This is a genomic window from Nocardia seriolae NBRC 15557 (assembly GCF_007990715.1).
Taxonomy (GTDB): domain Bacteria; phylum Actinomycetota; class Actinomycetes; order Mycobacteriales; family Mycobacteriaceae; genus Nocardia; species Nocardia seriolae.
Genome location: NZ_BJWY01000025.1, coordinates 1 through 57671, shown reverse-complemented (window position 1 = coordinate 57671; position 57671 = coordinate 1). Strand labels below are relative to the sequence as shown.

Annotated in this window: 41 protein-coding genes (1 of these 41 running past the window's edge); 8 read left to right on the top strand and 33 right to left on the bottom strand. The window is 69.1% G+C overall.

Going from position 1 to position 57671, the window contains the following annotated elements; genetic code table 11:
* Together NS2_RS10870 and NS2_RS10865 are read right to left on the bottom strand one after the other, a co-directional pair.
* Positions 1 to 1061, bottom strand: the 5' portion of a protein-coding gene (locus NS2_RS10870; RefSeq protein ID WP_143161186.1) for a nucleic acid/nucleotide deaminase domain-containing protein. Its footprint begins 571 nt before the window's first position; 1061 of the gene's 1632 nt are visible here — the first part of the coding sequence; the start codon lies at positions 1059 to 1061; its stop codon lies beyond the left edge, outside the window.
* Positions 1062 to 1176: 115 nt separating this feature from the next.
* Complete coding sequence (locus tag NS2_RS10865) at positions 1177 to 1602, bottom strand: hypothetical protein (RefSeq protein WP_036548889.1); 426 nt, start codon at positions 1600 to 1602, stop codon at positions 1177 to 1179.
* Positions 1603 to 1821: 219 nt separating this feature from the next.
* Here NS2_RS10865 and NS2_RS10860 point away from each other — a divergent pair, with 219 nt between their 5' ends.
* Positions 1822 to 3300, top strand: a complete 1479-nt coding sequence (locus tag NS2_RS10860) for a hypothetical protein (protein WP_052086274.1) — start codon at positions 1822 to 1824, stop codon at positions 3298 to 3300.
* A 7-nt stretch (positions 3301 to 3307) separates the two neighbouring features.
* Here the strand turns inward: NS2_RS10860 and NS2_RS10855 are convergent, their stop codons facing one another.
* A complete protein-coding gene (locus tag NS2_RS10855) occupies positions 3308 to 3649 on the bottom strand; it encodes a toxin-antitoxin system YwqK family antitoxin (protein WP_033087359.1) in 342 nt (113 codons plus the stop codon).
* Positions 3650 to 3726: 77 nt separating this feature from the next.
* Positions 3727 to 4275, bottom strand: coding sequence for a hypothetical protein (locus tag NS2_RS10850; RefSeq protein ID WP_033087328.1), 549 nt, complete (start codon positions 4273 to 4275; stop codon positions 3727 to 3729).
* Between the two features lie 108 nt (positions 4276 to 4383).
* On the opposite strand from NS2_RS10850, the gene NS2_RS10845 reads away from it, so the two are divergent.
* Together NS2_RS10845 and NS2_RS10840 are read left to right on the top strand one after the other, a co-directional pair.
* The gene (locus tag NS2_RS10845; protein WP_143161185.1) at positions 4384 to 4698 is read left to right on the top strand and encodes a hypothetical protein; all 315 of its coding nucleotides are present in this window, start codon (positions 4384 to 4386) and stop codon (positions 4696 to 4698) included.
* A 9-nt stretch (positions 4699 to 4707) separates the two neighbouring features.
* The gene (locus NS2_RS10840; protein ID WP_033087330.1) at positions 4708 to 5226 is read left to right on the top strand and encodes a YbaB/EbfC family nucleoid-associated protein; all 519 of its coding nucleotides are present in this window, start codon (positions 4708 to 4710) and stop codon (positions 5224 to 5226) included.
* Position 5227: 1 nt separating this feature from the next.
* Here the strand turns inward: NS2_RS10840 and NS2_RS10835 are convergent, their stop codons facing one another.
* On the bottom strand, positions 5228 to 5881 hold the full coding sequence (locus NS2_RS10835; RefSeq protein ID WP_052086275.1) for a DnaJ-like cysteine-rich domain-containing protein: 654 nt from the start codon (positions 5879 to 5881) through the stop codon (positions 5228 to 5230).
* Between the two features lie 137 nt (positions 5882 to 6018).
* Here NS2_RS10835 and NS2_RS10830 point away from each other — a divergent pair, with 137 nt between their 5' ends.
* Positions 6019 to 14280, top strand: a complete 8262-nt coding sequence (locus tag NS2_RS10830) for a WXG100-like domain-containing protein (RefSeq protein ID WP_147207151.1) — start codon at positions 6019 to 6021, stop codon at positions 14278 to 14280.
* A 63-nt stretch (positions 14281 to 14343) separates the two neighbouring features.
* A complete protein-coding gene (locus tag NS2_RS10825) occupies positions 14344 to 14811 on the top strand; it encodes a hypothetical protein (RefSeq protein ID WP_036548897.1) in 468 nt (155 codons plus the stop codon).
* A gap of 17 nt (positions 14812 to 14828) precedes the next feature.
* Here NS2_RS10825 and NS2_RS10820 read toward each other — a convergent pair whose 3' ends face one another.
* The 14 genes from NS2_RS10820 to NS2_RS10755 form a co-directional block, all read right to left on the bottom strand.
* Positions 14829 to 15146 (bottom strand): PE family protein, encoded by a 318-nt coding sequence (locus NS2_RS10820; protein ID WP_033087360.1) that lies wholly within the window; start codon positions 15144 to 15146, stop codon positions 14829 to 14831.
* A gap of 133 nt (positions 15147 to 15279) precedes the next feature.
* A complete protein-coding gene (locus NS2_RS10815; protein ID WP_052086276.1) occupies positions 15280 to 16542 on the bottom strand; it encodes a hypothetical protein in 1263 nt (420 codons plus the stop codon).
* Positions 16539 to 16856, bottom strand: coding sequence for a type VII secretion target (locus tag NS2_RS10810; RefSeq protein WP_033087333.1), 318 nt, complete (start codon positions 16854 to 16856; stop codon positions 16539 to 16541). Before NS2_RS10810 ends, NS2_RS10815 begins: the two co-directional genes overlap by 4 nt.
* 158 nt (positions 16857 to 17014) lie before the next feature.
* Complete coding sequence (locus NS2_RS10805; RefSeq protein WP_081985828.1) at positions 17015 to 17404, bottom strand: hypothetical protein; 390 nt, start codon at positions 17402 to 17404, stop codon at positions 17015 to 17017.
* 12 nt (positions 17405 to 17416) lie between these two features.
* Entirely contained in the window at positions 17417 to 18193 is a 777-nt protein-coding gene (locus NS2_RS10800) for an ESX secretion-associated protein EspG (protein WP_033087334.1), read from the bottom strand.
* Positions 18194 to 18198: 5 nt separating this feature from the next.
* Positions 18199 to 19962, bottom strand: coding sequence for a hypothetical protein (locus NS2_RS10795; RefSeq protein ID WP_033087335.1), 1764 nt, complete (start codon positions 19960 to 19962; stop codon positions 18199 to 18201).
* A gap of 78 nt (positions 19963 to 20040) precedes the next feature.
* A complete protein-coding gene (locus NS2_RS10790; protein WP_036546515.1) occupies positions 20041 to 21540 on the bottom strand; it encodes a hypothetical protein in 1500 nt (499 codons plus the stop codon).
* Between the two features lie 7 nt (positions 21541 to 21547).
* Positions 21548 to 21859: a hypothetical protein gene (locus NS2_RS10785; RefSeq protein ID WP_063865031.1), complete on the bottom strand. Its 312-nt coding sequence runs from the start codon at positions 21857 to 21859 to the stop codon at positions 21548 to 21550.
* A gap of 99 nt (positions 21860 to 21958) precedes the next feature.
* A complete protein-coding gene (locus NS2_RS10780) occupies positions 21959 to 39256 on the bottom strand; it encodes an AarF/UbiB family protein (protein ID WP_147207150.1) in 17298 nt (5765 codons plus the stop codon).
* A 177-nt stretch (positions 39257 to 39433) separates the two neighbouring features.
* Positions 39434 to 43120 (bottom strand): WXG100-like domain-containing protein, encoded by a 3687-nt coding sequence (locus NS2_RS10775; RefSeq protein WP_033087338.1) that lies wholly within the window; start codon positions 43118 to 43120, stop codon positions 39434 to 39436.
* A gap of 29 nt (positions 43121 to 43149) precedes the next feature.
* The gene (locus tag NS2_RS10770) at positions 43150 to 43644 is read right to left on the bottom strand and encodes a YbaB/EbfC family nucleoid-associated protein (RefSeq protein WP_033087339.1); all 495 of its coding nucleotides are present in this window, start codon (positions 43642 to 43644) and stop codon (positions 43150 to 43152) included.
* The gene (locus NS2_RS10765; protein WP_143161182.1) at positions 43641 to 43973 is read right to left on the bottom strand and encodes a hypothetical protein; all 333 of its coding nucleotides are present in this window, start codon (positions 43971 to 43973) and stop codon (positions 43641 to 43643) included. The genes NS2_RS10770 and NS2_RS10765 overlap by 4 nt, the downstream gene beginning before the upstream one ends.
* Positions 43974 to 44071: 98 nt before the next feature.
* Entirely contained in the window at positions 44072 to 44860 is a 789-nt protein-coding gene (locus NS2_RS10760) for an ESX secretion-associated protein EspG (protein ID WP_033087341.1), read from the bottom strand.
* Positions 44857 to 46857, bottom strand: a complete 2001-nt coding sequence (locus NS2_RS10755) for a WXG100 family type VII secretion target (protein WP_143161181.1) — start codon at positions 46855 to 46857, stop codon at positions 44857 to 44859. The genes NS2_RS10760 and NS2_RS10755 overlap by 4 nt, the downstream gene beginning before the upstream one ends.
* A gap of 156 nt (positions 46858 to 47013) precedes the next feature.
* On the opposite strand from NS2_RS10755, the gene dtd reads away from it, so the two are divergent.
* Entirely contained in the window at positions 47014 to 47457 is a 444-nt protein-coding gene (gene dtd, locus NS2_RS10750) for a D-aminoacyl-tRNA deacylase (RefSeq protein WP_033087343.1), read from the top strand.
* A gap of 6 nt (positions 47458 to 47463) precedes the next feature.
* On the opposite strand, the gene NS2_RS10745 is transcribed toward dtd, so the two are convergent.
* From NS2_RS10745 to rpsH, 12 genes are all read right to left on the bottom strand, one after another.
* Entirely contained in the window at positions 47464 to 48282 is an 819-nt protein-coding gene (locus NS2_RS10745) for an SDR family NAD(P)-dependent oxidoreductase (protein ID WP_033087344.1), read from the bottom strand.
* Positions 48283 to 48342: 60 nt separating this feature from the next.
* The gene (locus tag NS2_RS10740; RefSeq protein ID WP_143161180.1) at positions 48343 to 48504 is read right to left on the bottom strand and encodes a DUF4175 domain-containing protein; all 162 of its coding nucleotides are present in this window, start codon (positions 48502 to 48504) and stop codon (positions 48343 to 48345) included.
* 4 nt (positions 48505 to 48508) lie between these two features.
* Entirely contained in the window at positions 48509 to 49495 is a 987-nt protein-coding gene (locus tag NS2_RS10735; protein ID WP_147207149.1) for a DUF6585 family protein, read from the bottom strand.
* 157 nt (positions 49496 to 49652) lie between these two features.
* On the bottom strand, positions 49653 to 50453 hold the full coding sequence (gene map, locus NS2_RS10730; protein ID WP_033087346.1) for a type I methionyl aminopeptidase: 801 nt from the start codon (positions 50451 to 50453) through the stop codon (positions 49653 to 49655).
* The gene (locus NS2_RS10725) at positions 50454 to 50999 is read right to left on the bottom strand and encodes an adenylate kinase (RefSeq protein WP_033087347.1); all 546 of its coding nucleotides are present in this window, start codon (positions 50997 to 50999) and stop codon (positions 50454 to 50456) included.
* A complete protein-coding gene (secY, locus tag NS2_RS10720) occupies positions 50996 to 52315 on the bottom strand; it encodes a preprotein translocase subunit SecY (RefSeq protein ID WP_033087348.1) in 1320 nt (439 codons plus the stop codon). Before secY ends, NS2_RS10725 begins: the two co-directional genes overlap by 4 nt.
* A gap of 168 nt (positions 52316 to 52483) precedes the next feature.
* On the bottom strand, positions 52484 to 52927 hold the full coding sequence (gene rplO / locus NS2_RS10715) for a 50S ribosomal protein L15 (protein WP_033087349.1): 444 nt from the start codon (positions 52925 to 52927) through the stop codon (positions 52484 to 52486).
* 2 nt (positions 52928 to 52929) lie between these two features.
* The gene (gene rpmD / locus NS2_RS10710; RefSeq protein WP_033087350.1) at positions 52930 to 53109 is read right to left on the bottom strand and encodes a 50S ribosomal protein L30; all 180 of its coding nucleotides are present in this window, start codon (positions 53107 to 53109) and stop codon (positions 52930 to 52932) included.
* Positions 53110 to 53111: 2 nt separating this feature from the next.
* Positions 53112 to 53756 carry a 30S ribosomal protein S5 gene (gene rpsE, locus NS2_RS10705; RefSeq protein WP_033087351.1) on the bottom strand — a complete coding sequence of 215 codons (645 nt, stop codon included), beginning with the start codon at positions 53754 to 53756 and terminating at the stop codon, positions 53112 to 53114.
* Positions 53757 to 53787: 31 nt separating this feature from the next.
* The gene (gene rplR, locus NS2_RS10700; RefSeq protein ID WP_033087352.1) at positions 53788 to 54195 is read right to left on the bottom strand and encodes a 50S ribosomal protein L18; all 408 of its coding nucleotides are present in this window, start codon (positions 54193 to 54195) and stop codon (positions 53788 to 53790) included.
* Between the two features lie 3 nt (positions 54196 to 54198).
* Positions 54199 to 54738 (bottom strand): 50S ribosomal protein L6, encoded by a 540-nt coding sequence (rplF, locus tag NS2_RS10695; protein WP_033087353.1) that lies wholly within the window; start codon positions 54736 to 54738, stop codon positions 54199 to 54201.
* Between the two features lie 14 nt (positions 54739 to 54752).
* Positions 54753 to 55151 (bottom strand): 30S ribosomal protein S8, encoded by a 399-nt coding sequence (gene rpsH, locus NS2_RS10690; RefSeq protein WP_033087354.1) that lies wholly within the window; start codon positions 55149 to 55151, stop codon positions 54753 to 54755.
* A 253-nt stretch (positions 55152 to 55404) separates the two neighbouring features.
* Here rpsH and NS2_RS10685 point away from each other — a divergent pair, with 253 nt between their 5' ends.
* Positions 55405 to 55926: a hypothetical protein gene (locus NS2_RS10685; RefSeq protein ID WP_145961784.1), complete on the top strand. Its 522-nt coding sequence runs from the start codon at positions 55405 to 55407 to the stop codon at positions 55924 to 55926.
* A gap of 63 nt (positions 55927 to 55989) precedes the next feature.
* On the top strand, positions 55990 to 56217 hold the full coding sequence (locus NS2_RS10680; protein WP_052086278.1) for a Uma2 family endonuclease: 228 nt from the start codon (positions 55990 to 55992) through the stop codon (positions 56215 to 56217).
* A gap of 174 nt (positions 56218 to 56391) precedes the next feature.
* Here NS2_RS10680 and NS2_RS10675 read toward each other — a convergent pair whose 3' ends face one another.
* Together NS2_RS10675 and NS2_RS10670 are read right to left on the bottom strand one after the other, a co-directional pair.
* The gene (locus NS2_RS10675) at positions 56392 to 56592 is read right to left on the bottom strand and encodes a DUF397 domain-containing protein (protein WP_081985830.1); all 201 of its coding nucleotides are present in this window, start codon (positions 56590 to 56592) and stop codon (positions 56392 to 56394) included.
* Positions 56589 to 57464 (bottom strand): helix-turn-helix domain-containing protein, encoded by an 876-nt coding sequence (locus NS2_RS10670; RefSeq protein WP_071811605.1) that lies wholly within the window; start codon positions 57462 to 57464, stop codon positions 56589 to 56591. Before NS2_RS10670 ends, NS2_RS10675 begins: the two co-directional genes overlap by 4 nt.
* Between the last annotated feature and the right edge of the window lie 207 nt (positions 57465 to 57671).

The window sequence follows — 57671 nt, the reverse complement described above, 5'->3', positions numbered from 1 at the left end:
TAGACGTCGTGGTGTTCTGCGTTGGCTTTGGCTTGGGCCTCGGCGCGTTTGGTGGCTCGGATATCGGCGGTGATGGCGGCTACGGTGGGGTCTACGCAGGTCATGGTGGAGACACCGCTGATGGGGAGAGTTTGGGTGGTGGCGCAGCCGGCGCTGGGGCGGCCTTCGACGGTGATGGCGGCGGTCATGGCGGCGGAGACGTTGCCGGAGAGTTTGGCCGAGCGGGTGGCGGTGGTGGAGGTGGTGACGGTTGAGGTGACGGTGCAGCTGGCCTCGTTGCAGTCGAGGTTGCCGGAGGGGTCGAATTGGAAGTTGATGCCTACGTCGAGCGAATTGCTCAGGGTTTGAGTTTGATTGACGATGTCGGTGTATACCTGGTCGCGGTCGGCGGCGGTCATCAGGATGAACATGATGGGGCCGAGCTGATCATTCTGCGTGCCGAGGAAGATGCCCGGTGTGTCGGGGGTCGGGCTGGTGCTGGACGCGCCGACGCCGGTCGGGGGCGTCAGCCGAAGTACCCGATACGGTGCGGTTGCCGAAACCGCCAGTGTGCCAATCGGTGTCGGTACCTCGATGGCCTGGTCGGAACCGATCTGCACGGGGGTATCGCCGACCCGTGGGTAGGCGGAGGCGCGGTCGAGGGCACTCAGCAGCTGGTTGGCGAGTTCACGGGGCGACAACGACCCCGCCGGAACGCCCTCGGCGAGATCGTCGGAACCGGTGAGCCACTTCCCCTCGACATCCGAAAGCGACATGCCCCGGGGAAGATTCGCCGACGCCTTGCTCTTGGGTGGCTTGGCGTAGGTCTTCCCGTCGACCACGAGAACGTCGGTCGAATCACCGCCCGAGCCGACCTTCCCCAGCACCTCCCCGGTCGCGGTGGCGCGCACGTCCCACGTGCCGCCCCGTGCATCCGACCCGGAGTAGTGCGCCGCCGACTGCGTCATCAGATCGACAACCGCCGAATAGAACGGTGCTGTGTTCGGCGCGGCAACGGGATGCCCCGGCACCGAGCTCGCACACCCGGCCACCACCACCGCGCTCAACACGGCCGCGACCATCCCGATCCGACTGCCCGAGTGGCGTTTCAGCTGATACACCGGTCCCCCAATCGATCATGTACTGCCGATTCGCACCCTAACCCACCGGCGCGCGCCAGTCCCGACACCGCGCACGTCAACTGCCGAATCCCGTTGTGATCCAGCCGTGTTGCTCCCCGATCTCGACCCACAGCACGAGAAGGACACCGGCGTAGGCCAATACGCAGCCGCCGCCGGTCCAGACGAGCGCCCTGCCGAACAGGTTCTTCTCGTCGATCTCGGGGTCGAACTTCACCAAAGTCAGTAGGGGGATCCGGTATCCGCTGTTGTCACCGCCGTCGGGGACGGTGAACGCCGCCACCACCAGAAGGATGTCGGCGAGCTGGATCAGCGAATGCTGTTCGGGGGTGGATAGATACGCTCCGAACAGCAGCGGGGCGCACACCACGAACGCCGGTACACCGAGGGTCCACAGGGTGAGCATGATCAGCCAGCCCGGCGCGAGCAGGCGAATGAGGATGAGGCCGAACACCAATGGCCACTGCCACGAAACGATGATCATTCGACCTCCCACTCCCCCCGGCGCCGCGGAAACGATCCTACGGCGGCCACGTTGGCGTCGAGGGATCCGGCCAATTAGGGTCGGCGGCAGCATCGGACGGGGGCTTGGACGGGCTGTTCCCGGCAGCGAGGGACGGGAAGGGCTCGAAGATCCATGATTTACACACGGAATGAAGGCGGCACGGGCGGGCCCGAGCGAATGACGGGGAACGCGGGTCGGGTGACGGGTGCGCTGCTGGTTGTCGTGGGAGTACTTGTTGTCGCGGCGTCATTCACACCCTTGTTGCAACAGGAGCTCGCCTACAGCGGCGGCCGGTGGGAAGAATACGCGTGGAAAACCGCCAGTCACTCCCGCGGCGGTAGTTATACCTACACTCACTTCCAGCCGTTGGGCGTCCCATTCGAGATAGTGGCGGTGCTGGCGGCGTTGGGTGGAGTGCTGCTGCTCGCGGGGGCCGGACGGCGGCCAGGGGCTCGCTGGTTCGGTGCCTTCGCCGCGGGAGCGGCCGTGACGTTCACGGTGTCGATGGTGTCCAGTCTCGCGTCGGCGGGCGGGGATTTCGGCTACGGGCTGGGGTTCTGGTTGCTGGTCGTAGCTATTCTCGGTTCGATTGCGGCGCTGGTGAACGCGCTTCGCGAGCAGCCGATCACACCGCCGGACGGTGCGGGCGGCGCGGCGGATCGGACCGCAGCGGTATTCCTGATGCTCGCATCGGTGGCGACGGTCAGCTCGGAAGTACTGATAATGACCGCGCTCTCCGCCGGGAAAGACTTCAATGGGATTCGCATAATCGGTGACGGCTGGCATGTCGTCGATGCGGTGCCCGTTGTGATGGCGGTGGCTGTGGGTGTCGTGGCTGTGCTGCTTTTCGCCGGTCGCGGGGTGCATAGCCGGGCAGTCCGGATCGCCGGCGGGATCGCAGCCGGTGCAGCCTTCGGGTCAGCCATGATGCAGGTGTTTTTCAATCAAATCGGTCTGGGCTTCTTCCCGTACGGGTTCGATGCCATCTCGATCGGCTATTGGATCGGGATAGTGGCGGTCTTGTTGTCGCTGCCCGCGGTGATCGCCAGCCTGGTCGCACAGCTCGCCAAGCCGCGCTTGCGGCAGCCGCTGCGGGGATATGCCCCGGGATTCATGCCGCCTCCCGGGCCAATGTCTGTCGCTGCCATGAATCCGTTCGCGGTTGCGCCGGTGCCGAATCCCTTTGCGCCCATACACTCCTCCTCCAACCCATTCGTGCAGGCGGCACCCGCGCCCAACCCGTTCGCGCCGGCGTCACCGATGTCGGCGGTCGAGGCGACCGTCAAGATCGAGCCGGAACCGGCGGCGGTGCAGCCGCCTCGGATGGCGAAGGTGTATGACGGGAAAGACGGTGACGGGCGGCCGGTGATGAATCGGGAGGCGCTGGAGGGGAATATCCGGACCGCGGTGCTGGCCTATTTGGAGAGTGCGCCGATTGTGTTGGCAGCCAGGAGTTTCGAGCAGGATGAGTTTGTGCCGGGGGAGCGGGATGTGCCGTTGAACTTCCGGACGGATGGGGTGTGGGTTTGGGCCGGGGCTGTGTCCCACTATCTGCACAAGCATGGGCTGCCGCCGGAGGCGGAGTTGGTGCGGCACATCGCGAGTCGGGGGTATCGGGTCGGCGAAGTGGGCGAGGCCGCCAAGGACGCTGCGGTTCGGGTGATTACCGGGAGTTGAGGGGCGGTCAGACGGGGTTGCCGGACTCGTCCCAGTTGCGGGTGGTGATGGGGTCGCCCTCTTCGTCGAATTCCTGTTCGCTGGCGAGTTGGCCGTTGTGGTGCCAGGTGCGCCAGATGCCTACGGGGACTCCGTAATCGACCTGGCCTTCGGATTTGAGGGGGCCGTCGGCCCACCATTCGCGGTCGGGGCCGTGAGGGATGCCGTCTACGTAGAAGACCTGGAAGAGCAGTTGGTCGCCGATGGTTTCGACGGCCTCGCCGGTGAACGGCTCGCCGCGATACGTCAGGCGTAAGTCGTCGTCCGTGGCGATGTCACGGCGGCTCACGCTGTAGTCGATCCTGTTCATGCTCTCCCTCTCGCCGCCAACGCCCATCCAAACCGCGGTTTCCCACCCAAAACTATCGAATCGGGTTCATCGCCCGGCTAGCGGTCGGCCAGGGCGGCGGCGTAGGTGGCGCGCAGGGCCGCCAGGCGGGAGCGGGTGAAGCGGCCCGGTTCGGCGGTGTAGGTGGCGCGGCCGCGCGGGGAGGTGAAGGCCGTGGCGGGGATGCGGTCGGCGGCGGGTGGGAGGAATTTCGCGGCTTCCTCCACGGCGGCCAGGGCGGTGGCCAAGGTGTGGCGGGCGGCGCGGGCGGATTGCGGGTCACCGCCTGCGGGCCCGACCTGGCGGATGCAGTTGTCAGAGTACCACAGCCACACGCCGGGGTCGAGGAGCTCGGAGGGGTTGTCCAGGCCGAAGCGGACGGAATCCGCGGGCGGCGGGAGGATGTCGGCGGGCAGGCGGAATTCGTAGGCGCGGGAGGTGCCGCACGACGGGCAGTCGCCGGTGTAGCGGCTGGCCAGATCACCGTCGACGGTGATGACCGCGCTGCGGAACTTGCAGCGGGTTTCGCCGCAGGCCGGGCAGGGCTGCAGGGTGAGGTAGAGGCGGGCCTCGGCATTGGTTCTGGCCAGCGGGAGGGTGTCGGGCATGGGGGCTCCTTCGGCCGGGGGAACGGTGCGGGATCGATCTTGCCAGGCGAGCTCCGGCACGTCGCGTTCATGTTGAGTTCACTGATCGGTTGTGGGACAGTCGATCTTATGGCCGGGAGAGTGCAGGTCCATCCGGAAGCGGTACGCGACGCCGCGGGTTTCGCCGCGGACATTCGGGCCCGATTGCAGTCGATGGCCGACCATGCGCGCGCCGCGGTCTCGCCCGGCGAGGCGGGGTGGGGCGATGACGATTTCGGCGGCAAATTCGCCGATGGCGCAAAGGGATTCGTCACCAGCAGCGCGAATATGGCCACCGGCACCGAGAATCTTGCGCACTCCTTCGACAATCTGCACGGCGGACTGATCAAATCCGCCAACCAGCTCGACAAGATGGAGCACGGCAATACCGACACGTTCGCGTAGGCCGACGAAATGACCGGGCACAATGGCGAAGCCGCCAAGGCAGCGATCGTCGAGGAGTTCACCACCCAGCTGCGGGCGATCGCCGAGGCGTCGCGCCGCCGCGTCCAGCTCACCGCCACCGGCACCGCCGCGGGCGGGCGCGTCCGGGTCACCGTGAACGCGGACGGGGTGGTGATCGCGACGCGCTTCTCCGCCGATATCGCCGACCTGAGCTACGACGAGATCGCGAAGGCGATGACGACCGCCGCGCAGAACGCCGCGACCGATGTCGCACGCCAGGGGCGGGAACTGCTGCAACCGTTGCGGGACAAGCGCGCCCGCCTGCCCAGGCTGTCGGATCTGATCGAAGGCATGCCCGATCTCGAGTCCCACGCGCCGACGATCGAGCCCGCCTCGCTCGCGCCCCCGCACTCGCGGGAACGACTGTCCCAGCTCGGCGATGCCGCGCCCGAGTTCGGCAATGCCGTCGATTACGAGGCGTGGACCGAGGGACAGGAGAGCCGGGGAGCCACCGACTCCGGCTGGTGAATCAGCGCAGTTCGGGATAGTGGGTGCGCTGGTAGGGCGACAGCTCGGAGATGGCCAGCTCACCATCGCCCCCGCAGATCGGGCAGACGCGGGACCCATGGCATTCGGGACACCGCTCCTCACCCAGCCAGCCCCGGCCGCCGCATTCCGGGCAGGCACCCAGACCCCGGCACTCGTAGCACAGGACATGGCCGGAGGTCAGGGTTTCGGGGGTGCGCACCGGGTCCGGCAGCCGGAACTCCTCCGGTTCCCGCAGTGCGAGTGCCGGGGTCCGGCCGCTGAACATCACCGCCGAAGTATGGTCGCCCACACGCACTTCGATGCCGAGGCCGTCACGACGACCGGTGACCACCACGGCGGGTTTCGGACCGGAGGTGTCCGCGACCTCACCGACCTCCCAGCCCGCCCCGGCGAGCAGGGCGGTAGCGCGCCGGGCGATATCGGCGGCCGCCACGGTGGCGGGGCGCTCGCCGCGGATCAGGCCCGAGTAGTGGTAGCGCGGCGGCTCGCTCCAGTCGGCGACCGTCGGTTCGTCGAGAAACAGCAGGCCGAGGTCGGCATCCGGGGTCAGGTCGGCGATGAGTTCGACCAGCTGCGCGCGCAGGACCGCACCCAGCCGGTCCAGTTCTGCCCGCGCTCCCGAGATCTCGCCCATGCGGCCTCCTTCCCGCCGGACCCTATCACCGCCGGGCGTACCGGGATCCGTCACCGGCGACTCATTCCTCGTTCAGGTTGAGTTCATCTGCTTCCTTGTGGCACAGTCGGTCTCGCCAAGATCAGAACCCGACCGGCGTGAGGTGGCCTGTGGCGCTGGAGTTTCCATCGTGGCTCGAATGGCTGAGCTGGCTGGTGGGCTCCGAATGGCCGCACGGTAACGAAGACACCATGTGGCAGATGGCCCGCGACCTGGAATCGGTTGCGGGACAGGCCGATGATCTGCTGAAGGATCTCGACCACCTGCTCGGGGCGCTCGACAAGGCGTATCCGGACGGGACCGGCGGCGAACAAATCATCGACTGGCTGAAACCGCTGCGCTACGGTGACGACTCCGGGCACGGGTCGGTCAAGGAATTCGGCGACAACTACCGCCAGCTGTCCACGGCCGCGGACGGATTCGGCGACCAGTTGCAGTCGGCCAAGCTCAACTTCTATATCGCGGGCGGGTGGCTGCTGGGCGAAATCGCCTGGGCCGCTGCCACCGGGCCGTTCGCGCCCGAATCCGAGGCCGCCGTCTTCGCCGCGGCCCGCGTCACCTTCCGCGAGCTCGGCAACATGTTCGTCCGGCGGATCGAGAGCCTGATCGAGGGCCGGATCACCAACGCGCTGCTGAAACAGGTACTGCCGAAACTCATCTACGAGATCGGTCAGGGCGCGGTGATCGCCACGCTGCAGGCCACCGCGCAGGAACTGCTCGTCGAGTCCATCCAGAATCTGGACGGGCACGGCCACGGCTTCAACTGGGATGCGATCGGGAAGAACGCGCTGTTCGCCGGACTGTCCGGCGGCGCGGGCGGCGCGATCGGCTTCGGTGCGAACCGTGCCCTGCCCACCGAAATGGGCGGCTGGAAGGGCGCGTTCAACGGGGCGCTCACCGGGGCGACCGCAGGGGTGGGCGGCGCCGGGGCGGGCTGGCTCGCCAATGGAACCATCAATGGCGACTGGAGTTTCGACCCGCGCGCGCTCACCGGCGGCGCGTTCGCCGGGGCGGCGCCCAGCGGGTTGCACGGATACGTGGGCGATACCAACCACAACGGGCCCATGGGCGGCCATGACACCGGCGACGGCAGCACGCGGGTCCCCGGCGAGAACGGCACCAAACCCGCCACCTTCGACCACGCCGTCACGACCCCGGACGGCCACACCGCCGGGGCAGATGCCAACGGCGACGGCCACCAAACGACCGGCACCGATGCCAACGGCGACGGCCACACCACCGGGGCCGAGACCAACGGCAACGGCCACCACGGCACCGGCACCGGCACCGACACCCACGGCAATGGCCACACGACCGGGGGCGATACCAACGGCAGCGGCCACAATACGACTGGAGAGGCGGACGGCGGCGGGCAGCACGGAGCGACCGGGGATCCCAACGCCAATGGGCAGCAAGGCAATAACGGCGATTCGTCTGGAGGGCGGGACGGCGACCACGGGCAGCAGTCCGGCGGACCGCAGTTGCACCCGGCCGGGTCCGGGGCGGCCACCGATGTCGCGCCCGCCGACCATGGGCATGATCGGCCGACCGATCAGGGAGCCGACTCCGCCCGATCCGACAACAACGGCTCGTTCGGCTCCGACGGCCGACGTGAGCGTCCCGAAGCGAATCCGCAGGACACCGCGGGCGTGAGCGATTCGCCGTCGCACCGCTCCGCCGACACCCAGTCGACGGGCGGCGGTCACACGGGCGACGAGACCTCCGGAGCGGGCACGCGCGCGGATACGAGCGGTACTCCGGAGCATCGTGCCGGGGACGGCACGGCCGCGACGGACGCATCCGGTCGCCCGCACGAGACCGGCGTGGATTCGCGCGCACCGGAATCCGGATCGGAGCGCACCGCGGATCCGACCAGGGACGCGAATTCGACCGCGGCGACGAACTTCTCGACCGACGGGACCGCCCGGTCCGAAGGCGAGACCGGCAAGAGTACGGCGAACCCGTCCACGCACGGCTCACCCGGCGAAACTCGGGCACCGGCAAACGATGCGGCCAAATCACCTGGCGTCCAGCGTGATCCGATCCGCTCGCCGATGGACGGCGCCGCCAAACCCGCCGACGGCACGACGCCCAAGCCTACGGACGGCACGACACCCCGGCCCGCAGAAGGCAACTCGCCCCGGACCCCCGATGCTCGTGCCGGAGTCGACCGTGCCACCCGGCCGGATGCCCCGGTGCAGGCCACCCGCACCGGAGTCGAGCCGACCGCGCAGCGCCCCGAGTCCGCCCCGGGCAACGACCACGAACAGCACGCGCACGCAGCCGGACCGGACGATTTCCTCGATTTGTCCGGCGATCACGGTGAATCCCACAGTGGCCGTGAGGATTCTCTGGACACGCACCCCGACGCGGCCGCCGTCCTCCCGATTCCCGTCGATGCGCCTCAGCATGCCGACCGCGCCCGGCCCACCGACTCGCGCAAGTTCGACACCGCTGCGGCGGGGCCGGTCGGTGACTTCAACGGCGAGGCCCGGGCCGAGGGCGAGCTCACGCCCAAGGTCATGCACAAGCGGATTCAGGACAATCTGCGGCTCATCGCGCCCGAAGGGGTGGCCTGGAATCCGGACGAGCGGCACTTCGTGCTGTCGGACGGGCGCATCGCGCGGGTCGATGTCGGTGAGACCTCGAATCGAAATGTGGCCGAATTCGTGCCCAGCGCCGACGGTTTCAACGTGCGGGTGTCAAAACACGCTCGCGACGAGGACGTGGTGCGCGCGCTCGCCCACGAGATGGCCGAGATCCGGCTGTCGCAGGACGACGACATCCTGATCGATCCCCACGATGATCGGCCCACCCGGATGTCCACTCAGCTGGGCGGCCGCTTCGCCGAATTGCGCACGCTCACCACCTATATCGACCGTGCCGTCATGGATCCGGCCCGGGCCGCCGAGCTGCCCGGCCTGCGCCACGACCTGCACGACCTGATGGACCACCTCGGATTCCACGATCCGGCGCACGCACCGACCGTGGAACGGCTACTGGCCGAGCATGATCCGGTACTCGCGCACCGGCTGGAGCTCGAACGCGCGGGCGTGCTGGCCGAACGGCCGACCTTCGATCCGCACCTCACCGAGGAGGAATTCCACCGGGCCGCGCTGGACCACCTGGACCGGTTGCGCGAGCTGCTGACCGGTGACCACGCCGCCGATCTGCTGCGCGCCGAAGAGCACGGTCTCAACGGCCGTATGCGCGAGGAGCTTTCGCGGCGGGTGTTCGAGCGCATCTTCGAGGAGGAGGCCAGGACCGCCCGGGGCAAGGTGCCCGGTCTGTTCAAGGCCATCGATCCGATCAACGCGGCCATCAACCATCCGACCCTGCGCGGGCCGGAGCAGGCCGCGGCCATCCACCGGGCCATCGACGACTTCCACGACGGCATGCCGCAGGAGGCGCGCGACGCGCTCGGTCCCGATCGCTTCCGGCAGATGCACGATGCCGCTGACGCTTTCGAGAACGCTCCCGACCGCATCGCGGGCGTCATCGATCACGCGACCGGACTCGTGGACGGCGGCCCCCACGCCACCCTCGCGGACTTCCTGCACGGCATCGACCGGGCCAACCGCGCGGCCGCCGAGCACGGGCTCAATATCGAATACACGGTCGTCCTGCACGACGCGGTCGACGGCCTGTCCACCGTCGAGGTGCTGCCCCGCCCGCAGCCGCAGCATCGGCTTCCCCTGGAGCAGTATCGTTTCGGCGCGGACAACGAGCCCATCGTGCACCAACCGCGGCCCGAAGTGCCCGCGGCCGCGGCGGGCGGCCACACTATCGATGTCGGTGTCGGCCGCGGCGCGTTCGCCGTCGAGATGACCCCGCCGGGCGACCGGGCCGGCGGCGGGCTGATCATCAAAACCGAACTCGCCGACGCCGCGATCGTCGCGCAGCGCCGGCGCGATCAGGGCATTCTCGACGCCGGGCCGCTCATGGAGCCCGGCACCGTCATGGTCTACGGCGACATGCTGGGCAATGGTCACCTGCTCGGCGGTGAGATCGCCCGGGTCTTCATCAACAATGTCAGCGCCAAGCTCCCGGACGCGGCGTATCACGCCATCGCGGGGCATCTTTCGGAGATCATGGCACCGGGCGGGCGCGTCGAGGTCCAGTGGGACATGAAGCCCGACAAGGTCGGCGGGGCCCCGGGCACTCGCTACCACATTCTCGGCACCAAGCTGTGGGAGGCGCTGGAACGGGCGCACCAGGACGGCCGGAATCCGTTCGAGCTTATGGAGCGGACCGACTTCGAGCACCCCGGGAATCGGGACTACTACTACACAATCGACGCCGGGGGCAGCAATACGCTGCCGCACGAGAAGATGGCCGACTTCTCGACGCCGCAGCCCGAGCATCGGTGGACGCTCTCGTACCAACCGGACGCGCCCGGGACGCACGAGCCGGCCGGGACACACCAGCCGTCCGAGACCGCGGAACACGGGAACGCGAGCCCGGTAGGCGATTTCCACGGTGACGCCCGCGAAGGCGCGGAACACCTGCGGCCGGAGTTCGTGCACGACCAGATCCGGGAGCACCTGGGCGTCATCGGCCCGGAGGACGTCGTCTGGAACCACGACCGACAGCACTTCGAACTCCCCGACGGCCGCACCGTGAAGGTCACCGTGGGCGAGACCGCCGATCGCAATGTGGCCGAATTCCATGAGCGGCCCGACGGTTCCGGCTATGACGTCGTACTCTCCGAACGCGCGCGCGACGTGGACGTACCGCGCGCGCTGGCACACGAACTGGCCGAGATCAGGCTGTCGCAGGACCCGGAGATTCGCGTCGATCCGCACGACGATCGCCCCTCGACGATGACCACCCACCTGGGCGGCCGGTTCGCCGAAATGCGGGTGCTCGCCGAGCACATCGACCGGGCGAGCGCGGATCCGGCACACGCACACGAACTTCCACGCCTCCGTCAGGACCTCCGCGACCTCGCCGACCACCTCGGCATGCACGACCCCGCCCACGCCGAGACCGTGCGCCGGTTGCTGGCCGAGCACGATCCCCAGCTCGCGCACCGCTACGAACTCGAAGAACAGAGCGGCCACGCGCACCCGGAATACCCCGCGCATCCGGAAAGCCCGGCGCATCCGGAAAGCGCCGAGCACCCGGAAATTCCTGCGGCCCAGCTGCATCCTCAGACCATGGGAACCCACGACCACACGACGGCCCCGACCACGCCGGACACCAAGCCGATCGCGGACTTGAACGAGCATCCGGGCGGCATCGGGAAGGACGGCGAGCTGATCGCCACCGTCGACGGCAGGCCCGTCCAGGAGCACGTCGACAAGATCGCGCGCGAGCGGGCCGGGCAGTTCCGGGCCGCGGCCGACTCGTTCTCGCAGCAGCCGGGCGAGAAGCCGATCAAGACGCAGAAGCGCGTGGCCAAGGCGCAGCAGGACGGCACCTACGTGGGCCAGAAGCGGCACGGCACCGTGACCGCCGTGGTCGTCGACCTGCGGACCGGCATCGCCTACGAGGGGGCCAACGGCAAGCAGAACGAGGTCGTCCCGAAGGACGAACGCCATCCCACACTGCAGGCCAATATCGATGCGATGGAGGCCGCCGGGCGGGCGCGCCCGGAAGGGGGCTACCCCAACCTGAGCCGCGACGGCCGACCCGAGAGCAAGACCTATCCCGGTTACGCCCCGGAGGTTCGGCCGTACCCGCACTTCGACCGGCCCTGGGGCCACGCCGAGGTCAAGGCCGCCAATGCGGCGCTGTGGGCGCGTGAGCACGCGAATGTGGAACTGCGCAGGCAAGGGCTGCCGGAACTGCCCACCGGCCGCGAAGCCATGGCCGAAATGTATTCCCAGACCTACAAACCCTTCGAGGGCGACGCACCGAAGGACACCCCGTACTGCGCCAACTGCAATCACAGCATGGGCGAGGCCCATAACTTCAGCGGCCGCTACGCCGACTTCCCCTCGGGGCCGGAGAATCTCGTCGATCGATACCACCCGGCGGGGTCCGCCCAAGATGCACCGGGCGGACCACCCGAGCCTCGGAGACTCCCGCCCGGCACGGAACCCGTTCACCCCGTACAGGCTTCACACACCGGGGAACCGGTGTCGGGCGAGCACGGCACGGCGAGCCCGGTCGGTGACTTCCGCGGCGACGCGCGCCCGTCCGGGATGCCGGATCTGACACGGGAATCCGTGGTAGAGAGGGTCGAGGGCAATCTACGGCTCATCGAACCCGGGGAGGTGGCGTGGAACCACGACACCGGCCGGTTCGAGATGACGCATGACGGCCGCCCGATCGACATCCGCGTGGACGTGGCTTCGACCACCGGAAACGCGGTCGCCGAATTCCACGCGCGCACAGACGAATCCGGCCGGGTCACCGGGTACGACATCCAGGTCTCGCCGCGAGCCCGCGACGGCGACGTGGTGCGCGCGGTCGCGCACGAGCTGGCCGAGATCCGGCTGATCCACGACGACCAGGTCGTTATCGATCCCTCCGACGACCGGCCCGACCGGATGACCTCGCATCTGGGCGGCCGCTTCGCCGAACTGCGGGTGCTGATCGAGCAGATCGGCGCGGGCAATCTGGTGCGCGCCAAGGACGTCGTCATGGCGCCGCTGTACCGCGACCTCGCCGACCTGACTTACCATCTGGGGCTCCACGATCCCGAGCACGCGCCCACCGTCGAACGGCTACTGGCCCAGCATGATCCGGGACTCGCGCGCCTGATCGAGCAGGCGCGGATACCGGACGACGGCGTATTGCGACCCGGTCCGAGCGATCGCGACGCGGCGCCTACCGCGCACGATCTCGGCCGGATCCGGCAGTTGCGTGAGCTGGCCGAACGTACACACGCACCCGAAACCGATGCCGCCGGGCCGGAATTCACCCGCCGCGAGGCGCTGAGCCTGGTCGAACGGCTCGGGCTGCGCGAGGGCACACCGGGTGCGGCCGATCGGCGCGCGATCGTCGACGAGTACCTGACCGAGCGGGCACGCGGACGGGTCGACGAGTTGCTCGCCGATGTCGGGCGTCGCGACTCCGAATTGCCCACTGCCGACCGGGAATACGTCGATGCGCTGCGCCTCGACAACCGGGCCGCGCACGCGCTCGACTTCCTGTCCCTGCGCACGCACGGAGCCGAACTGCGGGCGCACATGCTTTACCGCGACGAGATGGCTCGGCACCTGGAGCGGCTGCAAGCCGCAGGAGCCGAATCCGACCACCCGGCCGATTCCGGATACTTGCGGCCCATGGACCATCACACGGTCGAGGATGTCCGGACCGGGGAACGGTGGTTCCGCTGGCCGCCGGGCACCGAGGAGGCTCCGGAGCACACGCCGGTGCCGGACATCGGGCTACCGGATAATCCGGACCATCGGCTGCCGACCGATCCGCACGAGCTGCACGAGGCGTGGCAGCACCTGTCCGATGCCGAGAAGGACGCCTGGCATCGGGCCGATCCCTTCATCGGAAACCGCGACGGCATCCCGCACACCGACCGCGACCACTACAACCGGGAGACCCTGAAACAGCTGCACGAGCAGGCGCTGCGCGAGCAGAACGAGAATCGCCTCGGCATCATCAAGGACATTCGCGAGAACTACCTCGACCAGCCGACGCCGGAGGGCCGCCCCGACGTCCTGCTGGCCTACCTCGACGAGCGGCTCCAATACATCTACGCGCTCGGCGATCCCGATACCGCCGATCACGTGGTCGTCGAGTTGGCGGGCGCGTTCCGGCGGCGCAGCGGTGTCGGCTACGCGCTCGACACGCTCGAGCAGGTGCGGCAGGCCGCGCTGGCGATCGATCCGGGCGGTACCACCTCGGTGGTTCTGTTCGGGGCCTACAACAATCCGAATTCGCTGAATCAGGCGGTGCATTCCGAGCACGCGGAGAACGGCGCGGCCAAGGTGCGCGAATTCCACGACGGGCTGCGCGCCACCCATCAGGGGCCGCCCGCGAACACCACGACGCTCGCGCACTCCTACGGCGCAGTCACCGGCGGGCATGCGGCCGGTCACGGACACGAACTCAATACCGACGCACTGGTTTTCATCGGGAGCTGGGGCACGGGCGTCAGCCACGTCGGGGGCCTGCGGCTGACCGGCGTCGATCCGGCGGGGATCGGCGAGCATGTCTTCGCCACCATGGCCGAGTACGACTCCATCCAGCTGATGCCGCCCACGCACGGACCCGCGCCCAGCGATCCGGAGTTCGGCGCTAGGGTTTTCGAGTCCGGCACCAGGCGCAGCCCGACGCGGCTCGGCTGGAATCCGGACGACCACGGTGGCAAGAACTACTTCAGTTCCGACCACCCGACCTCATACCGGAACCTGGGGCTGATCATCACCGGTCAAGGGCATCGCGTGCGCTGACCGGTCCCGGCACCCGACGGAACCGACGAAGCCACCCGACGGAACAGATGAAACGAGGACGGAATGCCGACGGCGACAACGCGGGCCGCCGCCCGCGCACAGCTGCTCCACCACTTCGAGGCGACGCTGCGGGCGCTGCCCGCCGAAGTGGGCCTGGCGTTGCGGCACCCGGATCTGCCCAAGGCCGTGTTCCACAGCGGCGTCGACCTGAGCTGGGACGGCAATGATCCCGACAATCCGCTGCGGTTCCTGGACATCAGGTACTGGGTGGTCGGAGCCGCGCCCGCGGAGTCGGACCGGTACTTCGACCTGGTGTTGCGGGCCTGGGCCGAACAGGGCTGGTCGGCTGATGAGGAGCCGGACGCGGTGCCGCGCCTCGGGTACACGCGCACACCCGACGGGTTCGGGTTCTCCCTCACCCAGAGCCTGAGCGGATACCTCAGCCTGGCCGGGACGACGCCGCCGTTCGACCTGGATTCGGATGCCGGAGAACCGCTTCCCGCGCTCATCGAGCACCCGCCCGCGCCGTGACGCGGGCGGCGGGTGGATCAGAGGTTCATGAAGTCGGTCGAGCTGTCGACCTCGACCTGGCCGAAGGCGTGCGCCTGGGCGCGCACCACCGCGGCCAGCTTGCGTAGCTCGTCCACACCGCCCGCGCTCTGGGTGACGAAGGACGCGCCCACCGAGGTGAGGGTGTCGGCCGCGGCCAGCGAAACCTTGTCCGAGCCTGCGGCGGGTACCGCCAGGGCCTGGGTGTCCGCACCGAGGGCGGTCTCCAACCGGTCGGCCATGGCTTCCAGGTCGGCGGCGGCGGCCAGCACCGTATCCGCGTCGAAACGCACACCGCCCAAATTGAATTCGCTCATCATCCCTCCCTTTCCGCGCGAATCCTACCGCGTCGGTCCGACATCCACCGACCGGGTTTCCGCGCATTCGCCCACGGACATCACCGATCGCCACCCGCGGGCGGCGACGATCATCACCCGCGGGCAGCGACGATCACTGTGCCGGGCGCGGTCCATTGGTACCGACCGCGCCGACCACCGGCACACCGGTGTAGCCCATTTCACCCACGACCTCGTCACCGTGTTCGGCGGTGACCAGATTGGTGCGGACCTCCTCGTCGGCGTCGCCCGCCTGGGCGGACGCGCCCATGGCGCCCATCGGCGGCACCATACCCGCGCCCATGCCGGTCGCGCCCGTGCTCGGCAGCGGCGTGGGGACGGGGGCGGGCGGCGTGGTGGTCGCGCTCATGGTGCGGGGACTGGACGCGCCGACGGGAGCCGGGGTGGCGGCCGGGACACCCAGGCCACCCATCGGAGCCAGACCGCCCGCGCCGAGCGCGCCCAGGCCGTCCGAATTCTTCGGTGCGGCAGCCGGATCGGCGTCCGGGCCCGGCTCCACCTGCGTGGTCTGGCTGATCGACTGGAGCTGCTGCAACTGCTGCACGCCGGTGCTCGCGGCGCTGCTCAGCGGCGAGATCAGGCTCAGCAGCTGCGTCACCTGTGACATCGAGTCCACGCCGGTGGGGGCGTTGGTGACCTTCACCTTCTGCCCGGCCGTGGTCATATTGGCGCTGTGCACCGCCATCTCGGTGCGGGTCTTGGCCACCACCGCGGTCGCCTCGGAGCCGGTCTCGGTGGCCAGGGCCAACAGGAACGCCTGCCCGGGCGGGGTGGCGATGAACGGCGCGGCCATCGTGATACCGGTGACGAACTTGGTGATGATGGCCGACATCATGGCCGCACCGGTGGCCACCGGCGTCGCCGCGCCGCCCATGACCGTCTTCTGGTGCAGATTCTGACCTTCCAGCTCCACCGCATCGGTCTGCGCCGCGGTGCCCTTCTCGGCCGCACCGGCCGCCCCGGACCCCTGCCAGGAGTCCGAGCCTGCCAGCGACATGACCGACTGCGCGATCGACATCACCTGCTGCAGCGCGCTCGAGATGCCCGAGAGCACCTGCGAGGCGTCGACACCCTGGCCCAGCTGGCCGGTGCCGAACGAGGACGCCAGATCGGTGAGCGGCTTGGTGAGCGCGGTCAAGTCCAGGGTGGGCAGCGGCGGCATGTCGGGCAGCGGCGGCATGGCCGGCAACTGCGGCAGCGCGGGCAGGCCCAGCGTCTGCAGGACTTCACCGACCGGGCTGTCCAGCAGCGGCGCGAAATCGGTGTCGCGCAAGGCATCCGCCACCGACTGGCCGGTCGCCGCGGTGGGTGTGGCCTGCACGGCCCCGGTCGAGCCCTGGTCGAACGGACTGCTCACAGGTCCTGCGACAGCGAGAGGAAGTCGACGCCGGAGGCCTCGTCGACGGCCTGGTAGCCGGCCGCGGCCTCGTGCGCGGTGACCGCGGTACCCGCGTGCACGGCGGCCAGCTCGGCGACCGAGGCCAGGTGATTGCCCTGCGCGCCCGCGTAACTCAGCAGGAAGTCCTGACCGATCAGGCCGAAGACCGGTACCAGGCCGGCGACCGTGGCGACCTGATCGACCGCGGCGGCACCGGCGACGGCGGTGGCCATGGCGGCCGACGCGTCTCCGTAGGCGCGAATCGCGTCCGGTGTGGCAACGAGATTGCTCATGAGACCCCCATCAGGAAGATCATTTCGAATCGAAACTATACAGAGCGGGGATTCGCCCGGCATAGCGAAGAGTTCACGAACTCACCAACGAAAAGATGAACGTCGGATATTCCGCAGGTTAGCGAGGCGGTGCGGATCGACTTGCAGCGCTGGATATTTCAGATCGGGCGCAGCCAGCTGTCCGGTTCGGTCTCGTACTCCTGCTCCTCGAAGTACTCCTGGCGGGTCACCTCTTCGGCGGTCGGCAGACCGGTCAGCGCCAGCAGCTCCGGGGCCAGGCCCACGGCCCGCAGGTGCGCCCGGCGCTCGACGCCCGCCCGTTGGGCGGACCGGCGGCACAACCGCAGGATCTCACCGGCCAGCAGCTCCGGAGCGCCACGCAGGTGATCCCGCTCGACCGAAAGTGCCCGCGGAAGACCCAGTTCCGTGGTAGTCACCACGATCGACCCGGTCCGCGACGAGAGGGTGAACTCGGTCGGGAACTGCGCCTCGCTCGGCGGCACTTCGTTCGACGGCATCTCGTCCGAGGGCACTGCCTCCGCTGCCACTTGTGCTGCCTCTCACTCGTCCGCGATCGCCAGAACCACTTCGGCGATCACCGTTTCCAGGGTCGTGATCATCCGGCGGCGATCCGCGGGCATCGCGACCGGCGGGTGCTCGGCGGTGACCACATAGCGGCCGTCCGCGTCCAGATCCCGCCATTCCAGATGGTGCCGGGTGATGCCGCGCGGGCCGAAACGCGAACGGCCCTGCACCACATCGATGGCGCCCATGCTCGGCGCGGGCGCGGCCAGGAACTCGGCGGCCCGATCGACGACGCCGCCCTCCAGCGTCTCGTGCGCCGGGGACAGGCCGAAACCGTAGTCGACCTCGGCGGCGTCGCCGGGCGCGGCGAGCACGGTGTCGCCGCCACGCCCGGCGGCGGTATCGGGCAGCCCGGCCACCACCTCGGTGGCCAGTTCCGCCGCCCAGAACTCGGTGATGGTGAATCCCGTACTGTGCCTGACGGTTTCACCCGGACGCTGGGTGATCAGGTAACCCGCCTCGCCGCTGCGCACCCCGAGCATGCGGATGCTGGCCGCGGGCGTGCGCCAGTCGCGGCCGTCCCACCCGTGCACCTCCACCCGCAGTTCCGGCGCGTGCACGGCGTGCAGCACCTGCGCCCACTCCGGATCGCGGTCGCGCAGGGCGTTGCGGGCGCGGGCCTTGTTGTCCAGGTGGGCGTTCCAGGTTTCGGTGCGGCTGGTGAAGAACAGCGGGGCGGGCAGCAGTTCCTCGCCCAGCTCCTCCCACAGCACCAGCAACTCCAGGTCGGTGAACGACCAGCTGCGTCCCATAGAATTCAGCCCTCCACCACCGGTTTCGCCACCACCGGGGGCGTGCCCATGGCCTCGTCCAGATATTCGCTGGAGTCCAGGAATTCGGGGCGCTTGTGCTCCTTGCCCTGTGCGCCGTGCGCGCCACCGCCGTGGCCCATACCGCCCATGCCGCCGCCCATCCCGGCACCCATGGCAGAGCCGGTCGCGATGCCCGCGCGGGCGGAGCTGACGGTGGTCGCCTCCGCGGCCTCGACGACCGCAGCACGCGGAAACAGCTTGGCCTGCGCGGGTTCCACCGGCTTGCCGCCGGGTCCGCCGCCGCCCAGCGGCTTCTTCAGGTCGTTGAGCAAGTTCGGCAGTGTGGACAGCGGTGAATTCTCCAGCTGCTTGGCCAGGTCCTGCTGCTTGTTCTGCGTGGTCTGCCCCTGCAGATTCTGCATGCCCTGTTGCAGGGCGCCGGCCAGCTGCGACAGCTGCGAACCGTTTTGGCCGCTCTGACCCGAGGTCTGGTCGGTGCCACCGGGATTCGAGCCGGTGGGGTTGGAGCCGTTCGGATTGCCGCCGGGATTCGAGCCGTTCGGATTGGAGCCGTCGGGGTTCGCGCCATTCTGCTTGTCGCCGTTGGGGTTCGAACCGTCGGGATTCGTGCCCTTGTCGGTGATCGGCTTCGTCCCGGTGGACTTGGAGCCGTCTCCGAAGGTCGGCGTGGCCCCCGAAGGGCCGACCTTGCCGCGTGTTTGGCCACCGCCACCACCACCGGTGTAGTAGTTCGTCGGGCCGCCGGAGCCGGGCATCGGCGCGGTGGGGTCGGCCAGCATCGGGACGGCCGGGCCCGCCGCGCTCAGCCCGGGCACATACCAGCTGACGAATCCGAGCCGGGCGCGCTTGACGATGGCGTCCTCGCGCTGGGGCCGGTCATAGTCGGCGTCGGTCGGCGCGCTGTGGGGCATGTAGAGCTTGGTCTGATCCAGCCAGCCCGACACGTAGTTCAGGTTGGACGCCATGGCGCGCAGATCCGCGGTGAGGTCGTCGGACTGGGTCTTGAACCGGGCGGCGGCCTGATTCGCGCCCCTGGCTCCGTTTCCGGTCCAGCTCTTGTCGGACTCCATCTTCGACAGTCGCTCGGTGAGCCCGTGGAAGCTCTTCTCGATCTTGTCGGCGACCAGCAGCCAGGTGCCGCCGATATCGGCCACCAGCTGTGGTTTCATGCCGAGGCCCGCCTCGTAGAACCATTGATGGTCCCCGGAATTGGGGTCCTCGGAATCGATTGCCTCGTAGTGCCCCTTGGCCTTCGCGATGTCCGCCAGATCGCCGTGCCCGTGCTTCGCGTCCAGCGGCGGGGTCTTGTCGGTGTCGAAGGTGGGGATCTTCGTGTTCGTCGCCAGCGCCGGGGTGCCGGCGTCGACGGCGCGCTCCTTCTTGATTCGCGCGAATTTGGACTTCGAATCCTCTTCGGCGGCGTTGTAGTCCTTGTCCGCCACGATCATGGTGTCGGCCATGGCGTTCAGCAGATCGAGGTAGTGGTTCAGGATCGTTTCCAGGCGCTTGCCCTGATCGTTGAAGTGGTCGCGCAGCACCAGAATCTTCTTCAGGTGCCCGTTGTCGCTGAAACCCTTGTGATCGGCCAGCAGCGGCTGGTAGCCCTTCGCGACGTTCAGCACGTTCACCGCGTCGGCCACCAGTTTGGCGGCGTCCAGGGCCGCACCCGGGGCCAGTTCGAGCCCGCCGCCCTGCGCCAGCTGGTCCAGGCCCAGCCAGGGGTTGTCGACCTTGTCACCGTCACCCATGTCCCGCGCCTAACTCGACCGACGCCCGAAAGATTACCGGCCGCCGCCGCCCGCCCCGCACCCGTTCGATCCGCATCACTACGAATGTCGTTGGCGGAAACGCTGTTCCAGCCCCAGCAGGTAGGACGACGCGGGCATGCTCGAAGTGGTCCGCTCCACCACCCCGTCGTCGGCGACGTAGTAGAGCGCACGATCGATTGCGATCTCCTCCGGTTCGGTGGGCACGTACACCATCCAGCCGACCGAAAGCCGTTCGGCCCGAAGCAGATCCAGCGGATACGCCGAGTTGTCGCCGACCTCGGAGCGGATGTGGTGGCGAACCGCCTCGAGGGCCTCGGATTCCGGCAGTGGATCCGGGCCCAGGCGCGCCACCCCCGCCAAGGTCAGCTGATGGTGCGCGGCGTCCAGGTCCGCGGCGTCGCCGAAGACGGCCGTCAGCACGCTGTGGGTGACGTCGCCGAGCTCGGCGGCGGCCACGAATTCCGTTACCGCGGAACGCTGTTCGGGTGTCGGTTGCTCGGCGATCAAGCCGCTGATCACATCCGTGGTAGTGGCGGCGGTCCAGATCCCGGGCACCGCGGCGGCCAGGTCGGCTGCGCCCGGGGACTCGCCCCGGTACCAGCGGCCCCGCTCCCACCAGTAGCAGAAGGTGAGCAGGCCACCGCCCGCGCGGGTATTCAGCACCGGATTGGCGACCCACGCCGGTGCACCCGCGTACAGGCGCGGCAGCTCGGCGCGGCCGTTGTAGGCGGACGCCAATTCCGGTGCGTTCCAGACGCCTCCGGACAGCACCGCGCGACCGCCGGGCAGCAGGTACAGCGACGAACCGGAACGGAGCACGCCCTCGAACCAGGCGAAGGACGGCAGCAGTCGCGGACCCCATTCGGAGCCGATCGCCACGAAGGCGGCGGAGATGGCGGCCCAACGCGCCCACAACAGTGGGAAATCCGGGAAGTCGTCCTCGGAAACCACCGGGAGATAACCGGATTCGCGATCGGCGCGCGCGGCGTCGGCGGCCTGGCGCGGATCCCGGGACTGCCGGTCGTCGTGGCGCAGGTAGGCGGCCAGCCACATGGGCAGGTCGGCGCGCGGATGGGCCGCCAGGTCGGCCAGATAATCCTCCGGCGCGAACAGCTGATCGGCCGGGAACGGTTCGTCGCCGTAGTCGTGATCGACGTTCAGCTCGCCCGCCGCGGTGAGCGCCAATTCCAGCCGCCACCAGGGGCCGTCGCCGAGATCGGCGGACAGGCGGCGGTGTTCGGCGACGAATTCGAGGAGCTCGGCGGTGATCGGCACCTGGAGTTGGCGGTCCTGCTCATCGGAGAACACGATCCGGGAGCGACGGCCGGTCGCGGTGAGCGCGAAGGCGGCGTGCACCCGCGTCCAGCCCTGCGGGCCCAGTTCCCGCACCTCCTGCGCGATGCGGTGGGCCAGGCTCCGGGCGCGCTGCGGAATGTCGATGACGGGTGCGGTCAGGCTGAATCCGATGTCGGGATCGGAATCGGCGGGCACGCCAGCGTTTTCGAGCGCGGCATCGACGTCGGTCTGATCTCGGGTGTGCTCGGTGGGAGTCGTCACGTCGGTGTCAGCCCTGCTCCGCCGGCCCCTGCTGGTCGCGCGCGGCCTTGCGCTCCTCGCGTTCGTCGAACCAGTTGTCCATTTCCTCGGCCCAGCGCTCGGCGTTGCTGCCGTCGAGCTGACCCGCGAAGGCCTGCCGGGCCGCGGCGATCAGCTCGGGGGTGGCATTGGGGTGCGCCTCGGCGATGGCCCACAGGGCATCCTCGGTGTCATCGTCGAGACCGGTGGCGGTGTGGACTCCGCGCCCCGTCAATACCTCCGCCAGTACCTCGTCAAAGTTCGCCCGCAACTCATCGTCACTGGGCTGACCGTGCCGCATGTCCCTCTCCTCCCTCAGCCGAGCCGGAACTCAGCATCACATATCCCGATCGACCACGCGGTTGCAGGAACCGTAAGAATCGGCGAACTCGCCCGGGCCTCACCCGAAGATGCCCGCCCGCCGCGCCGGATCCGACAGCACGTCACGCACCAGCAGGCCCAGGTCGGCGTCCTGCGGAACGGTCCGGTAGCGCACCTCCACCTGAGGCGTGCCGCCCACCCCGACCAGCAGGCGGTTGAAGCCGTGCTGGGTGCGCTCCCAGTGCGCATCCGCACCCAGCCGATCCAGCTCGATGGCCTGATCGCCCACCCGCAGCACCAGACCGGCCTGCTGGTCACGGTAGAAGGCCACCCGCAGGCCGTCCATGTCGTCATAGACACCCGACAGCGAACCCGCGCCCACCGGGGCCGAATTCAGTTCGCCGGTAGCCGGATTCAGCATCGCGAACTCACCGAAGCCCGAATGCGACCGCAGATACACCCCGGAACCCGATGACACCGGCCCCGAGGCGCGCGGAAAACGATTGCCGCCGCGCACCTGACCGCCACCGGTCCCACCCTGCTGCTGCCCACCCGAACCACCCGCGGGTCCGGCCGGAGGCCCGCCCTGGGGTGTGCCGTTCGCACCACCGCCATCGCCGCCGTCACCGCTCGCCCCGCCACCGTTGGCAACCTCACCACCGAACATGCTGTCCGGCAGCCCATTCCACCCCGGCACGCCCAATGGCCCGCGCGGCCCACCGCCACTGGGTCCACCGTGACCACCCGGCACATGCGGTCCGTGCGGCTGCTGCCCCGGCATCGACGGCGAACCCGGATGATGCGGATACTGCGCTCCCGGTGAATGCGGATTCCCGTTCGACGTGTGCTGAGAACCATTGGCAGACTGCTGATTACCGTCAGTCCACTGCTGCGAACCGTCGGGCCACCGCTGCGAACCGTCGGGCCGCTGCTGAGTCCCGTCGAGCCACTGCTGCGAGTCTCTCTCCCACTGCTGAGTCCCGTTGGCCCACTGTGGCAGGCCATCGGCCCATTGCTGGAAGCCATCGGGCCACTGCGGCGAGCCGCCCGGTTGTGCCGGTGCGCCGGGCCACGAACCCCACGGCGGCTGCTGGCCGTTCGGCCAGCCTCCCGGCGGGGTGGGCGCGCCCGGGTACGCACCGCCCGGCGGCATGGCCGGGGGCTGCGGAACCTCCGGCAACTGCGGAATCTCGGGCAGTTGCGGCCGACCCGGTATCGCCCCACCGGCCCCGGCGGGCCCGCCCGGGTAGGACGGCGCACCGGATCCACCCGGCCCGGCCGGTGTGCCCTGCGAATATGGCGGCTGCGGTGGATATGGCGGCGCAGGCGGATTCGGCGGTGGGGGCGGATTCGGCGGCGCGGGCGGCTGCGGATTCGCATCCGGCGGCAATGCCCACGGCGCTGCCTGCTGCGAGGGCTGCGGCGTGTACTGCGGGAACTGCGGATCGAACTGCTGCGGCACCTTGGGCAGATGCGACCGCACATGCCGCCAATCCGGCCCCGACCGCTCCGAATCGCGCACAACCGGCCCACTCGACGAGCCCTCGCTCACCTCCTTGCCCCGTGCGCCGGCCTCGTCGCCCCCTGCGTGCGCCCCGGCACCGTCGGCCCGGGTCTCCTCACCGTTGGCCGCGGCCTTACCCGCGCTCGTGGCACCGGTCGCGGTCGCCTCATTCTCGCCCGACGGTGTTGGTCCGTAGCCCGTGTCCTCGGCCGCCTTGGGCGGCGAACCTCGACCGCCGCTGGCATTCTCGTCATCGACGGCCTTCTGCTCGCTCCTGGGCGCACCGGGGTCTCCGGCCCCACCTTGGCCGGACTCTGTTCCGCCGTCGTTCGACGGCGACTCCGGCTGTCCCACGGCTGGGGTCTTGCCGCCGACTGGCTCACCGGCCTCACCGCGCGGCGGTTCCGGCGCAGGCTCGGCCGGATGGGCTTCCGCACCGGCGACATGCTCGGCTTCGGTTGGGCCGGTGGGTGGTTGCGACTCGTGTCGTGCCACCGGTGCCCGGCCGCCCTCAGCGGTACCCGGGTCCGGGTCCGGCTTCGGCTGGGCGGCACCATCATTGAAACCGGCGTCCGGGCGGGGGCCACCGCCCGAGTCGGGGCCGTCCGGGCCGGGGGTGGGGGCGTCGGGTTCGGGGGTGTCGGGGCGGCCTCCGGCCTGGTCCCAGAACCAGTCGGCGCGGTCGGCGGCGATGCGGGCGAGGCGGTCGGCGTTTTCGGCGCGGAGGCGGGCGAAGCGTTCCTCGGTGCTGCCGGGCTCCATGCGGTCGGCGATGTCGTGGAGCCACTGGGCGCGCTTGGCTTCCATCTGGGCCGACCAGTCGGCCTGTTCGGCCTGCATGCGGTCGAACCAGGTGTCCGGGTCGTTCGGGTCGGACTTCGGGTGCGACTCGGGGACCGGCACCGGGTGGGCGGAGGGGTCGGAGTTCGGTTGTGTGGGGTCGGTTGGTTTTGCCGGGGTGCCGCCGATGGGGTCCTCGCCTTCGTGGCCCGGAGGGGGCGGGGTGGAGGCCGGGGCGTGGGGATGCGGGATGTTGTCTTCGACCCAGTGCGCGAGGGCGTCGGCGCGGTGGGAGTGTTCGGCCGCGCGGCGGAGGTCTTCGAAGGCGGTGGCGCTGCCGGGGCCGTTGGCCAGGACGGTCTTGCCCTGCAACTCTTCGAGGGTCGAGTCGAGGCGGGCCGGGGTGAGGTCGGATTCGGCTACGCGCACGCGGGTTGCCGCGTGGAAGTCGGTGATGGCCTGGCGTAGTGCGGCGTGCGCGTCCGAGCGGGCCTGGGCGGCGGCTTCGTGCGGGGTGACGGCGGCGCGGGTTTCCGCGGCCCACAACCGCTTCAGCTCCGTGGACCAGCGGTCGGCGGCGGCGCGAGCCTGGTCGACCCGGTCCACGGCGGCGCGCAGGGCCGCATCGTGCGCGGCGAATTCCTCCGCGCCGTGCGGTTCGGGGGCGGTCATGAGCGCGTCGCGGTCGGCCTGGGCGGCACGCAGTTCCCGTTGCGCCGCGGTGGATTCGCGGCGGGCCGCGTCCAGCGGCGACTCGGCGGCGCGGGCCTCCGCCGCCGCGGCAAACTCGTGACCGGCGATGAGTTCCTGGATCTGGTGCACCCGCACCGCCGCGTCGTGCAGGCGCTGGATGCGCTCGCCGATCGCGGCGTGTTCCTCGGGCGTGCGGGCATACTGGGCCGCCTCGTCGAGGGCATCGCGGAAGCGTTCGGGTGTCAGATCCGCGGCCTCCACCCGCACACCTCGCATCGCCCGCTCGCGACCGCCGAGCGCCTGCTCGAGTTCGCGGTGCAGCGTGTCCAGGGGTGTCTCGCCCGGGCGGGCGCTCGCCATCAGGGCGCGGTTCAGGTCGTGTTCGGCCGCCCGCACGCGGGTCTGCGCGGTGTTGTAATGCTCTACCGCGGCTGCCAATTCAGCGATCCGGGTCTCGTGGCCGGGACGCCCTCCCTCCGGCACGGGCAGCTGCCGGAGGTGCTCGAGGGTCGAGGCGAGCCGCTGCGGCGTCAAGTCCGACGGGCCGATCCGGCGGCCCGGAGCGCCCTCGAGGTGGGGTTCGTGGGCATCGGGATGGGTGATGCGCGACAGCGCGTAGTCGCGCGCCCGGCCCGCCCGCTCGAAATCGGTTCGCGCGCCGTCGAGTTCGATCGCCGCGGCCCGCGGCCGGGGCGGGGCGGGATCGGGGCCCGCCGGTGCGGTCACCGCGTTGTATTCCTCGGCCAGTTTCCGCAGGGCTTCGATATCCGCTGCCCGAGCGCGGGTTTCGGCCCGCAGCTCCTCGACCGCCGTCCGGGTGTCGTCATCGGTGGGGCGTTCGAACTTCTCGATCTTGCCGTCCCGATACGCCTCGTACGCCTTGGCCAGCCGGGCCGGATCGTCACCGAGTTCGAGGCCCTGCAGCCGCGCCCACACCGCACCGGCCCGGGACGGATCGTCCGAACGCGGTGGCTCCCCGATCAATTCGTGGCGGAAACCGCGCAGCTGAGCGGGCACCGCCGTGTCACGGATGGGCAGTTCGCCCTCGGCGACCCGCGGATCCGTGGCCGGATCGAATCGCAGGTCGGTGTGGAACGGGTCGATCCGGCTCAGGCTCTGCGCGTATTCGGTCAGCGCGGCCAGCAGTTCCGGACGCTCGTTCGAGCGGTGCATCATGTCGTTGATCGCCCGCAGCAGCGACGCGGGCTCGATGCTGGCCGAGTCCGGCCGGAAGACATCCGCCTTCTTGTCGTACTTGTCGGCGAACAGCGACTCGGGTGCGACGCCGAGGCGTTCGGCGAGCCGGTCGCGCGCGGCCAGCGACGCCGCCTCGTCCACGTCGCGCACGTGCGCCGCGTACTCGACCAGATCCTGAACCGCTTGCAGGCGGCGCACATTGCGCAGGCCCGGATCGGCCAGCGCCTCGGCCATGCTGCGCGGGTTCAGCTCGTTCGGCTCCAGGCCCAGCCGGTGCCCGAGCTGCTGTAGCGCGTCGTTCAGGTCGTAGAACGACGCGATGCCGTCGCTGGTGTCGATGAAGTCCGCCATGCCCTCGATCTGGGCGGCGCGCAGCGCGTTGTCCAGCTGCATTGCGGCGATGGTGTCGGCCAGCTTGTCGGGGGTGAGATCCTCCCGGTAGACAACCAGCTTCTTGGCCAGTTCGTCACGGGCCGTCCGCAATTCGTCGACCGAGCGCGGTGGGGGCTCGGGTTCCGGATGCGCGGACGGCGCGGCGGGCGACTCCTCCACGACCCGCCAGGGCCGCGACGGATGGTCGCGCACGGTGGTGGCCGGAACCTTCTCGCCGCCCAATTCCGGCTCGTGGAAACGAACTTCGGGCGTGTGCTCGGCCAGCACGTGCAGGCCGCCCTGGTCGTCCATGCGGACGAGCCGGAAATCGACCTGCAATCGCCCGTCATTGAGCTGGCGGCCGATCTCGGGATGCTCGGCCAGATAGGCGGCCAGCACCCGCTCGTGGTCGCCGCCCGCGCGCAGCACCGACAGGTGCGGCGGCTTGCCGGGCAGGATCGCGACGCCGCGGTCCAGCGCCGCGCCGCCGTGCTCGCTCACCCAGGTGCGCGCCGCATCCTCGGCGATATCCTCGGCGGTCCGGCGCACTTCGGTGTCGGTGCGCAGGTACTCGTCCACGGCATGGCCGAGATCGACGACCTGATCGGCGTGTTCGCGCACGGCCATGCGCAATTCGGCCACGGTGTGCGCCAGCCGCTCGGGCGTCAGCTCGTCCAGGCCGACGCCCAGCAGCTGCGCCCAGTTCGAGCGTTCCTCCCTGATCTGATCGCGCATCAGCGCGTTCTCGAAGAGCACGCCCTCCTTGCGGGTGGCCAGCTCCTCCGGCGAGAGATCGTCGAAGGTGCGGGCCGGTTCACCGCCATTGGGCGTGCCGTCCCATTCCAGCGCGGTGTAGTGCGGATCGTCCTTGCCGATCAGCCCGATCTTGCGGGCCAGCCTGGTGATCGCCCAGTCCTTGCGGGTCGGATCGCTGTGCACCAGCTCGCGCAGGAAGCGGCCCAGCGGGTCCTTGTCGAAGAAATTGATGCTGCGGCTGAAGGGGACGCGCGCGTCCTCCATGTTGTAGCGCTGCGCCGCCTCGTAGAGCGCCTCGATCGCGCCGGCGCGGCGCAGCAGCACGTAGGTCGATTCGTCGACCAGGCGGCGCAGCGTCGCCGGATCGGCCGAGCGCAGGTCGATGCCTTGGCGCGCGGCCTGTTTCAGCACCTCGCCGAGCGCGCGGTCGCGCACCTCGAGGCCGTCGGCGAGGGTCTTGGGCAATACGTCCCGCGGATCGCCCGAGCCGTGCCGCAGTGTGGTCGCCGGATCGGGTTGTGCGCCGGTATTTTCGGTGTGGGCGGCCGGGTGCTCGGCGCCGGATGGCAACTCCGGCAGGTGCTCTCGCTGAGCGACCGCAACGGGGTCGGTGACCGGATCGGGTCGATGACCCGCCTGCGCGGGTTCGCCCTCCGAGATATTCGCCCGGTGCAGGTCCTGCGCCGCGCGTGCCCGGGTGGCGGGATCCACCTCGCTGCGCCAGGGCTGATATTCGCCGCCGTCACGGGTGCGCATGGGCACGTGCGCGGAGGCCGCGTCCGCTACTCGCGCGGTCAGCCGGTTGAGCAGCGGCAGATCTTCGCGCGCCTTCCAGAGGGTCGCGAACTCCTTGCCCAGGCGGGACGGATTGATCTCGAGGTGCTCGAGGAAATCATTGTGCAGCCAGCCGCCGACCTCGTGAATGATCTCCTTCTGACCCTTGCCGTCGATCCCCGAACCCGAGGCGTACTTCGGGTACTGGTCGTTGAATCCGGCTCGGACGAAGTCCCACAGGCGGCGCAGGAACGGCGGGCGCACCGGATCCGGCTTGACCGGGAGGCGGTCGCCCGGCAGGGCCGGGCGCGCGGCGGGTTCCAGGTGCCGCACCCCGTCGGCATCGGTCCGGACCGCGACATGGACTCGATCGCCGCCGGACTCCAGCACCAGCCGCTGCGGCCCGTTCGGGTCCGGCTCGTGATAGGTCGCCGCCACCAGGTCCGCGACATCGTCAGCGCGGCGGATGGTTTCGGCGCGCAGTTCGGCCAGCGTCGCCGCCCGGTGTTCCGGTGCCAGACGATCGGGGTCTACGCGGAGCAGCCTCGCCCACTCGTCGCGGATCTGGGCCAGCCGCGCGCGCTGCTCAGGGTCGGTCGCCGCGTCGTGCCGGGTCGCGGCCTCGTCGAGGGCCTCGATTCCACCGGCGCGCAACATATTCCGGTATTGCAACTCACCAGCGGTGTCCGCGAGTCGATCCGCGGCGATGTCGGCGTCCGAAAGCCCCAGCCGCGCCGCGATATCCCGGCGCAGCTCATCGAGGGTCAGCGCGCGCGGCTCACCGGCATGGCGCATGGAGTCCGACCACGGCTCCAGCGGCAGGTTCGGGCGGGGGCCGTCGGGACCGGATGCGTTCTGTTCCAGCGCCTTTCTGGCGTCCGCCGCCGCCTCCGCGTCGGCTCGGTTCAGGCGGTCGTCGATGCCCAGATCGCGGAACTCCGCCTCGATGGCGGCCAGCTCACGGGGATCGACCTCGCTGCGCCAGTACTCCTCGCCGCCGTAGCGCTCCTCGGTGGTGAGCGGGCGGAAGTCCTCGGCACCCCGCATCGACGCCGGTCCCACACCGGTATCCGGATCGCCGAAGAAGCCGCGTGCCCTGGCCATTTCGGCCAGCTCCTGCAACGAGGCGAGTGCGTCCGGCCGCTTGGACAGCGGCTCGACCATGCCCAGCCCGTCGGCCAGGCGGGCCAGATAAGCGAGCTCCTCCGGGGTCCGCTGGCGCGCATTGTGCTCGAGTGGCGCACCGGCCAGATGGTCCGCGACCGCCTTCAAGGTCGGCGACACCGCCGTCGGATTCACCGATTCCGGACCGGCCTGCGACTGGTTCTCACCGGGTCGCGGCGGCTCGACGGGGACCACGGCACCGGGATCGTGCGCGGCCGCAGGGTCCGGCACGGGTACGGCGGGATCGCCGGCTGCGGGATCCTTTCCGGCCTCGGGATCGTGCCCCGACGCACCGCTTCGCGAGTCGAGCGGCCGCCGCATCTCACTGTCGGGCACAGCGCCACGATCACCCTCACGCGAACCGGTCACCGCCGGATCGGCACCCGCGCCGTCGGAGCCGGGCTTGCCGCCGGGCTCGGGCGGGGTGGGGCGGCCGTCCGAGCCGCCGCCTGGGTCCTCGCCGGGGCGGGCGGGGCCGCTGCCGGGATCCTCACCGTGACCGGGGGCGGCGGTGTGTTCATCGATCCAGTGGGCGAAATCCTCCGCGCCGTGCAACTTTTCGGCGGCGACGCGCATGCGGTCGGCGGCGCCCATGGCGTGGAGGGCGGCGTCCGGGTCCGCCGCGCCGCCGGGGGTGATGACGGTGCGGTTGGACAGGTCCGCCATGGTCGCGGCGAGCCGAGCGCGGCTGAGTTCGGATTCCTCTATGTGCAGGCCCATTTCCTCGCGGACGTCGGCTATCGCATTGCGCAGTGCGGCGTGGGCCTGGTCGAGGGCGCGGGCTGCGGCGGCCCGGGGAGTATCGGCGGCATTGCGGGCATCGGTGTCTAGGTGGTCGAGCTGGGCCTGCCAGCGGGCGGAGCGGTCCTGGGCGTCGAGGTGGTGTTCGGCGGCGTCGGCGAGGTCCAGCAAGCCGCGCTGTTGCGGGGTGAGGCGGTCGCGCGGGGTGTCGCCGAATTCCGTTCGGGTGGAAGCGATCCAGTCGCGAGTGAGGTCCGGCGCGGTGACCGGCAGACCGGCCAGGGCATTGTCCCTGGCCATCTCCGCGATGTCGGCGTCCTGGCGGGCGTAGCGCAGTTCGCGCTCGGCCTGAGTCCGTGGCGTTTCCCCGGCGCGGACGATCTCGATCGGATCGGGCCGCGCCGCGCCCAGGAAGTCCATGGCATTGCGATACCGCTGCGCGGCATCGTGCAGCGGTTGCAGTTCCCGGGGCAGCTGGAAGCCGAATTTCTCGTTCCCACGCGAGATCTCGTCGAGTCGCTCGACGACCTGATCGGGGCGGCCCGGCCAGTTGCCCGGCGCCTCGGCGGCCGCGCGCAGCAGATCGTCTCGCGCGGCGTAGGCTTCGCGCCCCCACACGGTCACCGAGTCCTCGCCCGGCCCCCGGGCGGCGGCGACGGCCGCGCGCAGTTGCGCCTCCCGGTCCTCGACCAGGGCATGCGCCTCGTTGTAATCGGTTGCCGCCCGGTGCAGTTCGGTGAGCCGCTCCTTGTTGTTGAGGCGATGGCCGCCGTCCTCGGCAATGGGGGTGGTCAGGTATTCGACGGTGCCGTCCAGCCGGTGCGGGCTCAGGTCGCTGTGGCGCAGGGCCCGGTCCGAGCCGGTGTCGATGCGACCCACCGCGGCATCGCGGCGCGCACCGGCCACCTCCCGCGCGCGCCGCGCCTCGGCCAGTTCGGTGGCCACCTCGCGCGGACTGCGCGGTGGCGCTTCCGGTTCCGACGGGGCGGTCAGCGCCGCGTGCTCTCGGACCAGCCGCTCCAGCGCGTCGATATCGGCCTCGCGACCGCGGATCTCTTCGCGCATCTCGCCGAGCATCCGCTTCAGCTCGTCCGGCTTGGGCCGCTCGTGGTTCTCGATCTTGCCGTCGCGGTAGACCTCGTACACCTCGGCGAAACGGGCCTCCCGGACAGCGGTGACCAGTTCGCGCAACTCGTGCGCGGACATCGGTTCGGCCTTCGGATCCAGGCCGATCCGGTACTCGGCGTAGGCGATGCCGGGATCCTGCGTGGCGTCCCCCAGATCGCGCAGCAACCGCTCGAACTTCTCCGGCGGCATCCGATCGTGCAGGCCGGGAAGTTCCTTGCGGTACAGCTTGACGATGCGGTCGACATCCTCGACGTCCACGCCCAGCAGATGCGACCAGACCCCCTCGGCCCGGGACGGCTCGCGGGAAAGCGGTGGCTCGCCGAGGTTTTCGCCGGACAGCCCGGACAGCAGTTTCAGCGCGTCCGCATCGTGGATGGGCAGCACGCCGTCCGCGGCGCGCGGATCGGCGCGCGGATCGAAGCGCATGTTCGGGTGATACTTGTCCACCTGACCCAGCGCGTGCGCGTACTCGGCGAGCGCGGCGACCACCTGCGGCCGCTCACCCGCACGGCCCAGCGCATCCCTGATGGCGTGCACGATCGCGGAATTCTCGGTGGTCTCGGGATTCGGCCCGTACCCGACGATCTTCTTGTTTTCGTCCTTGCGATAACCGGATCCGAACGCCTCCTCGGGTTCCAGGCCGAACCGCCGCGCCAGCCGGTCCCGCGCCGCGAGCACGGTCCGTGCGTTCTTCACCTCGTCTGGGTCGTGCATCTGCTTGGTGCGGTCGTACAGTTCGTGCCCGTAATCCAGCAGATCCCCGATGGCCTGCGCGCGATGCGCCCGGTTCATCTTCGGTTCGGTGATGGCCTCCGCCACGCGCTGCGGCGACATCTCCTGCGCATCGATGCCCAGCACGTGCGCCAGGTCGCCCAGCTTGTTGCTGAACTCGTAGAAGTTCTCGATGGCGTCGCTGCTGCGCATGTAGTCCGCCATGCCCTCGACCTGGGCGGCACGCAGCAGATTGTCCTGGCGCAGTGCGGCAATGGTGCGATCGAGGTTGTCGCCCAGGTTCAGGTTCTTCTCGCCCAGGCGAGCGGCGACCTCCTCGAATTCGGCCCGCACGACCGCCGGATCGCGGGGCGGGCCGGACGGGTGGGCGGGCGTCGCCGGTTCGGGCACGGCGGGCCCGCCCTCGGGCTGGACGATCCGCCAGGGCTCATGGCCGTCGCGCACCATGAGCGCCGGGGTCCGCTCGCCGCCGACTTCGGGATCGTGGAAGCGCACCTGCGGGGCTGGGCGCTCGGCGACATGGACCGCACCGTCGGTGTTCACGGCGACGTCGCGGTAATCCAGGCGCAGTTCACCGCGATTGAGCATTCCGGCCAATTCCGAATGCTCGGCCAATGCGGCGACCAGGCGGGCATTGTGATCCTCCGCGCCGCTCAGCACGACCAGCCGGTTCGGGTCGCCGGGGTGTTCGCCCGGGCGCACGCCGATTCCGGGCTCGAGCATCGCGCCGCCCTGGGCGTCCATCCAGGCGTGGCCGGTGCGGTCGGCCAGCAGCTGGGCCTGCTGCCGCGCCCGGTCGTCCAGCTCGATGAAATGCTCGACCGCACCGGCCAATTCGTCCAATCGGTCCCGCTCGTCACGCACCGCCATCCGCTGCTCGGCAATGGTGTGCTCGAGGCCGCCCCGGCCCGGGCCGAGTTTGTCCAGCTCGATATCGAGCAGCTGAGCCCAGTTCGACCGCTCCTCACGGGTCTGGTCCCGCATCAGCGCGTCACGGAAGAGCTGACCGCGCTCGCTCTGCGGGAAGCCCTCCTCGGGGGCGTCGAAGTGGCGCGCCCACTCACCGTTGTTGTTGGTGCCCACCGCGTCCAGCAGGGTGGGGCGGGGCTTGGCATCGGGGTTGTCCCGCAACCGATCTCGTTCGTCGGCCGCGTAGTCCTCCCGCACATAGCGGGCCATCGGATTCTTGTCGTCCATGGCGACCGGGCGGGTCGGGCGCATGGCCTCGTGGAAGTTGAATCGCTGCCCGACCTCGTCGAGGGCCTCGATCGCACCGGCCCGGCGCACCAGCCGATACGCCTCCTCGGCGAGAGCGCGGCGCAATGCGACCGGATTCGCGTCGGTGAGCCGGATGCCGTGTTCGGCCGCCAGGCGCGCCATCTCGCGCAGGGCGGCGTCGCGGGACTCGAAGGCGCGCGCCACGGGTTCGGGCAGCTTCGAATCCCAGTGGTGCTGCGGCGGTTCCGGGAGTTCCGGGGACGGTGTGACCGGATCGGACCGGCGCTCCGGCGGCTCGGGTAGGAAAAGCTCCGCCGGCACCCCGGCGGCTTCCTTGGCACGCAGTTCGGGATCGGCCTCGGCGTACTCGTAGGTGTACTCGCCGCCGTCGCGGGTCCGCATGGGCACCATGTCGGCGGAGACATGGGGCACCCGGCCGGGCAGCAGCTCCAGCAGCAGCATCCGCTCCCGCTGCTGCACTACGGTCACGCCCTCCTTGACGACACGGGCGAACGGCGCCTCGGCCACGGCATCGGGGAATTCATGCCCCTCGAGCACGTGCTCGAGCGGATCGCCCGGCTTGTCGGTGTACGGGAATTCGTGCCCGGCCAGGTAGCCGACACCCCGGATCACCTCGGCCTGCCCCGCGCCGTCGCCGCCGTGAGGGTTGCCCGACATGTACTTGGGGTACTGGCCCTCGTAGCCCTTGATCGAGCGCCACAGGCGACGGAAGAAGCCCGGCTTCTTCTCCGGGACACCAGATTTCGGCTCGATCGGTAGCTTTGGGCGATCCACCGTGCGCAGCCGGTGCGCGCCGTCCGCACCGGTTTCGACCTCGACGTGCACCCGGTGGCCGTCGGCCTCGAGCACCAGCCGAGGACGGCTCGCGGGGTCCGGCTCGTGATAGGTGGCGGCCAGCAGGTCGGCGACATCGCCCGCGCGGCGCAGGGTTTCATCGCGCAGGGTGGCGAGGACGCGCCGCGGATCGCGGGCCAGGTGTTCGGGATCGACGCCGAGCAGCCGCGCCCACTCGTCGCGGACCACACCGTAGGCGCGACGGCCGCCCTCGGTAACCGCCGCGGCGTGCCGGTCCATGGCATCGCCGAGCGCCTCGATCGCCCCGGCGCGCAACAGGTTCCGGTACTGCAACTCACCGGCCAGTCCGGGCAGGCGCTGCGGGGTGATGTCCTCGGGGCGCAGGCCCAGGCGGTCGGCCAACTCCTGCCGCAGCTCCGGCAGCGAGAGGGCCTGCGGCTCGGTCTCGGCCGGACCGCGATTCGCCTCGGCCCACGGCTCGAGCGGCAGTTCCCGGGTCGGCGCGTCGCCGGTCGGCTCGCGACGTCGCGGGAGGAAGCGGTCCTCGTCCGACAGCCTGCCGAAGTCCTCCGGCCGCATCGCACGCGGTGGCCGGTTTCCCTCTGGATCGCCGAAATTCCCTCGGGCCCGGGCATTCTCGGCCACGTCACGCATGGCCGATAGCGGATCGCGCTGCCTGCCTAGCGCATCACCCAGGCCGAGCGCATCCGCCAGACGCTGCCCGTATCTACGCTCCGCCGGGGTGTGCTCGCGCATCGCGGGCGGGGCCTCGGTCCGGCCCAGATAATCCGCGACCGCTCGCAGTGCGGGCGCGGCATCGACCGGATCGAACACGCGCACCGGGGTACCGGAATCCCGCTGGGCCGCGGGCATATCCGCGGTAGTGGTCTCCGCGAGCGCGACCTCGTGTTCGGCAGCGGGACGCACCGGGAGATCCGGCCGTGTCCCCTCGACGGTCGACCCGGGACCCTCGCTCGGACGCTCGGGCCCCCGCGCGGGCGCGCCGCTCTCGCCGTCCGGTCCCTCCGAGGACGGCCCGCGGCGCGAATCCAGCGGCTTCGCGAGTTCGGAATCGGGTGCGGCGTCGCGCGGTTGTGTCCGGTCGGCGGGCGGGACGGCGTCATCACCGAGGTTTCGCCGGGACGGCGGTATGGCGTCGTGAATTTCCGGCGGCTGGATGGTCCGGCTGGTGATCGTGCCGTCCGGCGCCAGCTCGACCAGGTGGTACTCGACCGGGACACGCTGGTAGGCGAGGGCTTTGGCGAAGTTGGTGCCGAGGACGTGCTCGGGCACGTCCGAGGGCGAAAGTACGACGACAATCCGCTCCGGGTTGTCGGCCATGCCGACACCCGGCCGGAGCACGCGATCGGCGGCCGCCGCGAGCACCTCGTCGATCGCGAGCTGCCGAGCGTGCACGCGCGCCACCCCGGCCTCGTCGAGGTTCCCGTAGTAGCGCGAGAGTTCCTCCGCCAATGCGCGCCGGACGGCAACGGCTTGCGGTGAATGGTCGGGGTTCGCGGCATATCCGCGGACCAGGGCCCGGTCCAGCTCGGCGGGAGACAGACCGGTCGGATTGACACCGAGTTCCCTGGCCAGCCGGTCGACTTCGGGCCGATGGACGTTCTCCGCCTGATGCAGAGCTTCCCGGGCACCGGCGGTGTACTCATCGAGGCGGGCCGCGACGACCGGGTCGGAGGGAACATGCGTCTCGGTCGCACCGACCGGTTCCCATGTTCCGGCCGCGCCCGAATCAACCTGTCCGACAGCGGGATCCACACCGTGCCGGAAACCCGGGTTGGGCGGCTCTTCATGAGGTTCGGCAACCGGAGCCGGCGGTTCGGCAACCGGAACCTCTGGCCCCCTTGCGTCGTGCACCGATCGCGGCCCGGCCGTCCGGGGGCTCGCCTCCACCGGGTTCGGCCCGGTCGGACGCGCGATCGCGTCGGCGGGCAGATGGTAGGACGCCGAATTGCGCCCGTGCTGCTCCAGGTTGTCCCTCAGGTGCCAGTACAGAACCTTCGCGGGCTCGGAGGCGCGCTCCCCGTTGTACTCGACCTCCATGAACGCCTCGGCAATCGCCTCGCCGCTCTTGAAGCCGAACCCGGCGCCGAACCGGCCCGGACGCTCCGTGGCCGAACGACTGTAGGCACTGAGCTGATTCAGCCAGTCCTGGAATGCGGCGCGGAACTCCTTGCGGCCCAGATCGGGCCGGGTCTGCTCGAAGTAGTCACGCAGGGCGCGCAACGCGTTCTTGGACGCCCGGCCACGAACCCACTCGGACACCTTCCCGGATTCGAAGTCCAGCGCATGGCCGAGCTCGTGCAGGATCGTCGAATGCACCGGGCGGGTGCCGGACCCGGGCGGGTGGAATCCGGTGTCCTCATCACGGCTCACCGAACTCTTCATCAGCGCGTAATCGGCTGCGTAGCGGGCGTTCAGCACGATCGCGTCGGCCTTGAACACCAGCGCGTCACTGTTCCAGAACGTCAGGGGAGCGTCGGGGCGACCGATCTTCGCCTCACAGTGGGCGTATGCCCGCCCGCTCAGCTCCTCGATCGAGACACGCTTCAGATTTCTGGCGACCGGATAGCGCCGCATGGTGTCGTCGACACCGCGCGCGAACTCGCGCGCGACGGTCGGATCCACCAGCGCATCATCGAAACCGGTGACCTCGAGTCCCCAACGCCGGGTGAGCTCTTCGCCTACCTCCGACGGCGACATCGCGGTCCACTCGTCCATCGGAAGGTCGAGGCTGTGCCAGTGCTCGACCGGGGCGGCCAGCCGTTCGGCCGGCGACACCTCGTGGGTCTCGCGCGCCCACTCGCCGGGAGGAACGGGCCGGCCGTCGTCGTGCCCGGTGGGTCGTGTCCCGCCCGCCGGGGTCTCGCCCTCGTGCGGGTGAGCCGAATACTGACCCTGGTCGTCGTCACCCGAGCGCCTCGGCCGCCCGCTGATGCGAGAATCGCTGGGCTGCGCCAGCTCTCGGCCCGAAGACCGCGGCTCGTCCCCGCGCTCCGCGCCGGGTCGATGCCGTTCGGGGTGCTCGGATTCCGGCTGCGAGTGCGCGGATTCGCTGTTGGCGGCCGGATCGTGAGTCGGCTTGGCCGGGGGCTCGATGCGGGATCTGGGGCCGCCCTCGGCGGGGTGCTTGGCGGTGTGCTCGGCCATCGCGTCGATCAGGACCTGGTGGATGATCTTGGCGGCGGGGCTGGCGTGATCGCCGTTGAGTTCGACGTCGGCGAAGGCCTCGGCCAGAGCCTCGGCGCGGTTGACGCTGTGGCGGCACTCGAAGCTGTAGCCGGACAGCTCGCGGCCCAGCCAGTGCCGGAAGCCGACGATATTGCCGTGCTCGGCCACATAGTGCTCGGCGAGCGCGTCCAGCATGCGGTTGCGGGCCGCGCCCTGGCCGGTCCAGTCCATGCCGTGCGCGAACTCGTGCAAGATCGTCGCGTAGATCGGACGGTCGCTCGCGCCGTGGACGTGATGGCCGGTGCCCTCGTCCTTGGCGGCCATCTCGGCCATTCGCTCGGGGTGCGCGGCGAGATCCGCGTTCAGGACTATCTTCTCGCCGTACCAGCCGACCTTGGGGCTCTTCTCCGGTGGCGAGCGGGCGTACACGTCGCGCGGCAGCTCGCCGATGCCGATCGAGCGCACATTGGTCGCCGGGTACTTCTCGAACATCGCCTCGATCGCTCGCGCGAACTCCCGCATGACCTCGGGATGAAGATCGTCGTGGAAGCCGAAGACATCGATGTCCCAGTCGGATTCGAGCTTGCGCTGGATCTGTTCGGCATTCAGTTGCGACCAGTGGTCTTCGACCTGCAAGGCCCAGTCCGGGTGCGGGTCGTGCGCGGCGGTGCCCTCGTGATCGGCGTCGCGATGCTGCTGGTCGGCTTGGTCATGCACGGGCGCAGCCGCATTCGCATCGGAGGACTGCGGATGCGCTTGATGCGCGGGCTCGTCGGGGCGGGCGTGCTGCTCGATCCGGTCGAGGCGGTCCAGCATGGCCTCGTGCCACTCCGGGTGACCGGCACGCTCGAATTCGGGGGCCAGGGCTTCCAGGCGGGCGCGGACCTCGGCCAGCTCCGAGCGGTTGAGTTCGTGGTCGCGCCAGACCATTTCGCGGTTGTCGCCGTGCTCGGCGAACTGGCGGGCGAACTGGCTGATCGGGTTGCGGGCCCGGGGATCATTGCCGAAGGCGAGGCTGTGATCGATGCCGATCAGGTGGCCGTCGGGGCCGACCATCCAGTTGCCGGGATTGCGGTCGGGGATTTCGAGCAGGGCGTCGAACAGGCCCATGCGCAGGCCCTCGGGCGTGCCGCGATACCGGCCCGCCGGATCGATCTCGCCCGCATGGTGATTCCCAGCCGTGTCGCCCGGCATGAACTCCATGTAGACGATGCGCTCGTTCGCCGGGTCCCGGTAGACGTGCGGCACCTCCACCCCGGCCGCGCGGCCCACCAGCGACGCCAGCTCCTCCGCATTGGCGTGCTCGGGATTGGTGACCAGCTTGCGAATCAGCTGGGTGCCATCTTCGAAGGTGACCAGCTCGACCCGCTGGGCGCTCTTGAAAGCGCCCTCGCTGATGAGTTCGGTGGTCGCTTCGCCGGACTCGATCGCCTCCGCTACCCGGCGCGCGAAATCCCTTGCCTCGGCGACCGGATCGATCGCGGGCGGGCGCGCCGGATCGGCAGCGTGGGCCTGGTCGGAGGGGTGCGTCGGATCAGCGGCGGGGGCCGGATCGGGGGCGTGGGCCTGGTCGGGGGCGTGGGCCTGGTCGGCCGTGTGCATGGGGTCGACGGTGTGTGCTGGGTCGGCCGCCTGCGCCGGGCGGGCGGCGTGCGACCGGTCGGCCTCCAGTACCAGGTGCGCGAGATTCTCCGCGCGGTGGACGCGCTGTGCGGCGTCGCGCACGCGGTCCAGGGCGGGTTGCGGGTCGCCGTTGCTCGCCCGGACCTTGCTGTCCTCGAGCGCCTTCATGGTCTCGGCGAGTTTGCCCGGGGCCAGGTCGGATTCCTGGACCCGCAGGCCCGTCTGCTTGCGCAGGTCGGCGATGGCGTCGCGCAGGTCCTGCCGCGCCGCGTCGCGAACCTCGTCGATCCGGGTGAGCACATCGTCGGGACGCTCGGGCTGTGGGTGCGCGGTGTGACCCGGCCGGGTCATGAGCAAACCCTGCCGGGTGCGCTCGGAGAGCGGATCCACCGCCTTGCCATCGGCTTCGAACAGGATGGCGTGCGTGCCCTTGGTCTCGCCCGGCACCTCCGGAGGGAAACCGTGCTCACGGCCGGTCCCCGGATCCTTCACGACGATCTTGCCGCCCTCGTTGACCAGCAGGTAGGCGTGCGCGCCCACACCGTGCTCGTCTGCGGAACCCGCGTAGTGATCGATGACCAGCGCGGACGAACCCGACCCCAGCTCCAGCAGCCGCTCCGCGATCGCCTCGTGCCCGTCGAACCGGCGCAGTCTGCCGCCCGCCGCGGAGACCACCTCGGACGCGGACATGCCCTCCGGACCGACCCGATGATCCGGCACCCGGATCGAATCATTGCCCGTCCCCTGCCGCAGCAGCCACAATGCCAGCTCAGCACTGCGACCCCGATTCGACCGCTCCGCCCGCGGATCGCCCGACTCCTGCTGTGGCCCACCATGATCGGGCCCCGCGGCGGAGTCGTGCTCCGGCTAGCGCACGCTACCCGGATGCGCCACCGCACCATCGCCCCGCTCCGGCGCCCCCGCCCGCCGCTCACCGGCTCGATCCCCCGCACCGCGTCGATCCACCGGCACGGGCCGCTCACCGCCCCGCTGCCCCTCCCCGACCTCGCGCCCCCGCTCCCCACCGGAAGCCCCGCGCTCACCCTCCCCGCCATGCGAAACCGGGTGCTCCCCAACGGGAACGGGCGCAATCAGCAGCCCGTCCTCCGGCGCCCCGGCTCCCCCATCCCGCTCCTCAACGGGTGCACCACGCCCATCGACCGGCTCCGACCGATCACCCACAGGCACCGGTTCGCCTTCGGCCCGATCCCCCGGCTCCCGCACGGATTCCTCAACAGGCCGCCGGTTCCCCCCATCCACGACCGCCTCATCACCACGCCCGCGCCCCTCGGAATCGACCGGCGCCTCCCCCAACCGCGACCCGGCCTCATCGCCCAGCCCGACCCCATCACGCGGCATCGCTTCGTCACGCGGCGCAGTCTCGTCGTGCGACCCGGTATCGTCACGCGGGCTGGCCTCGTCACGCGGCAGAGGCTCGTCGCGAGGCACGAATTCGTCGTGCGGCGCAGCCTCGTCGCGCGGCGGGGCCTCCTCATGCGGAAGGCCCTCATCACGCGGGGCCGTCGCATCACGCGGGGCTGACTCGTCTTGCGGCGCAGTCTCATCGCGAAGGGTGGCTTCGTCACGAGGCACCACTTCCTCGCGCGGCACGGTCTCATCGCGCGGCGTGACGTCCTCACGCGGGGTGGTGTCCTCATGCAGTGTGACCTCGCCGCGAAGAGCGGTCTCGTCGCGAGGGGCGGCCTCGTTGCGTGGCGTCGCCTCGGCACTCGACGGGGCTTCCTCGCGTGGAAGGGGCTCAGCGCGGGCGGGCGTGGATTCGGGGTGCGAATCGGATTCGCCTGATGTGGTGGTGGATTCGTCCGATGGGTGGGTCGAATCCGGGAGTTCCGCCTCGTGTGGGGTGGTCTCGGTGGGTGCGGGCGGCTCGTGGTGGGCCGGGGGGTGGTCGGCGGGTGCTTCACCTGCGCGGTTGCCGGTCTCGGTGGGGTTGGACGCGCTCTCGCGGGTGGCGGGGGAATCTATGGATTGCGGAGCGGGGGTGCCGGGGGTGGCCGACTCTCGTTGATCCACAATGGGTTCGGATATTGCGGAGCAGCCCTCGAGTTCGCTTGGAGCGGCGGATTCGTGGGAGGCGGCCGGTTCCTCAGCCGACGGACGAGCGGCCTCCGAGCCGGGGCGGGTGGTGTCCGGGCCGGTGGGACGGGGGTGGGCCGCGGGCGCCGGGCGGGGCTCCGCGCCGGGTTGCGGGCGGGCTTCCGTACCGGATTGCGGGCGTGCGGATTCCGGGCGGGTGGCGTCGGAGCGGGTGCCCGTGGCGTCGCCGGCTCGCGTGGGCGAGGTGCGGGTGTCGGGGGTCGCGGTGCGGGATTCGGGAGTCGGGCCGCCGTGCTGGGCATGCGCGGCCGACGGGGTGCCTGTCGTCGGGGCGCCGGCCGGGACGCCGGGGCGCGCCGCCGCGGCGGCGGACGCCTCGCCGCCGTTCGCGGTGAGCGCGGGGCCATTTGCGTTGGCGGACAATGCCATTCGGCTATCGACTGGAGTGGCGGAAGGGGCGGCTGCCGCGGCGGGCGACTCGTGCGGTGCCGCGGCGGGCCCGCCCTGGGCGGGGTGTGGGCCGGAGGTTGTGCTCGCGCCTGCATCGGCGGCTCCCCCGGACCTACTCGTTCCCGAATCGGACTGCGCCGCAGTGGCGGACTGGTCGCGGGCACCCGAATCCGCCGAAGCGGAAGTTGTCGACCCCGACTCATCGGCCGACGCGGAATGCAACTCGGGCTCCGCCGAGCCCGATTCCACTCCCGCCGAACGCGAATCAAAATCGGTTGAACGGGAATCAGATCCGGTCGAGCGCGAATCCGACCCGGCAGAACGCGAATCCGAGCCAGTTGAGCGCGAATCCGAGGTAGCCGGGCGCGAATCCGAGGTAGCCGGGCGCGAATCCGAAGCGGTGGGTCGCGAATCCTGGGTTGCGGGTCGCGAATCGGAGGCGGTGGGAGACTGGGTTGCGGGGCCTGAGTTCTGGACGACGGGGCCGGAGCCATGGTCGGCGGAATCGGCTACGGGGGCCGCGTTTTCATGCTTGCCCGCCTGGACGCCGGAGGCCGGGGTGCCTGCATTGTCGGGGGTGCCCGCGTGGGGCTGGGTTCCGTGCGTATCGCTCGGCGCGCCGGTGTCGGCGGGGGCGTGGGCCGCGGGCTGTGAGGTGCCGGATTGGCCGTGTTCGCCGGGGGCGGCTGGTTGCTCGCCGGTGGGCGTATCGCGGCCGGAGTTGCCGCGGCTGTCCACGCCGATCCCACCGCCGTCGTGGCTCTGGGGGTGCGGGGTGCTGCCGTCGCCGGTCGATCGGGTACCGGCGGTGGAATCCGCTGACTCACCGCTGAATCCGGCCGGGTGAGTGCGTGGTCCACCGGTGTCCGCACCACCGGCATGCCCGGTGTCTCCGCCACCCGCGCGGCCGGTGTCCGATCCGCCTGCATGCCCGGAGTCCGATCCGCCCGCGCCGCCGACGTCCGTGGCACCCGTGTGTCCGGTGTTGCCGGGTGCGCCCATGTCGGGACGGGAGCCGACATGTGGCATGTCGGTCGAGACGCCCGCCTTCATGCGGGCGACGCGGGGCTCCCAGAAGTTGTGGGCGGCAGTGTGATTGATTCCGGCCAGGCCGCCGTTCGCCATGCCACCGGTCAGCATGCGCGGGTCGAAGTGGGAGAAGGCGTTGACGGTGTTCTTCCAGGCGTCGCCCAGCCCGTGCTGATACGCGTCGAGGCCGAACTGCGCGCCGGTACTGGCCAGGAATCCCGCACCGCCACCGGCCAATCCGGCGGTGGTGCCGGTGATGGCGGCGGTCAGGTAGTGGTTCATCCCGGAGTGCTCGAAGTACTCGCCCAGCGCCTTGCCGACCTTGCCGCCCGCGATACCGCCGGCGGCCGCGCCGACCGCGGTGACACCGATCTTGCCCCAGTCCAGGTCCTTCCGGTGCCCGACCGTCTTCTGGTACTCCTCGATGCCCGCTTCCTGCAGCACGCCCAGCCCCGCGTCCAGCAGGAAGTGCCGCACCATGAATTTCGCCAGCGTCGAACCCACCAGCTTGGCGACCTGCCTCTCGATCGCCGCGATCGCCCGCCTGGCGATGAAGCGCACCGCGACCCGGGTAGCCGCCTGCGCCGCCGCCTCCGCCGCCGGTGCGGTCGGCGGAAAGGCCCATGCCGCAATCATTTCGAAGGCCAGGATGGCCAGCGACGAATAGAACATGAGCTTGGTCGACTCGATCTCGGTGCCGGTCTCGTGCACCGAATCGGCGATCTGGTCGTAGAACTCCGCCAGATCCAGGATCGAGGTATTGCCGTCCTGCTTACCGCCGACCCCGGCCATGGTGTCGAAGACCTTGGCCATGGCGTCGCGGCCCTCGCCGTCCACGTACGCCGACAGCGTCGCGTACTTGGCGTCGTCCATCTTCGAGACCTGGCCGCGCAGCCCCTTGGCGGCGTCCGACCAATGGGTCGCCAACTCCCACATGTGGTCTTCGTTGCCCTCGGGCCATTCCACCCCGACGAGCCAGCCCAGCCATTCGAGTTCCGGGGGCAGGTAAAGCGCCATTCGCCGCTACCCGGCCCGGCGAGTTCGCATCACCATCCGGAATCGGTGGCTCCACCCGGCCGCGGCTGCGCGGTATCGGTCGTCGATTCCCGGAATCCGCCGAGCCGTTCGGGCGACTTCGGCGGCGCGGTGGAGACCACCGGCGCCTCGGGAATCGCCAATTCCGCACTGAGATCCGGCATTCCGGGCACCAGGTCGGCCAGCTTGGGCAGCCGGTTCCGGTTCTGCGATACCGGAGCCATCAGATCGCGGCTCTGGCGCGCCACCTCGGCAGCGGCCTGCTGGGCGGCCTCGGTCACCGCCTTGCCGATCTCCGGATAGTCGAGATCCTCTATGCCGGAACCGAATCGGGTCTCGATGACGGTGCCGTCCGCATTCACCGTGACGGTGACCCGCTTACCGCGCACCGTCGCCGACGCGGTCAGCGCCGCCCGCTCACGCTGCAACCGGGTAATGGTGCGCATCTCGTCGGCGAAGCCCTCGAGGATGGCCGCGAGTTCGTTCTTGGCCTGCTCGTTGGTCACCGCTGCGCCCCGCCCCGGAACGCGTCGGCGTTCTCCTTCTCGATCTTCTCCAGCTCGACGGCCGAATCATGCTGGGATTTCGAGAAGTTCGCGAAGGTGCCCGCCATATTCGTGGCGCCCTCGACAATGTTCTTCTTGCGGGCCAGATAACCCTGTGCGCCATTGGCGAACTGATTGCCCAGGCTGTCGGAACCCCACGGATCCCCCAGCGCGGCAGTGGCGGACGCCAGACGGTCCACCACACCCTGGATGCCGTCGTGCACCTCACCGGTCTTCCGCGAGGCCGTCACCAGCAAATCATGGTACGACTCCAGCCGACTGCCGCTCATGATGTTGACCTTGACAGCCCCCGGCAACCGCCCAGTAGCCGGAATCTTAACGGAGAGTGCCGATTCGGGCGGCGCGGGAACCGCGCAGCCCGCCGCCGTCACACCCGCAGTTCCCCGCGCTCCTGCATGTGGTCGAGCACCAGCTGCATGCGGCGATCGATGCTGTCGGCGAGCACGGCCGAATCCGCTCCCACCGCACGCATCTCGGGCTCGTCCACCTCGATGAGATAGCGGCCTTCGCCTGGCACATCCCGCCAGACCGCGGTCGTCATCAGCCGCCCGCGCGGACCGTAGATCGAACGGCCCTGCACCACCCGCAGGAAGCCGGTTCGTTCGGCGGGCTTGTTCCAGAACGCGAGGCTACCCGCCTCGGCCGTGTCCTCGAAGGAATCGAAGGCCAGACCCTGCCGGATCTCGTAGGGGTCCTGTTCCGGAGCGTCGAACACCATGGGAAGCGGCGACCCCGCCGCGGCCGCCGTGGCGGGCAGCCGCTCGACCATCAGGGTGGACAGTGCGTCCGGGTCACATTCGGTGAGCGTGTATCCGGCACTGTGGTAGGCGGTTTCGCCCGGATGCTGGACGATCATGACCGCGTGCCAGCCCCGCCGGGCAGCGTGAATCCGAATCTGCTTGTCCGGATTATCGAGATCGTTGTCGCACCAGGCGCCGGACACGACGAGCACCTCGGGATTGGCGAGGGTCTCGAACGGCAGGTTCAGGCCGACGTCGAGACGGTCGCGCAGTCCGGCCTCCACCCGATCCAGTTCACGGTCGTACGCGTCCATCGTCTGGATTCGACTGGTGTAGGTGAGCGGGGCGGGCAACCAGCCGTCCAGGTACCGATTGCACAACACCTTGAACTCGTCGTCGGTGAGCTCCCAGTTCACTGCTCCACCACCGGAACCGCTCGCGCGGGAACCTCGAGCTGTGCCGCGACCGCCCCGACCACCGACTGCTGCCGTTCGAGGGTGTCAGCCAGGTCGCGCACGAAATCGACCGGGGTGGCCTCCGCGCCCGCGGTCGGCGCCCCCGCGGCCGCGGCGACAATTCCGCCGTCCGGGGTGGTCACCACCGGCTGTACGGTCGGGTCGGCCAGCCCACTCCGGAACAGGTTGGTGAACGACGGCGCCTGCCCGGTCGCGAACGGGGCCACCGACGCACCCGCGGGTACCGGGCTGGCGGCGGAGGCGACCGTGGCGACAGGGTTCACCGTGGACGCGGGCGTGGTCGCGGGGGTGTCGGTGGTCAGGCCGAGCAGCTGTGACAGCTCGGCCAGCTTGTCCGGCTGCTGCTGAATCTGCGAGAGCGCGGCGGTCACCTTGTCCTCCGACACACCGAGCAGCTGCGCCAGCTTGGACGTATCCCCTTGCTGCAGTGCGGTATCCAGCTGTTGCAGCGTGGTCGCCAGCGTCGACAGCCCTTGCACGCCGGTCGAGGCGGCGCTGACCAGCTGGCTCAGCGTGCTGGCGAGCGTCGACAAGCCGTTCTGGCCCGAGCTGCTCGAGTTGCCGGTGCTCTGCGGGACGCCGGAACCGGTACCGGTCGGATTCGGGTTCGTGCCGGAGGGATTCGCGCCGTTCGGATTCGTACCGTTGGGATTGGTTCCGTTCGGATTCGTGCCTTTGGGGTCCGTCTGCTCCGGCAGCTTCGGCGCCTCGGGTGTCTTCGGTTTGCCACCGGGGCTCGTGGGGCTGCTGGAATCGCCACTCGGCGTCTGACTCGAACCACCGGGGCCAGTGGGCTTGGCGGCCGTCGGCGTAGGCGTGGGAGTGGGCGTCGGAGTCGGAGTAGGAGTCGGGGTCGGCGTCGGCGTCGGCGTCGGGGTCGGCGTCGGCGTCGGCGTCGGGGTGGGAGTCGGGACCGGAGTCGGGGCCTTGTCCACCGGAGCCGCCGGAATGATCGGCAGCGTGTTCTGGGTCTGCTTGCCGTTGGCGACATAGTCGTCGTCGAAGCGCTTGCGGTACTTGCCGAGCTCGTCGTCGCACCAGCCGTCGCTCACCTTCTGCATCGGCATCTGCTCCATCGTGTACTGCACCCAACGAGAGGTGAAGTCGAGCAGTGAACTCATGGCGTGCATGGCATCGACGAGCGGCTGGGTGTTGTTGGCGTAATCCCGGACCGCCGCCCGCGCCGACTCGGCGCCCACGCCGTGCCAGCTGTTGCTCAGCCCTTCGATCGTGGTGCCGAGCCCCGCGACGCCCGAATGCACCTTGTCGGCCAACGTCTTCCAGTCCTGACCCGCGAAGAAGAAAGGACCGGCATCCAGCGAATTACGGAAGTTGATCAGCCATTGCCAGTCCTTGCCCTGCCCGGTCTCCCAATCGATGTAGATGGAGTCCTTCGCATGCTTGGAATCCTTGGCCCAGTCCTCGAGATCCTTGGGGAACTTGTGCTTGGTGTCGCCGAGGCCCTCACCGAGGAAATAGTCGAACTGCCGAGATCCCGCCTTCGGCAGGCCCGCGTCCGCGGATCCGTCCTGGATCTTGTAGTCACCCAGCTTGCCGGTGGTGACGGCGGCCTTCTCGAGCTGCTCGGCGGAAATATCGTCCGCGTACTGGTAATTCTGGCCCGCCGAGCGGAAGGTCTCCACCATGGCCTCGAGAATCTTGACGTGGCCGTCGAGCGCGTTCATCAACTCGGTGCCGCGCCGGCTCAAGGCCGCCGACAATGCCGTGCCCGACCTCTGATTCCCGATCTGCGGCAACGAGGTCAGTCCCTGGGCGGTCACCGCGTCCTTGAACCCGCGCATCGCCCGCGCCAGATCGCCCGCCGCGTTCATACCGGTCTGCGCGGCCGACGGATCGAACTGCAGCGTGTGCCCGGCGATCTGCGGAGTCAAGGTCGAGCCCCACGCCGGGGGCGTTGTCTTGTTGTCAGGTGCCATCGGTAACTTCCGTCGCTCCGCCCAGTGTCAGCTATCCGTGCCAGCACAGCCTACTGTCATGAACTCGCGATGGCGCACAAGGAAATTCGGGGCACGGGGGCTCGGTCACCGATCATTGCGCGGGCGCGGCGCACCCATCTGCGAAGATCGATGATCATGCGGGTACTGGTGCAGCGGGTGACGTCGGCTCGGGTGAGCGTGGACGGCGAGGTGGTCGGGCGGATCGATCCGGCCGCCCACGGTGCGGCGCAGGGTCTGGTGGCCTTGGTCGGGGTCACCCATACCGACACCGAAGCCACCGCGAAGGCGCTGGCCGACAAGCTGTTCCGGCTGCGCATCCTCGACGGTGAGCGCTCCGCCGCCGACCTGTCCGCGCCGATCCTGGTGATCAGCCAGTTCACGCTCTACGCCGACACCGCCAAGGGCCGCCGTCCCTCCTGGAACGCGGCCGCACCCGGCCCGGTCGCCGAGCCGCTGGTCGACACCTTCGCCGCCACCCTGCGCGAACTCGGCGCGACCGTCGCCACCGGGCGTTTCGGGGCGCACATGCATGTCGAACTGGTCAACGACGGCCCGGTCACCATCCTGCTCGAAGGCTGAGCGGCCTCAGCGGACCCACTTGGAGGTCAGGCCCGCGACGATGGAGCCGTCGAGGTCCGACAGGCTGTCGGCGACGAAGGAGCGGGCGAAATCCGAGGTCTGCCAGCGGAAGACGATCGGATACGCGGTGAGGGCGGACATGACCACCTCGGCCACCTGGTCGGCGGTCTGGGCGGTGCTGTACGCGCCGCGTGTGCGGTTGATGTAGGCCTCCAGGGCCGGGGCGTAGGGGCCCGCGGCGGCGACGGCGGTGGGAATGTCGATCTTCGCGTTGTTGACGAATTCCGTTGTCACCGCGCCCGGTTCGACGACACTGACCCCGACTCCGACCGTCGCGGCGACCGGCTCCAGGCTCTGCATGAAACCCTCCACCGCGAACTTCGCCGCACAGTAGGCCTCGTTGAACGGCTGCCCGACCGCGCCGCCGACGCTGGTCACCGTCACCACGCGGCCCTTCGAGGCGCGCAGCAGCGGCATGGCCACCTTGGTCACCTCGACCACGCCGAAGAAATTGACCTCCATCGCGCGGCGGATATCCGCCATCGGCAGGTGCTCCACGGTGCCCAGCACCGAGACTCCCGCATTGTTGACCACGGCGTCCAGGCGGCCGTAGTCGGCGGCCACGCCCGCCAGGCAGTCGGCGATCGAATTCGAGTCGGTCACATCCAATTGCCGCACGTCCGCACCGGTTTCCCGGACCGGACCGGCCTTGTCCGGATTGCGCAGCGTCGCCACGGTCCGATATCCGGCCCGCACCGCGGCGGCGGCGACCGCCAGGCCGATTCCCGTGGAAGTGCCCGTTATCAGAACAACCTTGTCGGCCATTACCCCATCGAACCAGGCCACGGGTCCGGCTCCCGGACGCCACGCCCGGTGGATCGGTGCTCAGGATTCGCGGGCCGGGGTCACCAGTGCGGCGGTCAGTCCGATGCCGCCCAGCACCAGGATCAGGATGGGCCAGAACCAACTGGTGGTCAGCGTCAGCGCCAGCACGCCGACCAGCAGGGTGAAGGCGGCGGTGATCAGGCTGCGGGTATCGCGGTTCATGGCATCACTTCCGGCTCGTGAAGGAGTTCGCGTTGCAGACGCCGCGGATGGCGGGGGTGGCGTCGTCGAGTTCGGTTTCCTTGACCCAGTGGAATCCGGAACCGGTGAACTTCGCCAGCTTGTCGCCGTCGGCGCGGACCGCGGACTGCTGGTCGCCGCGGTAGTTGCGGGCCGCGTCGCGCAGGTTCTTCACCGGGTCGGTCACCTCGATACCGGCCTTCTGCACCGCCGAGAACTTCTCGCACAGTTCGGTCCTGCCGACCGGCCAGCTGCTCACACCCGCGATCATGAACGCGATCACGGCCACGACGGCGAAGGCGGTATTCCAGCCGCGCACGGCCAGACTACGGCTGAACACCTTGCCCGCCGACTCGGGAAGGCCCGGCACCAACTGCTTCAAAAGGAACTGGAACAGCGCGAAATTCGGGAACTTGTCGATGCTGTGCGTGATCCGGGTGTCCTCACCCGCCTCGATGATCACCTGCCCCGACTTCACCCGGAACCCTCGAAGCTCCTGCAGGGCAAAGGTTTTCTTGACCGTCCCCGCCTGGGTGGCGGTCAGCCACCACGGCCCGAACTCCAATCGCCCACCCGCGCGCAGGGTTTCGATCGCGCCCGCCGCCTGCCGCGCAGCGATCCCCTCCACCAGCTGCGGTCCCCACTCCTCCGGACAGCACACCGCCTCGGTGAGCAGCATCTCCTCCCCGCGCACATCGGTCACCCGATAGTGATGCGTGGTCCCCGTATGCACCCCATTCCTGGTGTGCCGCACGATCTTCTGCGTCACCCGCGCGCTGTCGTTGCGCACCACCCGAATCTGCTGCCCACCCAGCACCACCACGGCCCCGTGCTCGTAGAGGTCCAGCCGAGTCCCGATCTTCCGAGCCAGGTGATACGTCCGATGCTCCCCGAGCGCGAACTCCCCTGCCGTCGCCCCGATTTTCCGCATCAACTCCGGGTCGTTACCCACGTCGACACCCAGACCGGCCACATCCCCCTCCTACCTCGATCCCGTTCGCGGCCAACCGTAACGGCAGCCCCGAACCCCCGCCACTCGGATTACCGCGGCGGCACGATGAACCCCGCCCGCAAACGACCGCACCCGCCTCGGCGGTACCGAGGCGGGTGCGGAAAGCGTTGCGCGGGAACTACTCCGGGCGCAGAGTGAGGATACGGGGACCGTTCTCGGTCACCGCCACCGTGTGCTCCCAGTGGGCGGCACGGGAGCCGTCGTCGGTGACGACGGTCCAATGGTCGTCCAGCTCATGGGTTTCCGTGGTGCCGAGGGTGAGCATGGGCTCGATGGCGAGCACCGAGCCGACGCGAAGCTCCGGGCCCTTGCCCGGGGCGCCCTCGTTGGGGAGGAAGGGGTCCATGTGCATTTCGCGGCCGATGGCGTGGCCGCCGTAGCCGGAGACGATGCCGTATTTGCGGCCGTGCTCCTTCTCCGCGGCGTAGGTACCCTGCTCGATGGCGTGCGAGACGTCCGAGAGGCGGTTGCCGGGGAGCATGGCGGCGATGCCCGCCTCCATGGACAGGCGGGTCGCCTCGGAGAGCAGGCGGTCGGCCTCGATGATGGTGCCGACGCCGAAGGTCCACGCCGAGTCGCCGTGCCAGCCGTCGAGGATGGCACCGCAGTCGACGGCAACCAGGTCGCCCTCGGACAGAACGTCGTCCTTGGACGGGATGCCGTGCACCACACGGTCGTTCACCGACGAGCAGATCGAACCCGGGAACCCGTGGTAACCCTTGAACGACGGAATGGCGTTGGCTTCGCGGATGACCTGCTCGGCCACCTCGTCCAGCTCCCAGGTCGAGACACCGGGCTTGGCGGCGTTGCGCACCGCGACCAGCGCGCGGCCGACGATAGCGCCGGCCGCCGCCATGGCGTCCAATTCACCGGAGGTGCGGAAGGGCACCACGCGCTTGCTCTTGCGGCCGAAGACCATTCAGCGACCCAGCGCCTTCAGCGCACGCGTGTTGACCTCTTCGATCTCGCCGACGCCCTCGACCGACACCACGGTGCCGTCGTAGTGCTCGAGCAGCGGCTCGGTCTCCTCGCGGTAGACGCGCATGCGGTTGCGGATGACCTCTTCGGTGTCGTCGCCGCGGCCGCGGGCCAGCATGCGCTCGACCACCACGTCCTCGTCGACCACGAAGGACAGCACGGCGTCGAGCTCCTTGCCCGACTCCTTGAGCATCTTCTCCAGCGCCTCGGCCTGATCCACGGTGCGCGGGTAGCCGTCCAGGATGAAGCCGTTGAGGGCGTCCGGCTCGGCGATGCGCGCCTCGACCATGCGGTTGGTCACGTCCGACGGGACCAGGTTGCCGGCGTCGAGGTACTGCTGCGCCTCGCGACCCAGCGGAGTCTGCTCCGCGATGTTGGTGCGGAAGAGGTTCCCGGTGGAGATGTGCGGAACACCGAGCTTTTCCGACAACAGTTCGGCCTGGGTGCCTTTACCGGCACCGGGCGGTCCGAGCAGTACGAGTCTCACTTCAGGAACCCTTCGTAGTTTCGGTTCATCAACTGGCTCTCGATCTGTTTCACGGTATCGAGGCCGACGCTCACAATGATCAGCACCGCGGTACCACCGAACGGCAGATTCGTCACACCGCCGGAGGACCCGATCCCGAGGAGCAGGTTCGGCAAGACAGCGACAGCACCGAGGTAGATGGAGCCGGGGAGGGTGATCCGGCTCAGGACGTAGTTCAGGTAATCCGCGGTCGGCTTGCCCGGGCGATACCCCGGAATGAAGCCGCCGAACTTCTTCATCTCGTCCGCGCGCTCCTCCGGATTGAAGGTGATCGCGACATAGAAGTAGGTGAAGAACACGATCAACGCGAAGTAGATCGACACGTAGACCGGATTGCTCGGATTGACCAGATACTTCTGGATCAACTCCTGCCACTTGGCCGGATTGCCCGAGGACTTCTGGGTCAACTGCGCCAACAGGTTCGGCAGATACAGCAGCGACGAGGCGAAGATGACCGGGATGACACCGGCCTGATTCACCTTCAACGGCAGATACGTCGAGGACCCGCCGTACATCTTGCGGCCGACCACGCGCTTGGCGTACTGCACCGGAATCCGGCGCTGGCCCTGCTCGACGAAGATGACACCCACGATGACCACGAGCGCGGCGCCCGCCACCAGTGCGGTGGTGATCCAGCCGCGGCTGTCGTAGATCATCTTGCCCTCGGAGGGGATACGGGCGGCGATACCCGCGAAGATCAACAGCGACATGCCGTTACCGATGCCGCGTTCGGTGATCTGCTCGCCGAACCACATGACCAGGGCCGCGCCCGCGGTCATGACCAGCACGATGATGATCATGCCGAAGATCGAGGTGTCGTCAAGAATTGCCTTGGGGCAGCCGCGCAGCAGCTGTCCGCGGGAGGCGAGCGCGACCAGACCGGTCGACTGCAGCACGGCCAACGCGACGGACAGATATCGCGTGTACTGGGTCATCTTGTTCTGACCCGCTTGGCCCTCCTTGCGGAGTTCCTCGAACCGCGGAATGACGACGGTCAGCAGCTGGATAATGATGCTCGCCGTGATGTAGGGCATGATGCCGATCGCGAACACCGAGAGCTGCAGCAGAGCGCCGCCGGAGAAGAGGTTGATGAGCTGGTAGATACCGGCGGAGTCACCGCCGTTGACCAACTTCACACACTCTTGAACGTTCTTGTAACTGACGCCCGGCGAGGGCAGCGACGCACCGAGCCGGTAGAGCGCGATCAGTCCCAGCGTGAAGAGAATCTTCCGCCGTAAGTCCGGGGTCCGGAAAGCCGACACGAAGGCGGAAAGCACAGATCCTCCTGGCTAACGACATGGGTCAGGCCACGGATTCAGCGATGGGGCTGCTTAGCCACAAAAAGCCGAGAACCATGACGGTGTTGGCAGACAACACTTGAACTCTAACAGCGACACCGGGCGAGCTCGCGACTCGCCCGGTGCCATTGCTACTTCAGGTTACCGTCAGGCCAGCTCGGTGGCGGTGCCACCGGCAGCGACGATCTTCTCCTTGGCGGAGCCGGAGAACTTGTCGGCCGAAACCTGCACGGCCACGGCGATTTCGCCCTCGGCCAGCACCTTCACGAGCTCGTTCTTGCGAACCAGGCCCTTGGCGACCAGCTCGGCCTTGCCGATGGTGCCGCCCTCGGGGAACACGCGAGCGATGTCACCGACGTTCACGACCTGATACTCGGTGCGGAACGGGTTGGTGAAGCCCTTGAGCTTGGGCAGACGCATGTGAATCGGCATCTGACCGCCCTCGAAGCGGACCGGGACATGCTTGCGAGCCTTCGTACCCTTGGTACCGCGGCCCGCGGTCTTGCCCTTGGAGCCCTCACCGCGACCCACACGGGTCTTCTCGGTCTTGGCGCCCGGGGCAGGACGCAGGTGGTGCAACTTGATGGTCATGCTTAGACCTCCTCTACAACAACGAGGTGGCGCACGACGTTGATCAGGCCGCGGTTCTGCGCATTGTCCTCACGCACCGTGGTCTGGCGGATCTTGCGCAGCCCGAGGGTGCGCAGCGACTCGCGCTGATTCGCCTTGGCGCCGATGCTGGACTTGACCTGGGTCACTTTCAGCTGTGCCATGTCTAGACTCCCTGTCCCGCGCGCGCACGCAGCATGCCGGCCGGGGCCACGTCCTCGAGGGGCAGACCACGACGGGCCGCGACCTCTTCCGGACGCTGCAGCATCTTCAGAGCCGCAACGGTGGCGTGCACGACGTTGATGGCGTTGTCGCTACCGAGCGACTTGGCCAGAACATCATGGATGCCCGCGCATTCCAGCACGGCGCGGCAAGCGCCACCGGCGATCACACCGGTACCGGGCGAAGCCGGACGCAGCATGACGACACCGGCCGCGGCCTCACCCTGAACCGGGTGGGTGACCGTGGAGCCGATCATCGGAACGCGGAAGAAGTTCTTGCGAGCCTCTTCGACACCCTTCTGGATGGCCGCGGGAACTTCCTTGGCCTTGCCGTAGCCGACGCCGACCAGACCGTTGCCGTCACCGACGATCACGAGGGCGGTGAAGCTGAAGCGACGACCACCCTTCACGACCTTGGAGACGCGGTTGATCGCGACGACGCGCTCGAGCTGGTTCTTCTCGGCGGCATTGTCCCGACGATTGTCGTCGCGACGGCCACGGCCGCCACCACGCTGATCGCGGTCGTTGTTGCCACCATTCTGGCCGGCGGGACCGTTGTTTCCGCCGTCACGCCGCTGACGTCCCGGCATCAGACGTTCCCTTCGTTCGCAGTGTTGATCATCAGAACTTCAGCCCACCTTCACGGGCGGCATCGGCGAGGGCCGCGATACGGCCGTGGTAGTCGTGACCACCACGGTCGAACACGACCGCCTCGACGCCGGCGGCCTTGGCGCGGGCGGCGATGAGCTCGCCGACCTTGGCGCCCTTGGCGGACTTGTCACCCTCGAGCGCGCGCACATCGGCCTCGATGGTCGACGCGGCGGCAATGGTCTTGCCGGCGGAATCGTCGATCAGCTGGGCGTGCAGGTGGCGCGAGGAGCGGTTGACCACCAGGCGGGGACGCTCGGTGGTGCCGACGACCTTCTTGCGCAGACGGAAGTGACGACGCGTCTTCGACAGACGACGCGCGGTCGAGACATCCTTACCGACCGGCTTGCGGGCGAGCTTCTGCTTTTCGGTTTGTGCCATGGCTTACTTACCCGTCTTTCCGACCTTGCGGCGAACGACCTCGCCGGCGTAGCGGATGCCCTTGCCCTTGTACGGATCGGGCTTACGCAGGCCGTGGATCACCGCGGCGATCTGGCCGACCTTCTGCTTATCGATGCCGGACACCGAGAACTTGGTCGGGGACTCCACCGCGAAGGTGATGCCCTCGGGGGCGTCGACCGGAACCGGGTGGCTGTAGCCCAGGGCGAACTCGAGGTTCGAGCCCTTGGCGGCGACACGGTAACCGACGCCGAAGATTTCCATCTTCTTCTCGTAGCCCTTGGTGACACCCTCGATCATGTTGCTGATCAGGGTGCGGGTCAGGCCGTGCAGCGAGCGGTTCTGACGCTCGTCGTTCGGGCGAACGACCTCGAGCTCACCGGACTCCGCGCGAGCGACGGTGATCGGCTCGGCGACAACGTGGGACAGGGTGCCCTTGGAACCCTTGACCGTCACGTTCTGGCCGTCGATGGTCACCTCGACGCCGGCGGGAACCGGGATCGGCTTCTTACCGATACGCGACATTGTTTCTACCTCCCTTACCAGACGTAGGCGAGGACTTCGCCGCCCACGCCCTGCTGCTTGGCCTGACGGTCAGTGAGCAGACCGGAGGACGTGGAGATAATCGCCACGCCGAGGCCGCCGAGCACCTTGGGCAGGTTGGTGGACTTCGCGTAAACCCGCAGACCCGGCTTCGACACGCGGCGGACGCCCTGGAGGGAGCGCTCACGCGAGGGGCCGTACTTCAGGTCGACGATCAGGTTCTTGCCGACCTGGGCATCTTCGATGCGGTAGTCGGCGATGTAGCCCTCGCGCTTGAGGATCTCGGCGATGTTCACCTTGAGCTTCGAGTGCGGAGCCTTCACCTGATCGTGGTACGCCGAGTTGGCGTTGCGCAGACGGGTCAAGAAGTCTGCGATGGGATCAGTCATGGTCATGTTCGACCGTTACCTCTCTCGCCGCGGTTCCCATTCAGCACCGTCAAAGGGCGGTCGTGGGCCTACGACAAATAGGGGCGGTCCAGCCGGGGTTGCCCGACCGGATTGAGCACTTGCGCCCGGGCAACCGCCACACGCGAGAGACGCGTGCGGACACAGCTGTGCCCGAGCAACCGGTCTAGTGTAGACAAGGGCTGATCAGAGGCCAAATCGAGGTCCCCGTCACATCGGATTCTTCGAAAGGGTCGTGATGATGCGTCGTGTTCTCGGAATGATCTGCGCGGCCGCGGCGGTGGGCGCCGGACTGATCGCGGTGGGCTGCTTGAGCACCATCGACGGCCAGGCCGAAGCCAACCAGGCCGACGTCATCGACTATCGCTCCTCGGCCGCCGCCGCCTCCAGCTCCGCGGCCGCCGCCAGCTCCGCGCGGGTCGCCGACCGCGAGGAGGCGGTGTGCACGGCGTTCTTCGGCGCGGCGGTGGACGTGAACGACAAGATCCGCGTCGTCAGCCAGCGTGCCGACGAGCACGCCTCCCACAGCGACGCACTCGTGGCCATCACCGACGCCGCGACCGCCCTGCAGAACGCCGGCACCAAGGTCGACGACGCCCTCTCCAAAAACCCCACCCCGGCCGACTTCTCCGCCGCGATGACCGAATACTCCAAGGCCGCAAAGGCTTTCAGCACCCAGATGACCAAACTCGGCCTCGGAACCGACGACGATTTCATGCCCACCCAGGACCGCTACGCCGCCGCCCGAGACGCCTGCCCCTGAGCTACGGAGGTCCAGCCAACCACCCTGTCGAAGTCGGTTCAGAGCCCGAAAGGTAAGGACGCCGTGGGTGCCGACCGGGTCGACAAACGGTTTGACTATGCCGCCGCAGGCATCGCACAGTACTGGATCATCGACCTCGAGCCGCATCCACAAATCGCCGTCCACACGCTCGCCGACGGCGCATACGGCAGCCCGGCAAAAATCCAGGCAGGCGAAATCCTCCGAGTCGAGTCGCCGTTTCCTTTCACCATCGACCCCGCCGACCTGCTGGACCCCGAAAACGCTTGGTGACCATGACTTCCGAGGAACTCGCAGCGCTACTCAGTAGCATCGGCCGTGGTTCGGACGCTGCCGACGAACGCGCCGAGATCGATGACGCCTTCGGCGAAGACCGACTCGACGACTGATCCATGGCAGTGCTCGGAACCGAACCCGAAGGGCGAGCTCCCGCAGTTTCGTTGCGGCTCAGGGCTTCCAGATGCCGCTGGCGAGGAAGGCGTCCCACTGATCTGCGGCGAATACCAAGGCGGGGCCTGTCGGTTCTTTGGAATCTCGCACCCCTACGCATGCCGATCCCGGACCGACAAAGGCGATCTCGACGCACTCACTGGCGGTCGAGGATCGAGAAGACTTGAACCACTTGGCGTTGGACAGATCGACGGTCATGCCGCGTACTCCCTAGCAACTCGGACCACCATGTTCCGGGTGTCCTGCTCATCCAACGCTACCGCTTCCAGTGCCGATACGGCCGCACGATAGCGGTCCACGATGTCTTGGCGCTCGTGGTAGAGCGCACCGATCGCGCCTTCCAAGTAGACGACCGTCGGGACCACCAATCCACTTGTCCCACGCGGGAACTGCAACATGGTGAAGGACTGGATCTTCAGTCCACGATGCGAACCCACCTCGAAAGGAACGATGCGGATGCTGACGTTCACACGTTCACTCGTTTCGGCGAGCGATCGAAGCTGGTCCACCATGACCGACGGACCGCCCGGCTGGTGCCGCAGGACAGCCTCCGAGAGCAGGAACTTCATCGAGAAGTCGTTGTCGTACAGTCTCGTCTGCCGACGCACAGCCAACTCGACACGCCGCTCGGTGTTGACGATGCTCAACTCGGGATTGTCGATCTTCGCTATCGCTCGTCGATAGTCCGGGGTTTGCAGCAAACCCGGAATCAGTACCAACTGGTGGGTAGTGAGCCGCTCCGCTGCCGCTTCCAAACGAAGGTACCGGGGAAAGTGCGTATCCAATTGATCGGTGTAGGCCTGCCAATACCCCTTTGAATTGCCCTGAGCCTTGGCGGTTTTGTCCTGTTCCCTGACCTCTTGCCACAGGGAGAGCGCTTCGCTGCCATCCTCGGCGCTCGCGGCGTAAAGGTCGAGCAGGCTTCGCAGCTGCGGAGTAGTGAGCTTTGTCGGCAAGCCCTCCTCTAGCCGCATGATCGTCTGACGAGACACTTCGAGATGCACTCCCGCCGCCAATGCGGTCGCGCCCGCACGTACGCGAAGCTCTCGCATGTAATTCCCGAAATCCATGCGAGAGACCGTTGCCCCAGCCATTTCGTTAGCCTCGTTATTTGGGAAGTAGCCGTCGTAGACGTCTATTCTATTTCATCGACGTCTCTCGACTTTCGCATTTTTCGGCGTTGGTCGCGGTGACCAGGCGGGTCCGTGCGGTGAGGTGGCGGGGGCCCAGGTTGCGGCGTAACGGCGTGTCGCGCAGGGGGGTCCGGGAGTTGGGGC

Bases quoted from the DNA above. Each gene is read 5' to 3' on its own strand.
- rpsH (WP_033087354.1), bottom strand. From the start codon at position 55,151: ATGACCATGACTGATCCCATCGCAGACTTCTTGACCCGTCTGCGCAAC.
- rplO (WP_033087349.1), bottom strand. From the start codon at position 52,927: ATGACCATCAAGTTGCACCACCTGCGTCCTGCCCCGGGCGCCAAGACC.
- NS2_RS10780 (WP_147207150.1), bottom strand. From the start codon at position 39,256: ATGTCCGCGTCCGAGGTGGTCTCCGCGGCGGGCGGCAGACTGCGCCGG.
- rpsE (WP_033087351.1), bottom strand. From the start codon at position 53,756: ATGCCGGGACGTCAGCGGCGTGACGGCGGAAACAACGGTCCCGCCGGC.
- dtd (WP_033087343.1), top strand. From the start codon at position 47,014: ATGCGGGTACTGGTGCAGCGGGTGACGTCGGCTCGGGTGAGCGTGGAC.
- NS2_RS10840 (WP_033087330.1), top strand. From the start codon at position 4,708: ATGACCGGGCACAATGGCGAAGCCGCCAAGGCAGCGATCGTCGAGGAG.
- NS2_RS10740 (WP_143161180.1), bottom strand. From the start codon at position 48,504: ATGAACCGCGATACCCGCAGCCTGATCACCGCCGCCTTCACCCTGCTG.
- rplR (WP_033087352.1), bottom strand. From the start codon at position 54,195: ATGGCACAAACCGAAAAGCAGAAGCTCGCCCGCAAGCCGGTCGGTAAG.
- NS2_RS10785 (WP_063865031.1), bottom strand. From the start codon at position 21,859: ATGCGGCACGGTCAGCCCAGTGACGATGAGTTGCGGGCGAACTTTGAC.
- NS2_RS10755 (WP_143161181.1), bottom strand. From the start codon at position 46,857: ATGGCACCTGACAACAAGACAACGCCCCCGGCGTGGGGCTCGACCTTG.
- rpmD (WP_033087350.1), bottom strand. From the start codon at position 53,109: ATGGCACAGCTGAAAGTGACCCAGGTCAAGTCCAGCATCGGCGCCAAG.
- NS2_RS10820 (WP_033087360.1), bottom strand. From the start codon at position 15,146: ATGAGCGAATTCAATTTGGGCGGTGTGCGTTTCGACGCGGATACGGTG.
- NS2_RS10835 (WP_052086275.1), bottom strand. From the start codon at position 5,881: ATGGGCGAGATCTCGGGAGCGCGGGCAGAACTGGACCGGCTGGGTGCG.
- NS2_RS10850 (WP_033087328.1), bottom strand. From the start codon at position 4,275: ATGCCCGACACCCTCCCGCTGGCCAGAACCAATGCCGAGGCCCGCCTC.
- NS2_RS10675 (WP_081985830.1), bottom strand. From the start codon at position 56,592: ATGACCGTCGATCTGTCCAACGCCAAGTGGTTCAAGTCTTCTCGATCC.
- NS2_RS10745 (WP_033087344.1), bottom strand. From the start codon at position 48,282: ATGGCCGACAAGGTTGTTCTGATAACGGGCACTTCCACGGGAATCGGC.
- NS2_RS10845 (WP_143161185.1), top strand. From the start codon at position 4,384: ATGGCCGGGAGAGTGCAGGTCCATCCGGAAGCGGTACGCGACGCCGCG.
- NS2_RS10865 (WP_036548889.1), bottom strand. From the start codon at position 1,602: ATGATCATCGTTTCGTGGCAGTGGCCATTGGTGTTCGGCCTCATCCTC.
- NS2_RS10765 (WP_143161182.1), bottom strand. From the start codon at position 43,973: ATGAGCGGCAGTCGGCTGGAGTCGTACCATGATTTGCTGGTGACGGCC.
- map (WP_033087346.1), bottom strand. From the start codon at position 50,453: ATGGTCTTCGGCCGCAAGAGCAAGCGCGTGGTGCCCTTCCGCACCTCC.
- NS2_RS10800 (WP_033087334.1), bottom strand. From the start codon at position 18,193: ATGGGACGCAGCTGGTCGTTCACCGACCTGGAGTTGCTGGTGCTGTGG.
- NS2_RS10670 (WP_071811605.1), bottom strand. From the start codon at position 57,464: ATGGATTTCGGGAATTACATGCGAGAGCTTCGCGTACGTGCGGGCGCG.
- NS2_RS10810 (WP_033087333.1), bottom strand. From the start codon at position 16,856: ATGAGCAATCTCGTTGCCACACCGGACGCGATTCGCGCCTACGGAGAC.
- NS2_RS10685 (WP_145961784.1), top strand. From the start codon at position 55,405: ATGCGTCGTGTTCTCGGAATGATCTGCGCGGCCGCGGCGGTGGGCGCC.
- NS2_RS10795 (WP_033087335.1), bottom strand. From the start codon at position 19,962: ATGGGTGACGGTGACAAGGTCGACAACCCCTGGCTGGGCCTGGACCAG.
- NS2_RS10855 (WP_033087359.1), bottom strand. From the start codon at position 3,649: ATGAACAGGATCGACTACAGCGTGAGCCGCCGTGACATCGCCACGGAC.
- NS2_RS10825 (WP_036548897.1), top strand. From the start codon at position 14,344: ATGCCGACGGCGACAACGCGGGCCGCCGCCCGCGCACAGCTGCTCCAC.
- rplF (WP_033087353.1), bottom strand. From the start codon at position 54,738: ATGTCGCGTATCGGTAAGAAGCCGATCCCGGTTCCCGCCGGCGTCGAG.
- NS2_RS10775 (WP_033087338.1), bottom strand. From the start codon at position 43,120: ATGGCGCTTTACCTGCCCCCGGAACTCGAATGGCTGGGCTGGCTCGTC.